Here is a 56,255-nt window from a genome sequence, read left to right on the forward strand (position 1 = left end):
GCCGCGCGCCGCCGCGCGGCGGCGGATGCGGCGCAGGCCGCCGCCGGTCGCGATCTCGTTCACGCCGCGCAAGCGCTCGACAGCGCGCAGCGGCAGGCGGAGGCCGCCGCGAGAGAATGCGTCGATGCGCTGGCGGCGGCGCAGATCGACGCAGACTCCGCGCAGGCGCTGCTGAGCGTCTCGGCGCAGGAGCGCATCGCGCTTCGCGCGCGGGTGGAGGCGGCGCAGGCCGCCGCCGCCGCCGCCGCGACCGAAGCCGCGGCGCGTTCGCGCGATCTCGACGAGGCGCTCGCCGCCGGGCGGCCCGAGGAGAGCGTCGAATTGCTGGAGGAGCGACGCGCGCAGGCCGAGGAGCGGCAGCAGCAGCTGGCGCGCCGCCTCGGCGAGATCGGCGCGACGCTCGCCGCCGACGACCTCGCCCGCGGAAAAGCCGAGACGCTTCGGCTCGAGATCGCCGCCGCGGAGGCGACGCAGAAGAGCTGGGCGGAGGTGGACGCCGCCATCGGCTCGGCGAATGGCGACAAGTTTCGCCGCTTCGCGCAGAGCGTGACGCTGGAGCGCCTCGTCGCCCTCGCCAATCGCCATCTCGAGAGCTTGACGCCGCGCTATCGTCTGGAGCGCTCGGCGAGCGACGTCGCCGATCTCGGCCTGCAGATCGTCGACCGCGAGCTCTGCGACGAGCGGCGCTCGACGCGCTCGCTGTCGGGCGGCGAGCGATTTCTCGCCTCGCTATCGCTCGCGCTCGGGCTCTGCAGCCTCGAGGGACGCGACTCTTTCGTCGACACGCTGTTCATCGACGAGGGCTTCGGCACACTCGATCAATCGACGCTCGACGTCGCGATCGACGCGCTGGAGCGCCTGCAGGGGCAGGGACGCAAGGTGGGCGTCATCAGCCATGTCGAGTCGCTGCGCCAGCGCATCGCCGTGCAGATTCGGGTGGAGATGCGCGGCGGCGGCCGCAGCGCGGTGCGCGTCGACGCGCGTTCGGCCGCTTTCGTGTGAGGCGGGGCCCAAGAGCCACGCGCGCCTATCCTCACAGCGCGTTGCGATAGGCCTTCTTCGAGAAGACGGTCATGAAGATGATCCACAGATCGAGCGGCAGCGACCAATGGTCGATGTAATAGAGATCGTGCTCGACGCGCGCGCGGATTTTCTCGGGCGAGTCGATCTCGCCGCGCAGTCCATTGACCTGCGCCCAGCCGGTGATGCCGGGCTTCACATTGTGGCGGCGGGCGTAGAGCGCGATCTCGCTCTCGTAGAGCTGGTCGTGCACGAGCGCATGCGGGCGCGGACCGACGAGAGACATGTCTCCGCGCAGCACATTGATGAGCTGCGGCAGCTCGTCGATATTGTAGCGGCGGATGAAGCGGCCGACGCGCGTGATGCGAGCGTCGCCGGCCGTCGCCTGAGTCACGTTGCGGCCGTCCTCCATCGTCGTCATCGAGCGGAATTTGGCGATGCGGAAGGGCTCGCGGTTGAAGCCGTAGCGGCGCTGGAAGAACAGCACAGGGCCCTGGCTGTCCAGCTTGATCGCCATGGCGACGAGCAGCAGCAGCGGCGACAGGACGACGAGGCCGAGCGCGGCGAGGACGACATCCGTCGCGCGCTTGGCCACGATCTCCAGCGCGTCATGCGGCCTCCCATTGAGATTGAGGCTGGCGATCGCGCCGATCTTGTTGACATGGGCGTCGACGAAACGGTCGAGCACGCGCTCGGGGCCGAGATGAATGGAGGCGGGCACACGCAGGAAGGCGGTGACGCAATTGTCGATCACATCGGGGCGTGACCAGGGCGCGAGGATGAACACATCGTCGGGCCGCAGCATGCGCGCCGAGGCCTGGGCCAGCGCCAGATCGTCGCCGAGCGCGTCGGGCTCGTCGCGCAGGGCGACGGCGGCGACAACATTCATGCCGCTCTTCCACGGATGGTAGCGCTGCGTGAACGCCTCGATCTCGCGCTCGAAGCCGACGAGGAAGACGCGCCGCGCCGACACGCCGCCACGCTCGGCGCTGCGCTTGACCAGCAGCACGAGGCTCGCGCGTTCGACGTAGATGGCGAACATGCCGATGGCGTAGAACAGCACGAAGGCGGCGCGCGAGGATTCTTCGGTCGCCTTGGCGAGAAAGCCGAACGCGAGCGTGCACAGCACGGCGACGGTCCAGAGCATGAAGCAACGCCAGCCATGTCCGGCGAAATCAAGGTAGTTCTTGATCGAATATTCGTGCCGCATGACATTGGACAGCACGAACAGGATCGCAGCGAACAGGCACAGACGCAGATTGGGGAGCGTCAGCCCGGTCGAGCTGTAGGCGAAGCTGTGATAGAGCGACTCGCAGCCGATCGCGCTCCACAGCACGATGGCGAAATCGAGCAGCGCCGCCATCACGGAGAAGGACGCCCGCACGAGAGCGGTGTTGTGTCCGGGCATGGCCTGCGACCAGCCGGAACGGCGTGCGGCGACATCCTGCTCGCCAGGGATGCGCCCGCCCTGCGGCGGGGACGGAATGGAAAGATCGGCGAAACGCGACACGGCCTGCCTCCAGCCCGATGATTCGGAGCCGTGCCGATTTGAAGCAAATTGCCGCAATCGGCCGGCGTTCGGCCGAAAGACTGCAAGCCATGCGCCCAGCGCCGGCGAAAGCATGCGGCGGCGTTCGGCGGGCGCGGGCCATGAGGAAACGTAAACTACTGGTATAAATGGCTATTTTTCAGCGAGGCGGGGCTCTGGCGGCAGAATCCCTCGGCCGCGGCGCGAGGAGCCTTCACAATGGCGTCATCCTGCCTGTAGACTATGGAAGGCATCGGGAGCTGGAGGGGCGGTCCGGCCGACTTATTCGAGAGGGCTGAGGTGAGCGTTCACTTTCGCCAGTCCATTGTCTCGCCGCAGGCCTGTCCTGCGCTGGTGCTCAACGCCGACTATCGGCCGCTGAGCTATTACCCTCTTTCGCTCTGGGGCTGGCAGGACGCGATCAAGGCCGTGTTCCTCGACCGGGTCAATATCGTCTCGGAATATGACAAGACGGTCAAAAGCCCGACTTTCGAGATGCGGCTGCCCTCGGTGGTCTCGCTCAAGTCTTATGTGCGGCCCTCGCGCCATCCGGCCTTCACGCGCTTCAACGTCTTCCTGCGCGATCGGTTCACATGCCAATATTGCGGCCAGCGGGACGATCTGACCTTCGACCATGTGATCCCGCGCTCCAAGGGCGGGGCGACCACTTGGGAGAATGTCGTCGCGGCCTGCTCGGCCTGCAATCTGCGCAAGGGCGACCGCCTGCCGCATGAGGCGCACATGATACCGGCCCAGCCTCCGTTTCAGCCGAGCGTCGCCGATCTGCATCGCAACGGCCGGCTGTTTCCGCCCAATTATCTGCACGACAGCTGGCTCGATTATCTTTATTGGGACTCCGTGCTGGAGCCCTGAAGGACATCTATGCTGCGCCGTCTCGTCGTGATCGCCTTCGGCTTCGTCATTGCCGCCGGGGCCGGAATGGTCTTTCTGCCGATCGCCGCCCTCTTCGACGCCTCGACGCGCGAGGCGGGGCTCGCCGTGATGATCGACGGCATTTTCGGAATGATGGACGGCGACATCGAGGCGAACGCTTCAGCGGCCTTGGCTCTCGGTCTGTTTCTCTGGGCGGCGGGTCTCGCCGTCTGCGTCGCGCCGCTCGGCTTCGTCGCGCTGATCGGAGAGGCGGCCGGCGTGCGCGCTTACGCCTGGTATGCGGGCGGCAGCGGAATTCTCGCGGCGGCCGCGCCCTGGATTGCCCGCGCCGCGCGCGGCTCGGCGCGGGCGGGCGAGATGAACGCCGCCGAGGCCCGATTCGCGCTGCTGTTCTTCCTCGCCGGGGCGCTGACGGGAAGCATCTATTGGCTGATCGCCGTGCGCGGCGCAGGCAGGGAGGCCCGTCGAGACCATAATTGAGGAATATATCTATGACTTTGCTTCGGCTCCCCGTCTCGCTCATGGTCTTCTACGCGGTTCTCTCCTCTGCGCGCGCGCAGAATGGAGACGACGATCGCTGGCGTTACGACGCGAGCGAAGACATGGCGTCCCTGGTGCGCGCCGCGTCCGAAGGAACCGATCTCGTCGGACGCTTTGCGTTCAATTGCCGGCTCCATTCGGGAGAGGTGGAGGCGACACTCCTCCTCGACAAAGCCGATCTGGCCGAGATCGGGGAGCTCATAAAAAGGGACGATTATCCGGCGTTCGAAATGCTCCCCGATCAGAAGGGCGTCGACTTCAAGATCGAAAGCAGTCCGATGTACGGCTGGATCTTGATCTTCAACGTCGACGCGGCGTCCGAATTCATGCGCTCCTTCGGGCGGAGCGGGGAGCTGCGCTATCGTCTCGACAAGACGTCGCGCCGCTATGGAACAACGGCCGGAAAAACGGATGCCGCAGCCTTCGTGGAGGCGTGCAGCAAAACATAGATCAGCGCGAAATTCCCCCGAGCACGCCGCGCAGCACTTCCTTCGCCACCTGCGTGCCGATGGAGCGCGCCGCCGACTGAACGGCGGAGCGCAGCGCGATCTCGCCGGTCGAGAGGCGCTTCGGGTTCGCTCGCTTGAACAGCCCGCCGACGAGACCGCCGAGCATTCCGGTGAGCCCGCCGCCGGAGGAGGCGCCGGCCTCGATCGGCGCGCCGCCGGCCGGCCCCGCGCCCGCCGAACGCAAATGGGTCTCGGCGCGCTTCTGCAGCACCTCGTAAGCCGATTCACGGTCGACGGCCGTATCATATTTGCCGCGCAAGGAACTCGCTTCCAGCACGGCGGCGCGCTCTTGCGGCGTGATCGGCCCGACGCGCGCGGCGGGCGGGGCGATCAGCACGCGGTCCACCATCTCCGGCTTGCCCTTGGCGTCGAGCATGGAGACGAGCCCCTCGCCGACGCCGAGTTGCATGATCGCTTCCGACGTGTCGAAGGCCGGATTGCGCCGAAACGTCTCGGCGGCGGCGCGCACCGCCTTCTGGTCGCGCGGCGTGAAGGCGCGCAACGCATGCTGCACGCGATTGCCCAGCTGGCCGAGCACCGTGTCCGGCACGTCCAGCGGGTTCTGGGTGACGAAATAGACGCCGACGCCCTTGGAGCGGATGAGCCGCACCACCTGCTCGATCGCCGTGAGCAGCGGCTTCGGCGCGTCTTCGAACAGAAGATGCGCCTCGTCGAAGAAGAAGACCAGCTTGGGCTTGTCGAGGTCGCCGACCTCGGGCAGCTGCTCGAACAGCTCCGACAGCAGCCACAACAGGAAGGTGGCGTAGAGGCGCGGCGCGCGCATCAGCTTGTCGGCGGCCAGAATATTGATGACGCCGCGCCCGTCGCGATCGACGCGCAGGAAATCGGCGATGTCGAGCGCCGGCTCGCCGAAGAATTTGTCGCCGCCCTGCGATTCGAGGCTCAGCAGCTGGCGCTGGATCGCGCCGATCGACGCGGGGGCGACATTGCCATATTTGGTCTGCAATTCGCCCGCATGTTCGGAGACGAAGGTCAGCGCCGCGCGCAGATCCTTCAGATCCAGCAGCAGCAATCCCTGCTCGTCGGCGACGCGGAACACCACATTGAGCACGCCTTCTTGAGTTTCGTTGAGCTCGAGCAGCCGCGCGAGCAGCAGCGGCCCCATCTCGGCGATGGTGGCGCGCACCGGATGTCCCTGCTCGCCGAAAATGTCCCAGAACACGACAGGAAAGCGATCCGGCGCATAGGCGAGGCCGATCTCGAGACAGCGGTCGACGAAGGCCTGGCGCGGCTCGCCCGGCTGCGACAGGCCGGCGAGATCGCCCTTCACATCGGCCAGGAACACGGAAGTCCCGGCGTTGGAGAAGCCTTCCGCGAGGCGCTGCAGCGTCACTGTCTTGCCGCCGCCGGTCGCGCCGGCGATGAGCCCATGACGATTGCCGAGCGCGAGAGTGAGATACCGATAGACGCCGTCATTATTGGCTCCGACCAGGATCTTGCCGGGAACGGCATTCGCATCTTCGCACATGTCTTCGCGCCTCTCGTCCGGACGGCCGCTCGGGAATCGGCCGGGCGCTCATATATAGCTCGAGAGCGTCGGCGCGGTCGCGTTTTCGGCGCGGGCGTGCCAGTCCTTTTCGCTGCGGCGCGGCGCCGGCCGCCACGACCTGGAGCGGAGGGGAGCAGCGACAAGGGAACCGGCGACAAGGGAACCGGCGACGCTTGGCGAACGCTGCTCCGCAGGCTAAGTTCCGCGGCGAAGAGAGCCTCGACGACGCTCCGCGGTCCGGCCGCCGAGGGCCGACGGGCGCATCCACGCCGACGCGGGGCGGCGGCAGGACACAAAAGCTGCGGCGCTCGTCGAATGGAGCGCGCTCGGCCCCTATCGTAATCGCTGATCGAATCGACGCGCGACAAGCACGACACGAACGAGAAAATCCACGGGAAGAACGCCGATGTCCAAGAGTTTCGCCAAGGGTTCGCAAAAGAGCCGCGCCAAGAGCGGCAAGCTTCCGAAGCTGCCGCTCCTCGCGATCGGCGGCGCGTGCCTCCTGGCCTTCGCCGCGCTCGTCGTCGTCACCAGCCTGAAGCCGCCGCCGCCGCCGGCCTCCGCCATCGGCGGGCCGTTCCGCCTCGTGGCGCAGAATGGCCAGGAGGTGACCGAGAAGGATTTCCTCGGCCGCCCGTTCCTCGTGTTCTTCGGCTACACGCATTGCCCCGACATCTGCCACGCCACTCTGTTCGAGATCTCGGAGGTGCTTCGCGAGCTCGGCCCCGACGCCAACGCCGGCGCCTTGTTCATCACCGTGGATCCAGAGCGCGACACGCCGGCGGTGATGAAAGATTATCTCGCCAATTTCGATCCGCGCATCGTCGGCGTCTCCGGCGACCGCGCGGCGATCGATCCGGTGCTGCGCGAATATCGCATCTATTCCAAAAAGGCCTCGGACGGCGCCGGAGATTACGCGGTCGATCATACGACGGTGGTCTATCTGATGGACAAGAACGGCCGCTTCGTCAGCTCGTTCAACATCTCCCGCAAGCCGGCGGAAGCCGCGCGCGATCTGCAGCGTTATCTTTGAGCGTGAGACGGCGATAGCGGCGAAAAGGCAACGCCTCCGATTTTTTTCGCAGGGCCCGCAGTTCGCTCTCGCGACGCGCGGGCCCTTTGCGTTAGCATCGCGCCATGCTTCGAATCACTCGCGATGGCATCGCCAAGACCGCCGGCTCCTCGGTCATTACCGTCTCGCATGCGGGCGAGACGATCGCCGTGTCTCTGAGGCGCTCGGCCGCCGCGCGACGCTTCACCCTGCGCGTGCGCTTCGCGGCGCGCGACGCCGTGCTGACGATGCCCTCACGCTCGTCTCTGCGCGAGGCGCGGGAGTTCACCGAGCGGCACGCCGCATGGATCTCCGCGCGCTTGCGGCGGCTGCCCGACATCATTCCTTTCGAGCATGGCGCGATCGTGCCGATGCGCGGCGTCGATCATCGGCTCACGCATCGTCCCGATGCGCGCGGCACGGTGTGGGTGGAAACCCATGATGTGAACGAGCGCGGCGACGCCGCATCGCTCCTTTGCGTCGCCGGCGCGGCGGAGCATATGCACCGCCGCATTGTCGATTATCTGAAGCGCGAAGCGCGGCGCGACCTCGAGGAGGCGGTCACCCGTCACACGCGGGCGCTCGGCCTGCCGCCGCGCGGCGTCGGCCTGCGCGACACGGTGAGCCGCTGGGGCTCCTGCTCGGCGTCCGGCTCGCTGAATTTCTCCTGGCGTCTCGTGATGGCGCCGTGCTTCGTGCTCGATTATCTCGCCGCGCATGAGGTGGCGCATCTCCAGCACCTCGATCATTCGGCGCGCTTCTGGGCGCTCGCCCGGCGGCTCTGTCCCGAGACCGAGCGCGCCGAAGCCTGGCTCTCGGCGCATGGGGCGCATCTGCACAAATATGGCGCTGCGGAATAGCGCGCGACGCCGCGCGGAGAGGCATGGCGATCCGAAATTCGCCACAAATATGAATCGGCCGTTCCGCGTCGCACAAATCTGTGCTATGCTCTAGCCTAATCCTTCGTCGGGATCGGTCCTTTCCGAGGTGACGCATGGCCGACGTGATTTTCTATGAAAAGCCCGGTTGCGCGAGCAATGCGCGGCAGAAAGCTCTCCTCGTCGCCTCGGGCCATTCGCTCGATGTGCGCAATCTTCTTTCCGAGCCGTGGAGCGTCTCCAGCCTGCGGCCCTATTTCGGCGAGACGCCGGTGCGGGATTGGTTCAATCCCGCAGCGCCGCGCATCAAATCCGGCGAGATCGACGTCGAGAAGATCACGCCCCAGGCGGCGCTGGTCATGATGATCGTCGACCCGATATTGATCCGAAGGCCGCTGATCAAGGTGGGCGGCCGCTGCGAGGCGGGGTTCGATTCGGAGCGGATCGGCGCATGGATCGGCCTCACGTCCAGAGAGAAGCGCGTCGACGACCGCTGCTCGCGCGCAGCGGCGGCGGCGCTGAAGTCCGACAGCGGGACGGAGGACGCCTCCCCGTCCGGCGACTGACGCGCCGCGCATCGGGCAAGTCGGGAGCGGGAGATGCTGTTTAGCCGAAGCGACGCGCCTGCGTGTCGCGCCTTCTTCGACGATCTGCTCGAGCGCTGCCGCGTTTTGCCGCCGATCCGGCTCGGCGTCGTGCATCCTTGCGACGCGATCTCGCTGCAGGGCGCGCTCGCGGCGCGCGACGCCGGCCTCGCGACGCCCGTGCTCGTCGCGCCGCGCGCAAAGCTGGCCGCTGTCGCCGGGGCGGCCGGGATCTCGCTGGCGGGCGTCGAGATCATCGACGCGCCGCACAGCCACGCCGCCGCCGACCGCGCCGTGGCGCTCGTGCGGGAAGGCGAGGTCGAGGCCCTGATGAAGGGCTCGCTCCACACGGATGAACTGATGGGCGCCGTGGTGCGCGAGGGCTCGGGCCTGCGCACGGAACGACGCATCAGCCATGTCTTCGTGCTGGACGTGCCGAGCTATTGCAAGCCGCTGCTCGTCACCGACGCCGCCATCAACATCGCGCCGACGCTCGCGGACAAGCGCGACATCGCCCAGAATGCGATCGATCTCGCTCATGCGCTCGGCATCGCGCGTCCGAAGCTGGCCGTGCTCTCGGCCGTCGAAACCGTCGATGCGAAAATCCCCTCGACGATCGAAGCGGCGGCGCTGTGCAAAATGGCCGATCGCGGCCAGATCACCGGAGCCGAAGTGGACGGGCCGCTCGCCTTCGACAACGCCATTTCGCCAGAGGCGGCCAGGGCCAAGGGAATCAAGTCGAGCGTCGCCGGCGACGCCGATATTCTGCTCGCGCCCGATCTCGAGGCCGGAAACATTCTCGCCAAGCAGCTCGTCTATCTCGCCGGCGCCGAGGACGCGGGCCTCGTGCTCGGCGCCCGCGTGCCGATCGTGCTGACGAGCCGCGCCGACGGCGTGAGAGCGCGCGTCGTCTCCTGCGCCCTGGCGCAGCTCTTCGCGCATCGGACCCTGGAGGCGGTGTGAGCGGAGTACTGCTCGCGCTCAATGCGGGCTCGTCCAGCCTCAAATTCGCGCTGTATGAGGCGGCGACGCTCGCGCCGCTGTGTCGCGGCGGCGTCGCCGGGCTCGGCGAGACGGGCCAGCCCGCCCATTTTTCCGCGCATGGTCCCGAAGCGGGCAAGCTTTCGGCGCTAGCCTCGCTCGCGCCCGACATCGATCATGAGGGCGCGGCGCGCTGGCTGATCGACGCGATCGCCGCGCGCCAGCCGGAGCTGGAGCTCGCCGTCGTCGGCCATAGGGTGGTGCATGGCGGCGCCGAATTCGACCGGCCGGTGCGGGTGACGCCGGACATTCTGCAGCGCCTTTCCGCCTATGCTCCGCTCGCGCCGAGCCATCAGCCGCATAATCTCGCGCCGATCCGCAGCCTGCTGGCGAGCCGGCCCGATCTGCCGCAGATCGCCTGCTTCGACACCGCCTTCCATCGCACGCAGCCGCGCCTCGCCCAATTGTTTCCGCTGCCGCGCGCCTTCGCCGAGCGCGGCGTCTTGCGCTACGGCTTTCACGGTCTCTCCTATCAATTCATCGCCGAGGAGCTGCGGCTACTGCGCGGCGAGCGCGCGCAGGGCCGCGTGATCGTCGCGCATCTCGGCCATGGCGCGAGCCTCTGCGCGATGCGCGGACTCACGAGCGTCGCCACCACAATGGGCTTCACCGCGCTCGACGGGCTGATGATGGGCTCGCGCAGCGGCGCCATCGATCCGGGCCTGCTGCTGCATCTCATCCTCGAGGAGGGCATGACGGCGAAGGCCCTGCATGAGCTGCTGTATAACGAGTCTGGCCTGCTCGGCGTGTCCGGAGTCAGCGACGATCTACGCGCGCTCGAGGCCGATGCGTCGCCGGCCGCCGAGGAGGCGATGGCGCTGTTCGCCTATCGCGCCGCGCGCGAGATCGGCTCGCTGGCGAGCGCGGTCGGCGGGCTCGACATTCTGGTCTTCACCGCCGGCATCGGCGAGAACTCTCCCGCCATGCGCGCGCGCATCTGCGCTTTTCTCGGCCATCTCGGCGTGGCGATCGACGCCGAGGCCAATCGTCGCGGCGCCGCATCCATCGGCGCCGCCGAAGCCGCGGCGGAGGTTCTGGTCCTCGCGACCAATGAGGAGGCGGTGATCGCCGAGGCCGCCCAGAGGCTCTGGCGCGAGGGCGCCGGGGAGCCCTGAAGCTCCGCGTTCTCGACATCCATCCCCGAGCATGGCAGAACCCGCCCCAGCAATTTCACGCGTGGCGGAAACAATGACGGATATCGCTGAACTCGAGACGCAGACATTGGCGGCGATCGCGGCGGCGGCGGACGAGGCGGCGCTCGAGGCCGTGCGCGTCGGCGCGCTCGGCAAGAAGGGCGGCATCTCGGCCCTGCTCTCGACGCTCGGCAAGATGTCGCCCGACGAGCGCAAGACCGAAGGCGCGAAGATCAATGCGCTGAAGGACAGGGCGGCCGAGGCGATCGCCGCGCGTCGCGACGTGCTGCAGGCCCAGGCGCTGGAAAAGCGTCTTTCCGCCGAGACGCTCGACGTGACGCTGCCCGTGCAGGAAACCGGGCAGGAGCTCGGCCGCATCCATCCGATCTCGCAGGTCATGGACGAGCTGACGGCGATCTTCGCCGATATGGGATTTTCCGTCGCCGAAGGGCCGGACATAGAGAGCGACGATTACAACTTCACCAAGCTCAACTTTCCGGAAGGCCATCCGGCGCGGGAGATGCATGACACCTTCTTCTTCGCGCCCGGCGAGGGCGGCAAGCGCAAGCTCTTGCGCACGCATACGAGCCCGGTGCAGGTGCGCACCATGCTGAGCAAGGCGCCGCCGATCCGCGTGATCTGTCCCGGCCGCACCTATCGCTGCGACAGCGACCAGACCCATACGCCGATGTTCCATCAGGTCGAGGGGCTCGTCATCGACGAGACGACCCATATGGGCCATCTGAAATGGGCGCTCGAAGAATTTCTGAAATCCTTCTTCGAGGTGACATCGGTGAAGATGCGCTTTCGCCCCTCCTTCTTCCCCTTCACCGAGCCGTCGGCGGAGGTGGATGTGCAGTGCCGTCGCCAGGGCGGCGACATTCGCTTCGGCGAGGGCGAGGATTGGATGGAGATTCTGGGCTGCGGCATGGTGCATCCCAATGTGCTGCGCAATTGCGGGCTCGATCCGGACAAATATCAGGGCTTCGCCTTCGGCGTCGGCATCGACCGCCTCGCCATGCTGAAATACGGCATGTCGGACCTGCGGGCCTTCTTCGAGGCCGATGTGCGCTGGCTGACGCATTATGGCTTTAGGCCGCTGGACTTCCCGACGCTGGCGGGGGGATTGAGCGGGTAGCGCAGATGGAGGCGAGGATGATGACCTTACCTGAAGTCGAAAAAGTCGTCACGCAAGTTCTACGAGAGCAGTTTCGTGATGAATTTTTGAGCTCCGATGTCACGCCGGAAGACGATTTCGATGGCGAACCTGTCATTCGTGTTCTGGCCCATCTCAAGAAGCGCGTCGACAACGTGGATGAGCTATACCAGTCGGTGAGCGCAATTCGTGACGTGCTCATCACAGCAGGAGACAGCCGTTTCGTATTTCTCGACCAGGACTACCCTGGCTCGGATGAGGAATACGAGGAAGAAGAGATCGATTAGGGTCCGCAACACATGACGATGGCGGAAGCGCTTTTGGACCTCGCGGAGGAACTCGCAGGAGGGGACATCGGGGGCTCCTCCGGCGACAAGACGCGTCGCGCGGTTGTTCGCAGGCGCGCCATAAGCACGGCCTATTACGCCGTTTTTCACGCGCTGACCCGACTGTGCGCCAAAGAGCTTGTTGCGGGCTCGCCGCCCGGCAGTCAGGAGTATGAGATCGTTTACCGCGCTCTGAACCACGGCTCCCTCAAAGAGGCTTTCAACAAGGAACCTCTGAGAAGCAATCCTGCACTGAAGGAAATCGGTAATCGCGTGATCGAGCTGCAAACAGCGCGCAACCTCGCCGACTATCTGCCGATCGGACGATTCAACCGGATTCGGGCCGCCGACGAAAAAATTCGTGGTGACGACGGTAAGATGAGGCCGCCGAGCATATCGTGCCGCAAGCTGGTTCAAGCGGCCCGATCGACATTGAAGCTGATAGCCGATCTATCGTCGGACGACCGGAGAACGCTGGCTGTCTATCTCATCCTCAAAAGTCGCACATGATGAAAGTCGCCAGACATCGGCGTCGCCAGCATGCTGTGCGGCCAGGAGGCGCCCGGCGCCACGCCGCCGCGCGCTGCGGAATGAACAAAAAGCTTCGAAAGCTCGATCAATGAAACTCACACTCTCCTGGCTGAAGGACCATCTCGAGACGAGCGCGACGCTCGACGAGGTCGTCGAAACTCTGACCCGCATCGGCCTCGAGGTCGAGCATGTGCACGATCCCGCCGCGCAGCTGAAGGATTTCGTCATCGCGCATGTGATCGAGGCGAAGCCGCATCCCAACGCCGATCGGCTGCGCGTCTGCATGGTCGATGCGGGAGCCGGAGCGCCGGTGCAGGTCGTCTGCGGCGCGCCCAATGCGCGCACGGGACTGAAAAGCGTGTTCTCCGCGCCCGGGACCTATATTCCCGGCAAGAAGATCACGCTCGGCAAGGGCGTCATCCGCGGCGTCGAATCGCTCGGCATGTTGTGCTCGGCGGCCGAGCTCGAACTGTCGAATGATCACGACGGCGTCATCGAGCTGCCGGAGGATGCGCCGATCGGCGCGGCTTATGCGAAATGGGCCGGGCTCGACGATCCGGTCATCGAGATCAATCTGACGCCGAACCGGCCCGACGCCGCCGGCATTTTCGGCATCGCCCGCGATCTTTCCGCGGCCGGCCTCGGAACGCTGAAATCCGCTCCGATCGAAAAGATCGAAAGCCGCTTCGCCATGCCGCGGCGCGTGACGCTCGACTTCGCCGAGGCCGACACGCATCTCGCGCCGCTGTTCGCTCTGCGCCTCGTGCGCGGCGTGAAGAACGGGCCGAGCCCCGCCTGGCTGCAGGACCGTCTGCGCGCCATCGGCCTTCGCCCGATCAATGCGCTCGTCGACGTCACCAATTATCTGACCTTCGACCGCGCCCGCCCGCTGCATGTGTTCGACGCGAGCAAGGTCGCCGGCGATCTCGTCGTGCGCCTTGCGCGGGCAGGTGAAAAACTGCTCGCGCTCGACGGCAAGACCTATGAGCTCGACGCACAAATGGTCGTCATCGCCGACGACAATGGTCCCGAGTCTCTCGCGGGCGTGATGGGCGGCGAGCATTCGGGCTGCTCGGAGGCGACGACCGACGTGCTGATCGAGACGGCTCTCTGGGATCCGACCAATATTGCGCACACCGGCCGCAAGCTCGGCATCTCCACCGATGCGCGCTATCGTTTCGAGCGCGGCGTCGATCCGGCTTTCGCCCTGCCCGGCCTCGAGCTGGCGACCAGGCTCGTGCTGGAATTCTGCGGCGGCGAGCCTTCCGACGTCGTCATAGCGGGCTCGGCGGAGGCGCCGGCGCGCAAGCTGCGCTTCCCCTGGAGCGAGACGAAGCGCCTTACCGGCCTCGACGTCTCGCGAGAGGATTCCGCCACGATCCTGACGCGGCTCGGATTCGAAGTCGAAGCCGCGCAGGATGAGGCGCTCGTCGCCATTCCGAGCTGGCGCCCGGATATCGAAGGCAAGGCCGATCTCGTCGAGGAGATCGCCCGCATCGCCGGCTTCGACAATATCGCCGCCGCGCCGCTGCCGCGCAGCGAAGGCGTGACGGAAGCCGTTCTCACCCTTCTGCAGAAGCGCACGCGCTTTGCGCGGCGCGCGCTCGCGGGGCGCGGCCTCGTCGAGGCCGTCACTTGGTCTTTCGTGCCGAAGGAGCAGGCGCAGGCCTTCGGCGGCGGCGGCGCGGATCTCGCCCTCGCCAATCCGATCGCCGCGGAACTCTCCGACATGCGGCCGAGCCTGCTGCCCGGGCTCCTCGCCGCCGCCGGCCGCAATTCTTCGCGCGGCTTTGCGGATGTGGCTCTGTTCGAGGTCGGCCAGATCTTCCAGAGCGAGGACGAGAAGGGCCAGAAGATCGCCGCGACCGGCTTGCGCCGCGGCCTCGCTCTGCCGACCGGCTCCGGCCGCCATTGGGCGGCGAAGGAGCGCCCGGCGGGCGTTTTCGATGTGAAAGCCGATGCGCTCGCGCTGTTGCAATCGCTCGGCGTCGCGACCGGCGGCCTGCAGATCGTCGCCGGCGCTCCCTCATGGTTTCATCCGGGCCGCTCGGGAACGCTGCAATTCGGCCCCAAGGCGATCATCGGCCATTTCGGCGAATTGCACCCGCGCCTCCTGCAACAGCTCGACGTCGAGGGGCCGATCGCCGCCTTCGAGATCATTCTCGACGCGCTGCCGGCGCAAAAGGCGAAGCCAACGAAGGCGAAGCCGAAGCTCGATCTCTCAGACCTCCAGCCGCTCTCGCGCGATTTCGCTTTCCTCATGGATCGCGCCGCGCCGGCGGGCGATCTGGTCAAGGCCGTGCAGAACGCCGACCGCGCGCTCATCGCAGATGTGACCGTGTTCGACGTTTATGAGGGGCCGGGCGTGCCCGAGGGGCAGAAATCGGTCGGCGTCGCGGTGACGCTGCAGCCGCGCGACAAGACGCTGACGGATGGCGAGATCGAGGCGCTCGCCCACAAAATCGTCACGGACGCAGGCAAGAAGGCAGGAGCACGATTGAGAGGATGACGATGCTGCGCATGATCCGGGTCGCCGCGGCGGCGACTCTCGCGGCCTTCTCCGCCGCAGCCGGCCCCCGTTCGATCGCCGATTGTGAAAACATTCAGGCGGCGGACGCGTATAACCAATGTCTCGCCTCCTTCGGCCCGGTCGCCTCCGGCCACAAGGCGCTGCCCTATGCCGAGACGACCGAAGCGCGCGTCGGCGCCCCCGCCGCGCGCGTGACGCTCGCCAAGAACCGGCGCGGACGCGCGCGTATCGTGCTCACGCCGCGGCAAAGCGCCGCCGACTGAGCCGGGCGGCGCCGCGCAGGGAAACGCCGATGAATCCAACGCCTGCGCGACGTGGAGGACGAACCGACGGGATCACCCGCCGCGATTTCGTCAATGGCCTGCTCGTCGACGGTCTCGTCATGAGCGCCGGCGGAGTCCCGGCGCGCGCGCTCGCCGGCGTCGGAACGGGCGGCGCCTGCGACGGCCCCATCGGACTCGACTCGCGCGTCCTGCGCGGCGGCAATCTTCCTTCGACTTTCCTCGTCTCGCATTGGCTGCGCGACCGCCGACTCGGCTTCCAAAAAAATGCGGTGACGATCGCGCCCGGCTGCGACGATGTCTCCGGTTCGTTTCCGATCGTCGAGAGCGGCGAGGGCTTCGACGCGATCATTGTCGGCGGCGGCCTCGCCGGCCTGTCCGCGGCCTTTCATCTGCTGCGCGAGCGCCCGTCCGCCCGCCTGCTGATCCTCGAGGCAGGGCCTTCGCTCGGCGGCAACGCCGGCCGCGACGAGGCCGCGCCGCTGTCGGGACCGGCCGCCACCGCCGGCGCCTATTGCGCGGCGCCCGCCTCCGATTGGCTGGCGGAGGTCTATCGCGCGCTCGGCGTCGATTGGGACGCGAATCTCGTCGAGGACCCGGTCGACAGCTTTTATCTCGACGAGACCGCGCCGGGCGTCGCGCCCGGCTATCGCGGCTGGAACATCGACACATTCGAGAAGGGGCTCTCGCGCCTGCCCTTCGCGCCGAAGGTTGTCGCCGATCTCGAGCGCGCGCGCCGGGCGATCCTCCTGCTCGGAGATGCAGGCGTCACCGATCCGGCCGACGAGAGCGAGCGCGAGCATGACGCGCTCTCCATGGTCAGCCTCGCGCATTATCTGCAGACGACGCTGGGATGCGATCCTGTCCTCGGCGAGTTCTTCACGGCCTACACGCTCACCGCTTTCGGCGGGACTGCGGCGCAGGTGAATGCGCATAGCGCGATCGGCTTTCTCGCCAGCGAGTTCCGGCGCCACGCGATCTTCACTTTCCCCGGCGGAACGTCTGAGCTGGCGCGCCGCTTTCAGGGTTGGCTCGGCGCAAAGGCGAATGCGACGCCGCGCATCGAGTCGAACGCGACCGTGCTGCAGATCGACCCCCACGCGGGGCAGAAGGGCGCGAGCCTCGTCTATTTCCAGGACAATGTCTTTCGCCGCGTCGAGGCGCGCCGGATCGTCGTCGCCGCATCGGCGCAGAGCGCTCGCCGGCTCGTCGAGCCGCTGGCCGACCCGGCGCGACAGGAGGCCTGGAGCCGAATTCATGCGGCGCCGATCGTCGTCGCCAATGTCGCGCTGCGCCGCGCGGCGCCGCTGCTGCAGCTCGGATTGGGCTTTAGTCAGAGCTGGTTCGGCGGGCGTCATTTCGTCAATTTCACTGTGGCCGATTGGGCCGGGGGACGACGCGCCGATCCCGAGCGTGCGACGACGCTCACCTTCTATGGCGGCTGTTCCGCCGAGCTCGACGCGCTCGCCGAGGCGCGCATGGCGCTGCTGCACACGCCCTTCGCCGATTATGAAGCGTCGCTGCGCAGCGATCTCGCGCGGCTGATGCGCGGAGCCGATTTCGATTTCGACCGCGATGTCGCCGGGCTGTTCGTCTATCGCTGGGGCCACAGCATGCTGCGGCCGCCGCCGAACTGGCTGTTCGAGGCGACGGCGAAGCCGGGCGGCGGCCTGGACCGCGCCGCCGCGCCGCGCCATATCGCCTGCGCGCCGCTCGGGCCGATCGTCTTCGCCGGCCAGCATGCGCAGGGCGCGCCCTCGGTCGAGAGCGCGCTCGCATCGGGCCGCCGCGCGGCGCTGCAGGCGCTGGAAGGCGCGCCATGACCAGCCGCCTCGCGCTGCTCGTCGTCCTTGTTCTTTCCACCTTGCGCGCAATGAGGCCTATCGCGCGCGCACGGCGCGGCTGATCCTGGGAGTGTATTGAGACGGCCGGCGCTGTGACCGCGGGGCCACAGCATGGGTTTTATTTTACGGTCCCGTTGACGCTCCCGTCGCGGCGGCGGACAAATCGACGCATGCCGCGATCGACGCATGCCGCGATCCTCGAAACGGCCGGGCCTCCATTGCCGCGCGATTCTCGCGTTGATTGCGACGCTGCTGTTCGTCTTTCAGGGCGCGCTGGTCGCATCCCTCGGCCACGCGACGCCCGCCGAGCGGCACGCGGCGATGACGGCGGGCCAGACGGAGGCGACGCTCTGCCTCGGCGACCTCGAACCCGCCGACGGCCGCACGACGCCGCACGACTCACATTGCGCGAGCGATTGTTGTGTGGGCGGGCGCGGTCCGTCCGTCGCGCAGGCGCATGAGACGCCGACGCTCGCCGTCGCCGAACCATTCGAGCCCGCCGCGCCGCCGCCCGCGCCGGCCGCGCCGGCGAGCGGCTGGGCCAGTTCCTGGTCGTCCCGAGCGCCTCCGGCGCGCTGACCTCCGGCCCCCGCACGCGCGGGGACGAGTCCGTCAGCCTCCGGCCCCGAGTGGACGTCCATGTCAGAATTTCGACGCCGATCGATCGGCGAATTATTCGCGCGCAACAAGCGCCAGCTCGCTCGCTTTCTCTCGCGCCGGCTCGCCCCCGAGGACGCGAGCGACATCTTGCAGGAAACCTTCGTGCGCGTCCTGCGCCACGACCGCATCGAGGCCATGGACGCCCCGCCCTCCTGGCTGCGGCGGATCGCGCTCAATCTGGCGCGCGACCATGTCCGCCGGCGGCGGACGGAGGCGAAATATCTCGCGTTCGGCGAGCTTCCCGAAAGCGCGCCCTGCGACGGCGCGCGTCCCGACGAGCGTCGTCGAGGCCGATGAGAAATGGCGGCCCCTCCATACCGCGATCGAAGGCCTGCCGCCGCGCTGCCGCGAGGTGTTTCTGCTCTATCTGCTCGAGAGCCTCTCGCTCGGCGAGATCGCGCAGCGGCTCGGCGTTTCGCAGAACATGGCGCAGAAGCACATGCGGCTCGCCGTGCGCCGCTGCCTCGAGGCGCTGCGATGATCATTTCCGCGTCCGCGCCTCTTTCCCGGCCCGCTCGCGCCTGCGCCGAGCGAGGACGCGGAGGGCCGCGGAATGACGAAAGAGCGACGCGACGTCCACGATCTCGCGATCGATTGGTGGCTGCGCCAGAACGACGGACCGCGGCTGACCAAGGCCGAGACGGCGGCGCTCGACGAGTGGCTCGCCGCGAGCGAGACGCATCGCGCCGCCTTCGACGAGGTCGCGAAGCTGTTCGGCCATATGGCGCAGCGCTGGCCGGGCGCAGGGCCGGTTCGCAGGAAACGGCGCACGAAGCGGCGGATCGCGGGCGCCGCCGGCGCGGCGGCGATCGCCGCCCTGCTGCTCTTCGCCGACGCGCCGACCTATCTCATGGCGGATCATTACGCCGGAATCGGCGAGGGCAGAGCGATCTTGCTCGAGGACGGCTCGCGGGTCGAGCTCGACTCCCGCTCGGCCGTCGCCCTGCGCTATTCTGGCAAGGAACGCCGCATCGCTTTGCTCGTGGGCGAAGCCTGGTTCGATGTGGCGCCCGACGCCTCTCGGCCCTTCGTCGTCGAGGCCGCGGGCGGCGCGGTGACGGCGCTCGGCACCGCCTTCGACGTCTGCCTGGAGCGTGAGACGGCGCGTATCGCGGTCGGCCAGCATCGCGTCGAGGTGACGAGCGGCGGGCGCGACATCCTCGTCGAGGAGGGCCGGCAGACCGTCTATGCGAAAGGCGCGGCCCCGCAAGCGCCCGCCGATGCCGATGTCGAGCAGCTCTCCGCCTGGCGGCGGCGCCAGCTCATGTTCGAGAACAAGCCGCTCGGCGACGTGGTCGACGCGCTGGCGCGCTATCGCCGTGGGCTGGTGCTGTTCGCCGATCCGGCGTTGAGAGCGCGGCGGGTGACGGGCGTCTTCCGCACCGACGATCCGCTCGCCGCCCTGCGGCAGATCGAATCCGCGCTCGGCCTGCATGCGATCTATTTGACCAGATATCTGATCATCATCAAGAGCTAGCAGTGTGATTCAGCCGATTTGACAGGGTGAAAGGGCCGAGCCTTTAAGGCTCGCTCTCGAAGCCCATCAAATTCGTCGACGCGAGTCACGAGCCGCTCGCCTCGCCCGCTGCGCGCAGCGTCACGCGGGCGATGAGGCCGTGCGGCTCGCGATCGACGAGCTCCAGCGCACCGCCCGCCTCCTCGAGCAAGGCGCGCACAATGGAGAGGCCGAGGCCGAAGCCGCCATGCTCGTTCATATTGCGCGCCGGCTGGCCGCGCACGAAGGGCTCGAACACCTTCTGCTTGTCCGCATCGGCGATGCCCGGCCCGTCGTCGGCCACATCGACGCGCACGCTTCCCGGCGCGGGCCGGTGGACCGAGATGGCGATCTGCCGGCCATGGGCGGCGGCGTTCTCGACCAGATTGGCGAAAATGCGCTGGAGATCGGTCACCGAGCCCCTCACCATGCGCCGGCCGCCGCTCTCATAGGAGACCTCGCGGCCGATGTCGGCGAATTGATCGACGATCGTCTGCAGCACGCTGTCGAGATCGACGACGCCTTGCGTCGGACGGCGGTCCTCGTCGCGCAAATAGACCAGATTTTTACACAGCATCGAGTCCATCAGCTCGGCGTCGTGCAGCATCTTGGCCCTGAGCGCCTGGTCCTCGATGAATTCGGATCGCAGGCGCATCCGCGTGATGATGGTGCGCAGATCATGGCTGATCGCGGCGAGCGCGCGCGAGCGCGCGGACATCATCGAGTAAATGCGGTCCTGCATGCGGTTCAGGGCCTTGGTGAGGTCGCGGACCTCCTGCGGGCCCTTTTCGGGCAGGAGGTCGCGAACGCCGGACTCGCACGGGAATTTTTCGGCCCGGCGGGCGAGCTCGACCAGCGGCGCCACGACGGCGGCGGACGCCCAGGCGGTCAGGATCGCCGCGCAGAGCAGAAAGAACAGGCCCGAGGTGATCCAGACGCCGGGCGAGGGAAGGAAGGGCCGATCGCCCGGAAGCGGATCGCCGCGCGGTCCCGGAGGCGGTCTCGGAGGCGGTGGTCCGTCGCCGGGAGGAGCGCCGAAAGCCGGCGGCGGCCCGGCTGCCCGTCCGCCCGGGGGCGGTCCCGGCTCGGGTCCCGCCGCCGGCCCGGGTCCGCCCCATGCCGGCGATACGAGAGAGATGGTGAGAAAGCCTCCCTTGCGCAGAGCGAGCGCGACGGCCCGGCCAGCGGGGTCCGTCGCGAACAGCTCGGCGGCCGGCCACAGATGCGCCCGCAAAGCGGTGAGCTGCGCTTCGGGAATCCCGGCCTCGGCGAGCGGCGGACGCTGCGCGCCGAGGGAAAAGCGCAGCCAGCGGCTCGCGCGCGACAGCTCGGCGAGAAGCTGCGCGCGGTCGGCAACCGGCGCAAAATCGATCGCCGCGGCCATTGCCGCCGCCGCCTCCCAGCGCGCCGCCGCATGGCCGTGGTGGTCCCGATCGAGGAAATTGAAGGCGATCGTCGCCGCGACATGGAACAGCACGATCGAGACCAGCACGAGAGCCGCGATCTGTCCGGCGAGATGATCGGGCCGCAGCCGTCGCCAGAAGCCTCTCACGCGCGCAGCACCTGCGGCGCGAACAAATAGCCCTCCGAGCGCACGGTCTGGATCAGCTTCGGGTTTTTGGGGTCGCTCTCCAATTTCTGCCGCAGCCGGCTGATCAGCACGTCGATGCTGCGCTGGAACGGGCTCGCGGTCGGTCCATGGGTGAGATCGATGAGCTGATCGCGCGTCAGCACGCGATTGGGCCGCTCGCACAGCGCATAGAGCAGGTCGAACTCCGCTCCGGTCAGCGCGATCTTCATGCCGGTCGGCGCCGTCACCTGATGCGCCATGATGTCGACGCGCCAGCCCTCGAATTGATAGAAGCGGCCGCCGACAGCCTCCTTCGCCTGCACGGCTGCGCGGGAGCGGCGCAGCACCGAGCGCACGCGCGCGAGCAGCTCGCGCGGATTGAACGGCTTCACGATGTAATCGTCGGCGCCCATCTCGAGCCCGATGATGCGATCGATGTCCTCGCCCTGGGCGGTAACGATGATGATCGGCAGATTGGGCCCGTCGCGCATTCTGCGGCAGATGGAGAGCCCGTCCTCGCCCGGCAGGTTGATGTCGAGGATCAAGAGGTCGAAATCGCGCGCGGCGAGCGCCGCGTCCATCGCGCGGCCGTCGGGGACCACCGCCGCCTCGATCTGATGCGTCGCGAGATAGCGGACGATCAGCTCGCCGATCTCGGCGTCGTCCTCGACGAGCAGAATTGCATCGGTCTTTGTCGTCACTCGTCCCCGCGTCGGGCTTTCTCTACAGCCCCCTCCCTCACCCTCCCCCGCTGAGCGGGAGTGGGGGCGGCCGACGTTTCGCGAACCTTCGATGAAACGTCGAGTCTGGGGAGGGGCGTCGAGCATCCTTCATTTTCATCGATGCAAGTCACTAGCGCGAAAATTTGTCCTGATTGTTTCCGCCGCGTCTCGAATTGCGGCGGGCGCGGAGGGCGCGCCCGATTTCGACCAGCCAGGCGCCGAGAGAGCGAGTTCGAGAAACATGAGCGACAAATCAGACGATATCCAGACATGGCGGCCAGACACAAAGGCAGCTCGGCGGCGGCCGCTCGTTTGAGCCGGCCCCGGCGCGAGAGTTTCGGGGAAGACCAATGGACGGCCCAATCCGCATGGCCACGCGCGCGGCGATCGAAACCAGCGAGGACGAGCCGCCGCCCGGCGCATTCGAGCGCGCTCCCTGGCGCACGCGCCAATCGGAGAGCGCGCGGCCCCTCCTCGAGATCGTGCCGCCCGCGCCGCAGCCGCGCTCACGCGGAGGCGAGAGCGCGCCGATATCGTCCTTTGATTCCTGCGCGCTCGAGGCGCGCATGAGGCTGCTCGAGCATCAGCTCGACTATGTGCGTGCCGAGATGCTGCATCTCGTTCATGAGCGCGATCTCATGATCTATTCGGTCGCCGGACACATCTATCGTCCCCTGCGGTGGATCGAAGCGCGTATCGCCGAGCGGCTGCGGTCATTGGGCGATGCGCTGTTCCGCCTTCCGCACGGGGCCTTTGCGAAGGCGCCGGCCGTGGCGGCGACGCCGCGCATTGCTCGCCCGGCTGCCGGGCGGCTCGAGGCGCGACGCCTGCTCGTCGACGTCACCGCCACCATTCGCAATGACGCCGGCACCGGCATTCAGCGCGTCGTCAAGAAAGTGACGCAGGCGCTCTATCGCGACGAGGCGCTGCCCATTCCCGCCATCGCCGTGCGCTGCGAAGGCGGGCGGCTCTTCACCTGCCGGCGCTTCGTCGCCACGCTCTGCGGCGGCGCCGCCGCGGAGGACGAGGAGGTCCGCATCGAGCCCGGCGATCGCTTCCTCACCCTCGCCGACAGCTGGAACGTGTTCGACGAATATGCCGGCGTCTTCGAGCGCATCCGCGAAGGCGGCGGCGCCGTCGTCTCCTGCATCTTCGATCTCATTCCGGCGCTGCATCCCTTCGCCTGCCACGAGACCACGCGGGCCCGCTATGACGCCTGGCTCGCCCGCGCGCTCGTCGAGAGCGACGCCTTCCTCGCCATCTCGCGCACGGTCGCGCAGGAGCTCGCCGATTTTATCGAGACGCGCCGCTTGCCGCATCGGCGCGGCCTCAATATCGGCTCCTTCGCGCTCGGCTCGGATATTTCCGCAGGTCCCGCGGCGGCGCCGCGGCCAAAAATCGCCGCCGTCGTCGGCGCCGCGCCCTTATTCCTCTGCGTCGGAACGATCGAGCCGCGCAAGGGGCAGCGGGTGGCGCTGCGCGCCTTCGAGACGCTGTGGCGGGAAGGGCGCGACGCACGGCTCGTCTTCGTCGGGAGGCGCGGCTGGTATGACGAAGCGGTGGTCGCCGAGGTCACGGGCCATTGCGAGCGCGGGCGCCGGCTGTTCTGGTTCGAGGACGCGAGCGACGACGAGCTCGCCTTTCTCTATGACCATGCGACAGCGGCGCTGGCGCCTTCTTTCGCGGAAGGCTTCGGCCTGCCGATCGCGGAGGCGGCGCGGCGCGGCCGGCCGACGATCTGCAGCGACATTCCGGTGTTTCGCGAGGTGGGCGGCGCGGGCGCGCTCTATTTCGCGGTCAATGAGCCGCCTGCGCTGGCGTCCCGCATCGCCGATCTCCTGGACGGGCGCGCGAGCGGCGATCCGAGCGCGATCAGCCGCTCCTCCTGGGCCGAGGCCGCCCGCCGCATCGCGTCGGTCATCGCCGAGGACGAGTGGAGCCACAGCCTCCCGTGATCGGAGACGATCATGGCGCCCGCGCCATTGTTTCGGCGCCGCCCGGCCCCGGTTCGGAAAAGCCCGGCGACACGCCGGACGACATCCGGACATTGCGGCGCGCGACAAGGGCCGCGGGCCGGGCGGCGCGAAGCGTGACCGCCCGGCCCGCAGCGCCGAGGAAGACCCCGAGGAAGACCAATGGACCTTGCCACCCGCATCGCCGTCTATCTGGCCTCCGAAGAGCGACAGCGCGAGCGCATTCGCAGCGCCTATGAGCTCGATCCGGTGACGGGATATGTCTACGCCAGGGCGAAGGAATTCTATTGGACCGTGACACGGGCGGCCGGGGTCTCGCATCGGAAGGAGCCGCCGCGGCGCGCCGACCCGCCGCCTCCTCTGGCCGGCGCCGTCGCCCCCCTGCTCCAGCGGCCGCGCGTGCTGATCGACGCGACCGCGATCCGCCGCTCGGGCGAGCGCACCGGGATTCAAAGGGTCATGCGCGAGATCGCCCGATGGGCGGTCGCGACCGGCGACGGCCTCCCCGTGTTCATCGAGAACGGGCGGCTGCACGCTTATTACCGGCGCGCCTCGCTTCCCGATGTGGTGGAGCCGCAGCGCGGCGACAAGCTGCTGATGCTCGACGCGAGCTTTCGCTTCGTCGACGAATATCCGGCGATCATGCGTCGCGTCGCCGAGAGCGGCGGCGAGACGATTCTCGGCGTCCACGACATTCTTCCCTTGCTCTATCCGGGCGCTTTCACCGCCGACTGCTTCCTCGATTTCCAGCGCTGGTTCGAGACTTTGGCGCCGCAGAGCGACGCATTCGTCTGCGTGTCGCGCAGCACGGCGCAGAGCCTCGCCGATTATCTGGCGGAGCGCGACGGAGAGGCGGGGCGGCCGCGACGCATCGGCTGGTGGCGGCTCGGGGCCGATTTTGCGATCGACGGGACCGAGCCGAGCCGCAGCGCGATCGCGATCGGCGCGGGCCGCACGCCGTTCTTTCTCGCGGTCGGCACGCTGGAGCCGCGCAAAGCCTATGCGGTCGCGCTCACCGCCTTCGAGCGGCTGTGGGCCGCGGGTCGTGACGCGCGCTTCGTGATCGTCGGCCGGCGCGGGTGGCGCTTCGAGGCGCTGGAGCGGCGCATTCGCGCGCATCCTGAGCTCGGCCGCCGCCTCCATTGGCTGGACGACGCCGACGACGCCTCGCTGCGCCATCTCTACGAACGCGCCCATGCGCTGATCGCCGCATCTTTTGCCGAAGGATTCGGCCTGCCGCTGGCGGAGGCGGCGTGTCATGGATTGCCGGCGATCGCCAGCGACATTCCGGTGTTTCGCGAGATCGCCGGCGAGCGCGCGACCTTCTTTCCGCCACTCGACGCCGACGCCCTCGCGGATTGCATCCGCTGCTCGCTGGAGGATCGCCGGCCGCGATCGCCGGGCCGCGTCGTGACCTGGCGGGAGTCGTCGCAGGCGCTGCTCGGCATGGTCCGCGCGGGCGCCTATCAATGGCGCCCCGAGCCTTCGGCGGAGGCCCCGCCCTTCGCGCCGGTTTGCGTCGCGGGCGCCGCTGCTTCATAGTTCCGCCGATCAGGTCTCGAGGCGGAACGGGGGACGATTGCTCGCGCGTGGCGACGAAGAGACAGACGAGGCGCGCGACCGCGGCGCCGACATGGCGCGGCGGCTACGCGCAATCCTCGTCGGCTCGCTCGGCAATCTGGTGGAATGGTACGACTTCTACGTCTATTCGGCCTTCTCGCTCTATTTCGCGCAATCCTTCTTTCCCGGCGACGATCCGCTCGCGCAGATGCTGTCGGCGGCGGGCGTCTTCGCTCTCGGCTTCTTCATGCGGCCGATCGGCGGCGCGCTGTTCGGCGAGATCGGCGACCGCCATGGCCGGCGCCGCGCGCTGACTCTCTCGGTGCTGCTGATGTGCCTCGGCTCGCTGATCGTCGCGGCGACGCCGACCTATGCGACGATCGGCGAGGCGGCGCCGGCGCTCCTGCTGCTCGCGCGGCTGCTGCAGGGGCTGAGCCTCGGCGGCGAATATGGATCGAGCGCGACCTATCTCAGCGAGATGGCGGAGCCGCGCCGGCGCGGCTTCTATTCGAGCTTTCAATATGTGACGCTGATCGGCGGACAATTGCTGGCGCTGCTGGTGCTGCTCGCGCTGCAGAGCTTCGTCTTCACGCCGCAGGAGCTGCGCGCCTATGGCTGGCGCGTTCCTTTCGCCATCGGCGCGGCGCTGGCGCTGTTCGCCTTTGTGATGCGCCGCGATCTCGATGAGACGCACGCTTTCGCCGCGACCAAGGCGCGCCGCAGCGCGCTCGCGGAGCTGACGGCGTTTCCGCGCGAGGCGCTGACCGTCGTCGGCCTGACCATGGGCGGCACGCTCGCCTTCTATGTCTACACGACCTATGTGCAGAAATTCCTGAAGCTGTCGGCGGGGCTCAACGACGCGCAGACGACATGGGTCAGCGCCGGCTCTCTGCTCTTCGCAATGTGTCTGCAGCCCGCTTATGGCGCTCTGTCGGACCGCATCGGCCGGCGCCCGCTGCTGCTCGCCTTCGGCGCGCTCGGAACCTTGTTCACGGTTCCGCTGATGAATGCGCTGCATGACGCGCGCGATCCTTGGATCGCTTTCGCGCTCGTCTGCGCGGGCTGGCTCATCGTCGGCGCCTATACCTCGATCAACGCGGTGGTGAAGGCGGAGCTGTTTCCCGCCGCCGTGCGCGTCACCGGCGTCGCCGTGCCTTATGCGGTCGCCGTGTCGGCCTTTGGCGGATCGGCGGAATATGTGGCGCTCTGGTTCAAGAACGCCGGCCATGAGAGCGGCTTCTACTGGTATGCGACCGCGGTGATCTTCTGCTCGCTGCTGGTCTATGCGAGCATGTCCGATACGAAGACGACCTCGCGCATCGATGCGGAGCGGCCTGAGTGAGTCCGATCGTCACGGAAAAAAAGGGCGGTCTCTTCTCTCGCTTTGCGGGAGAAGGGACCGCCCCACATATTACGCAGTTCTGCCTCCTGTCTATCAGGCCGCCGCGCCGCCGGCGAAGCGCGAGGACGGGGGCAGAGCGTCGGGACGCGCGAGGCCCGCGACCTCCCGGATCGCCTCGATCGGCGTATGCGAGAAGGATTCGACGCAGAGCGCGATCTTCGAGCTCGGCGCTCTGGCGACGAGCGCGGCGAGCCTTTCGCGGTCGAGCGGCTCGGCGTCCCAATAGGCGACGGCGAGGCTGCGCGTGACGATGTCATGCGCGGCGCGATGCTCCGGCGAGCTGCGCACGAAATGGCCATAGAGCAGATATTCGGAGAAGGAGCGCGTGCGGCACAGCGCGAGGAACCAATCGACTCCGGTCGCGGCCTGGATGGCGCGCGTCATGTCGCGCAGCGCGCTTTTGTCCCAGACGATCAGATTGCCGATGTAATCGTCGGCCGGGAAGGCGGTCGCGGGCTGGCCGAGCAGGCGATCGCAATTGCCGGTCCATTTGGCGTGCAGCGGCGCATCGGCCGCGATGGCGCCGCGCGCCACATAGAGCGGCGCGCGCGGACCGCCGGCATAGGCGCCGATGTCGAAATTGCGCATGATGACATTGTCGGAATCGACGATGCAGAAGCGCTCCTGCGGAAACTGCAGCGCCGCGGCGATCTTGATGATCTGCTGCACATGCCAGCCATGCACCGGACGCGAGCGGAACGACCACCAGACGCGCCGCCCGTTGCGCAGCAGAAAGCGCGGCGCCGGCCGCAGCCAGCGCGGCAGGAAGCGCGAGCAGGGCAGAATGATGCGCCGTCCGGTCGAGAATTTCGCGAACAGCGGCATGTCGTCGTCATTGACGATGACATAATGGCGTTCATAGCCTGAGAGGCGCAGGTCGATGCTCTCGCACAACAGCTCGAATTGCGCGAGATCGCCCCGATAGGTCGGCGTGATGAGCGCGATGCGTTTGTTCATGGCCGTCCCTCATCGCTGTTTCGCCAGACTGTCCGTGCCAAAATAAGACATTTCGGCGCGGGCTGCTGTCGGGTCGCAAAGGCGGGGCCGCCCGACCGTCCTGCTCATCGCCTGATCTTGAACTCGGCGAGATAACGAAGTCCGAACACCGCGAACAGAAAAGCGATCCAGCTCGGATTGGCGCGGTCGAAATAGATCGTCTCCAGCGCGTTCAGATACAGGCCGAACATCCATATCTGCAGGAACATCAAGGCGAGAGCCGGCTCGTCGCCGCGCGCGAGGACGCGGCGCGCGTCGCCCGCCGGCTGGACGATCAGCGCGGCGATGAGCAGGACGAGCCCCGGCAGGCCGACCGCCAGCACGGCGTCGAGATAGCCATTATGCGCATGGGCGGCGTTGCCGGCCCAGACATTGGTGTCGTCTCCGCCGAAGCGCAGCTCGGCGGTGTTCCAAAATGCGCCGAGTCCATGGCCGAAAATCGGCTTTTCCAGCGCCTTGGGCACGGCGAATGTCCAAATATCGATCCGCCCGGTGAAGCTCGCGTCGAGCGGCAGAGCGGCGGCGAGCGCCTTCATCTGTGGAAACACGACGCTGCCGAGACCGAAAACAGTGAGCAGCGCCAAGGGCGTGACTACGATCATCCACCAGAGGGCGCCATTGCGGACGCGCGCGGCGACGAAGGACAGGAGGATCGTCGTGAGACAGATCGCGGTCGAGCTCTTGCCGCCCGAGGCGAAGACGAAGACGAGCGACAGTACGAAAATGAGCCAGCCTTCGGTCGGCCGTCCGGCGCGCAGCACGAACAGGCCGACGAAGGAAAGAATCGAGAACACTGCGCTCGAAATATTCTTGTGTCCGAACAGGCCGCGCCAGTCGCCCGCGAGCTGCGGCTCGCCGATGTCGGTCGCCTGATGAATCGACAATTCCGGCAGGAACAGCACGCCGAAATAGGAGAGGCCGACGATGACGAGCGCGACGAGGCCGACGAGCCGCGCGAGCTCGGCGCGATCGCGCGGCAGCAGGAACAGAGCGAGGCAGCAGACCGCCGCGCAGATTTGCATGACGACGCGCTTCAGCGAGGTCGTGGGATCGGCCGAGGCGACGCAGGTCACGGCGATCCAGCCGGCGAGCGCGAGATTGAACGGCGTCGCCAGAGAGGCGAGACCGGCGCGATCGCTCCGCCAGACGAAGAAGGCGGAGGCCGCGGCCATCAGGCCGAAGGCCGCATAGAGCTCGACGTCGCGCCCGTCGGCGAGCTCCAGCGTGTCGGGCGAAGCGAGATCGCTGAACGGCTTGAAGGTGATCCAGGCGACGAGCAGGATGGCGCAGAACAGCGCCGCCCGCAGCTCGCGCTCGCCGAGGCCCGCCTCTTCTCTTTGTTCCGTCGGCCTCGCCGTCACGGGTGACGATAGGGTTGCGGCATCAGTCCGACCGACGCGAGCCAACGGCCGATGGCGACGCCGATCGGATGGGCGGCGGCGAGCGGATGCCGCCGCGCCGCCAGCATGCGCGAGGCGCGGTGCAGCGACATGGGCGTCAGCGCGACATTCTTGGCGAAGAGGCGCAGCCGCGCGAGGCGGCCCGGCGCCGCCAGACGATCGATGCTGTAATTGATCGCGCCGGTCGCGAGGCTGCGCTTCAACACCCAGGCGAGCGTGAGGCGGCCCGGCGTCACGCTCTCGTGAATGCGCGCCTCCTGCCGCCAATAGAAAGCGAAGCCGGCGCGCCGGCAGCGCGTGAAGAATTCGGTGTCGCCGCCGCCGAGAAAATTGAAGCGCTCGTCGAGCGCGGGCGTGGCCAGCCCCTCGAACACGCGGCGGGCGATCAGGCAATTGCCGGTTCCATAGATCATCGGCGCGGGTCCGCTCTCCATGAAGGCGGGCCAGAACACCGGATGATGGCGAAAGGCGGCGGAGGCGCCGTCCGGAAATTCCGGCAGCACCGGCCCGCCGACGATGTCGGCGCCATGCTCCTTCGCGGTCCGCACCATCTCGTCGAGCCAGACGGGCTCGGCGGTTTCGTCGTCGTCGATCATCAGGAGATAATCGGCAAGGGGAAAGCGCTCGCGCGCGAGGCGGAACGCCGCATTGATGGCGAAGACATTGCCCTGACGCGGCTCGACCGCGACGAGTCCTGCGATGCGCCCGCGCGCAAAGACGGCCGAGGCCACATCGACGCCGCGCCTCTCGCGCGCGTCATTGTCGACGACGACGACGCGGAAGACGATTTTCGTGGTCTGCGCCTCGAGCGAGCGCAGAGTCGCCGCCAGCATGTCGGGACGGCGGAAGGTCGGAATGCAGACGACCGCTTCGACGCGCGCAGCGTCGCAGTCGCGCGGCGCCGCTTCGGCGCAAGGGAGGGCGCGCGTCATCGCAGACGCATCAGCGTGGCGAGGGCGCTGCGCGCGGCGAGCGCCAGCGCGCCGGATCGCGTTTGGGATCGGCGGCGCGGCGCGGCGGCGCCGCTCGTCTCCGCCTCGCGCGCAAAGGCGGATATTCGCTCGAGCATGGCGTCGCGCGAGAGCGGCGAGGCGAGCGCGTGATCGGCTCCGGACACGATGTCGAGCGAGACGCCATCGAGCCGGCGCAGGAAGCGCCCGCCCGGGCCGAAGCAGAGATCCAGCGCTTCCCGCCCGACGTCGCGGTCGCCGTGAACGAGCAGAATGCGCACGCCGCGTCGCGCCAGCGCGGCGAAATTCCGGCGCGCCTCGAGCGCCTTGCCGCGTCCCGGACCGAGACGCGCCGCGCCGAGCAGGCCGCTGGCCTTGCGTCGCGCGAGCGCGGCGAAGATGGAGGCGAGCTTGCCGAGCGAGACCTCGCCGGAGGCGACGCGCGCCCAGGCGCGGGCGCTCATGGCCTTCGACACATAGGTCGAGGTGGCGCCGAAATCGGTCGTCAGCAGCTCGTCGATCATCGTCTCGTCGACCCGGCCGAACACTTGCGCATTGGCGAGCATCAGCCGTTCGACGCGGGCGTCGCGCAGCGCCGCATAGAGCGCGAGCGTCGCGCCGCTGCAGACGCCGAACACTGTCACCCTCGGCAGTCCGCGCGCTTCGAGGCAGTCGAGCGCGGCGACGACGTCCTCGGCGCGCTCCTCGCGATAGAGCGCCGAGCGCGGCCCGCCTTCGACGCGAGCGGAGTCGCCGATGCCGAGGCTGTCCATGCGCAGCGAGGCGACGCCCGTTTCGGCGAGCGCGCGCGCGTGGATCACCGCCGAGCGGCCGCAGCCGATGTGATGATTGGCGCCCGTGTCGAGCATCAGCACTGTCGCGCTCGGCGCCGCGCGCGGCGCGCACAGCACGCCGGCGAGACGGCCGTCCGCGCCGAAGCGCAGCGCCGTCTCGACGAAGCGATCGGTCGCGAATTCGCCCGCAGCCGGCGCCATGATCGGCGCGCGCCGCGCGTCGGCGCCGAGGAAGGCGACGATGGCGTCGAAATCGGCGAGGGGCGGCGGCGCCGGCAGCGGCCCCGGCGTCAGCGCCGCATAATCGGCGAACTCCCGCGTCTCCACCTCTGCGCCCAGCGCCTCGAGCCGGGAGAGATGATCGGCGATGGACCGGGCCGCCGGATCGCGCATCGCCAGGATGCGCGGAGCCGGCGCGGCGGGAAGGCAGGTGAGATCGATGGCGCGGATCGCCTCGCAGGTCGCGCGCGACAGAGCGAAGCCTTCGAGCTCGATGTCCTCGCCCTTCGGACTCGTCGGCGCGTTCGCCGTCGTGGCGAGCATATACGACATCGCCCCGAGCTCGCGCAGATAGGACCGCCCCTTCACGACCGGCGCAATTTCGACGAGACGCTCGACGCCGCCGACCTCGGCGGCGAGGCTCGCCCCGAGCCGCAAGCCGACGAGCGCCACCTCGCGCACGCCGATCGTCTCCCGCATCCAGGCGACGGCGGCGCGGATGGAGCCGCGCCAGCTATCGACCAGCGCGGGATCGTCGCCGTCGCCGAGCGAATCGCCTTCGCCCGGATAGTCGAAGCGCAGAGTCGGCAGGCCGGCGGCGGCCAGCGCGTCGGCGAGCGTCCGCCAGGACTGGTGCGCGCAGAGGCCCTCATAGCCGATCGAGGCGCACATCACGACGCCGCGATCGCCATCGGCATGATGAAGCCAGCCGAAGCTCGGCCCTATGGTCACCGCCGTTGTTCTGCCGATGTGGCTCGCGCATGTGCGAACGGCGTCATTCGTTGTCATCGTCGTGATATTCTCTACTCCGTCTCGGCGAATGGCAAAGCTCTGCTTTGCAAGCTCGATCTGTACTGTCGCGATTCGATGCAGAGACTTTCGTCTCGGCCGAGCAGAAGAAGGATTTGTGCCAATGATCATGCCGGCGCCGCTCGGATGCCTGCTCTGGCGCGGTTTTTGGAGCGGGCTCGCGGCTGGCGATCCGCCGTCCCCCATCGGGACAGAGCGGGATGGAAATCATGCGACGAGCGCCCTCACGCGCGCAAGCGACGGCTGCGCTTTCGCATGCTTTCGCAGCATTGCGGAAACTTTCGCGAGGTAGCTCTGGCGCGACAGGCGGCGACCGCCGCCCGCAAAAATCGAGGAATGAGACGCCCGATGCTCGCGAGGCAAACCGCCGTCTATTTTGCCGCCAATCTGTTCTCGGCCGCGTTCGGCCTCGCCAACACGATGATCTTCACGCGCCTCTTCGCCGTGACGGCCTATGGCGAGTATCTGCTCGGCTTCGCCTATGCGACCTTGCTCGTCTCCGTGCTCGGCAGCGCGCTGAAGCTCGCCATTTTGCGCGAGCAGGCGCGTGGCAGCGACATTCGCGGCGTCGTGCTCGCCGCTCTGCTGCTGTTTCTCCCGGCCGTCCCCGCCTTCTACGCCGGCGGCCGGCTGTTCGGCCTCGAGCCGGCGGTCGCCGCGACGGCGACGATGCTGGCGCTCGCCATGTCGCTGTTCGAGATCGGCCAGGACGTGCTGCGCGCCGAGCAGAAGACCACGCCTTTTCTGCGCGGCACGATTCTCCGCGCGCTGGCGGTTTCGGCGCTCGGCGTCGGCGTGGCGCTGGCCTCCGCCCATGGCGCGGCGCTGCTCGCCTCCTCGACCTGCGCCTATTTTCTCGCGGCGACGCTGTTCTGGCGCGCCGCCTGGGGCTCGACGCGGCCGCGCTTCGACCGCGCGCGATTTCGCGAGATCGCCCGCGCCGGCCTGCCCTTCACGCTCTCGATGTCGCTGATGGCGCTCGCCACTGTCGCCGACCGCTTTCTGCTCGCCGAGCTCGCCGGCGTCGGCGCTGCGGCCGAATATGCGGCGAGCCTCGACCTCGTGCGCCAGGCGCTGCTCATTCCGGCGATCAGCGTCTCGGCCGCCTTCGTGCCGATGGCCGTGCGCCTGCTCGCCGACGAAGGCGAGGCGGCGGCGCGCGCCGGGCTCGCGCGATCGCTCGAGCTGCTGCTCGCCGCGGCGCTGCCGGCCTGCGTCGGCCTCGCTCTCGTCTCGCCGCAGCTCGCCGACCTGCTGCTCGGCCCGGACTTCCGCCAGACGGCGCGCTTCGCCATGCCGGTTCTATCCATCGCCGTGGCGTTTCAAATTCTGACGCAGCAATACGCCCATACGAGCTTTCTGCTGTCGAACCGCAACCTCTTCTATCTGATCAACACCGGCTCGATGCTGCTGTTCAATCTGATCGTCTCCGCTGCGCTGATCCTGCGCTTCGGCCTCGAGGGCGCGGTGTGGGGCCGGCTCGCGGCCGAGATGTTCGGCTTCGCCAATGCTTATCTCTTGAGCCGCCGCGCTTTCGCGCTGCCCTTCCCGCCGGGCCGCATCGCCCGCGTGGCGGCGGCGACGGCGGCGATGGCGATCGTCGTCCGCGCTCTCGCGGGCGAAGCGGCCGAGATGGGGCCCTTCGCGGGGCTCGCGCTGCTGGTGGGGACCGGAATGATCGTCTATGCGGGATCAGCCCTCGCGCTCGATATCGCCGAGTGCCGCGCGCTCGCGCAGGGATCGCTGGTGCGGATGCGGGCGCGGGCGTCGCAGCCGTCCGGGTGAGGCGGGGCGAACGCAGGGCGATCGGATAAAGGTCAAAATTCCCAACCCTCGTCCCGAGCCGCGGCGGGCGGCGTCTCGAAGGACGGCCGTGGGCCGAAATTGCGGGAGCTGCGCGGTGGCCGTCCTTCGAGACGCCCGCTTCGCGAGCTCTGGACGAGGGTGATAGGGCTGCATTTCTTCCGTCGCGGGGAGATCGCGCCCTTTTCTCGGCGGCGCCGAAGGTTCTACAAGGGACGCGGCGCCTCGCGACCCGAGCGACGCCTGCCTCAGGGGAGAGACGAAGACCCATGCCACTCTACAAGATCGACGGCGTCGCGCCGCGCCTGCCGGCCTCGGGCCGCTATTATGTCGCGCCCGGCGCTCATGTGATCGGCCGCGTGGAGCTGGGCGAGGACGCCAATATCTGGTTCGGCTGCGTGCTGCGCGGCGACAATGAGTGGATCGCCATCGGCGCGCGCACCAATATTCAGGAGAACAGCATTCTCCACACGGATATGGGCTTTCCGCTGACCATCGCCGCCGATTGCACCATCGGCCATGGCGTCATCCTGCACAGCTGCGTCATCGGCGAGGCCAGCCTCATCGGCATGGGAGCCACGATCCTCAACGGCGCCAAGATCGGCCGCAACTGCCTCGTCGGGGCCAATGCGCTGGTCACCGAGGGAAAGGAGTTTCCCGACAATTCGCTGATCGTCGGCGCGCCGGCGCGCGTGGTGCGCATGCTGGACGAGGGCGCGCTGGCGCGCCATCTCGAATCGGCCACCCATTATGTCGAGAACGCTCGCCGTTATGCGAGCGGCCTCGAGCCGATCGCCTGACGCTCAGCGCGACACATAGATCGGCGCGGGCGCGCCGCCCCCGGCGATCGCCACCCAGAGATTGGGGTCGACCTGGGACTGGCGCTTCACGAAACGATAGGGCGTCATCGTCCAGGTCTTGACCGCGTCATTCATGTTGTCGAGGACGAATTCGCCGCGATTGGTGCGCAGCGTCAGCACCGCATGGCCGTCGCCATTGGCCTCCCTGACGACGGTCATCAGCAGCGCCTGACGGGGATAGCCGCGCTCGATCAGCAGGCGGCGCTTCGCCAGTGCGAAATCCTCGCAATCGCCCTTTCCGTCGGTCGGATAGTCCCATCGGTCGACGACGCCCCAATGATCCATGTCCGAGACCGGCTGGATCGAATGATTGACGAGAAGATTGACGCTCTGAATGTCCTTATAGGCCTTTGCGGTGAGGTCGATCTCGCGCGGCGCGCCGCCGCCGTCGCATTCGCCGCGATAGCGGCGGCAGAAATCGAGCCAGCCGAAGGGAATGCTGGTTTCCGGGCCGAGCGCGGCGTAGAGGAATTGCTCGCTCGCGCGGCTCTTTGCGCCGGGCGCAATATAGATTGCGCCGGAAAGCGCCAGAACCATCGCTGCTCTCGTTACGAAGGCGGACATCACTCGTCTCCCCGATCCGGAGACGAGAATAGTTTTGGCCTTTTTCCCTCCGTATAAGCCGACAGATCGGATTTTACGCGAAACGATTTAGATATGCGGACATTCGCGTGAAGGATGACTTTTGGTGTATGCGATGCGCGCAATTCGACGAATCCGGCGAATCGCCCTGGACACGCTCGCGCTTCGTCATGTCCGGCGGCGCGGGGCGACGGCCGCTCGTCGCGCCGCATCGCGTCGCGGCCACGGCGATCGTGAACGCGCCGGCGCAAAGAAGGTTAAAGCGGGAGCCGGGCCGAACCCGGCGAATAGGGGCGCGGCCTTGGTTCCGTCTCAATGGCGGAGCATAAGGCTGCGGGATTTGCTTCGCGGTTCGGCTGGAAGGTTCGATGGCGATGTTGCTGCGTGTCGGATTTCTGCGTATCGGATTTCTGCGTATCGGATTTCTCTTGGCGGCGTGCCTCTTCGGCGGCCTGTTTTCCTGTCCGCCCGTCGCCGAGCCGCTGGATCGAGCAGCGATGGAAAACCCGTTCGTCGCTCCGGTCCAGCCGCTCGAACGACGGTTCGAGGAGTGGCGGATGGCGCTCGCCCTCACGGGCGAGCAGGAGAAGCTGTTTCGAGCGATGGAGGGGTGTTTGCGGCTCATCGCCGAGGAGCGGGACGCCGCCGTCGTCGCCGCCGCCATCGAGCGCAATCGGGAGCCGCGTCTCGCGCTCGATCCCGGCGCGCCGCTGCGGGCCCGGGCCGACCGGCTGAGCCGCTATGCGGACAGTCTGCGCGCCCTCGCCGAAGCCGAGTCGTCCTTCTTCGCCTCGCTCTCCGAGAAACAACGGCGCGTCGCCGAAGATATTGTTCCCAAGGATGTGTTGAACCTGCGCGACCTCTTCCGTCGGCGCGGCCTTCGCCCGGACAAGAATGGCTAGTCGCTTGCGTCGGATGATTCGATGTGTTCCAGCGCAGAGCTCTGGACCGAGAGCCTTCGGGCTCGCTCTCGAGTTTCGAATTGAACCAGCCGCGATTCTACTCCGCCCCATGCGAGACGTTCAGATGAAGCTCTCTTCCCCGCCGGACCTGCCGGCTCTCGTCCGGCGCGGCGCGCGCGCGGTCCTCATCCTCACGATAACGGCGGCGCCGGCCATGGCGGCGCCAGACCGGCCCTCGGTCTCGCCACAGCAGGGCGTCAGCGTCGCAGGCCCTCGCCCGGAAGCGGGGCGGCGGCGGCTGTCGAAATATGAAGCGCGCAAAGCGCGCCACGCCTGCGCCGCCCGCGCGATGGAGCGGGGACTCGCCGGCGCGGAGCGCGAGAACTTCGTCGCCAATTGCTATTTCAGCCGCCTGGCCCACAGGGGCGAGCGCCAGCGCTGCCGTCAGGAGGCGGCGGCGAAGGGGATCGACAGGTCCGCGCTGCGCGACTTTCTGCGTGGCTGCGTCAAGGAGCGGTCGCGCGACTGACGCCCTTCGCGCGAAATGCTTCGGCTGCTCGTTGCAGCGAACCCGCTCCCTGCTGCGCGGGAGAGGGAGCGGATTCGGCGCTTCATAAAAGATTCGCGACGCGCCTCTCTGCCGCGAAGCCGGGGCCGCTAGCTAGCGCCGCACCACAAGCACCGAGCATTTGGCGTGGCGTACGATGGTCTTGGCGTTGGAGCCGAGCAGATAGGTGGACATGGCCGGCCGGTGCGAGCTCAGCACGATGAGATCGGCGCCCCAATCCTCGGCTTCGGCGAGCACTTCCGGATAGATCGCGCCGAAGCGCACCACCGTCGTCACCTGTTCCTTTGGATAGTCGAGCTTGGCCGCCGCCTCGGCGAGCTCCTGCTCGGCGGATGTGCGCAGCTCCTCGTCGAAATTGGCTGGTATGTAGTCGATGAAGGCCACCGGCACGAGCGACTGCACATTGACGAGCCGCACGCGCGCATTGCCGCCCCTGGCGATGACGAGCGCCTCGTCGAGCGCCTGACGCATCAGCTCGGGCTCGGTGAGGTCGAGTGGAACGAGTATCTTCGCAAACATGGCGCGCCCTCCTTCATTCGATGTAAGGCGCGGCCCGCGGCGTTTCAGGGCGCGGCCTCGCGCGACGCAATGTCGCGGTCGTCGATCTCCGCCTCGATCAGATCCCCGTCGCCGGGACGGGGACGAAACTCGGCGCGGCTCGCGGCGATCGCCTCGATCTGGCGTCCGACCTCCGGATTGCGTTGCGTGAAGATATGGAGGTCGTAAGCGTCCAGGACGAGGAGCTTGATCGGCGTCGCGGCGCGCACATTGGCGGAGCGGCTGGTCTTGCGCAACAAGGCGATCTCGCCGAAGAACTGCCCTTCGCCGAGGCGCACGGGGCCCTCGGGGAGCTCGACGTCCACCTCTCCGGCCGCAATGAAATACATGGAATGGGCGGGCTCGCCGCGGCGAACCACCAGGGCGCCGGCCGGCAGCGACTGCGCGCGAAGATAGCGCATGATATCGGCGATGGCGGAGGCGTCGAGCGCCGAGAACAGCGGCGCCTTGGCCACCATGCTCCAGGTGACGACGAAATCGCGGCGATGAATTTCCTCGGCGAAAGCGGTGGCGACGATGCCGACCGGCAGGCCGAGCATCACGAAGCCCATCACCATGGCGACGGCGGCGACGATGCGGCCGGCGGGGGTGATCGGCGTGACGTCGCCATAGCCGACTGTCGCTATGGTCTGAATCGCCCACCACATTGCCGCAGGTATGGAGCGGAACGCCTCGGGCTGGGCGTCGCGCTCGACCACATACATCGCCGCGGCCATGAACAGGACGACCCCGAAGAGGACGACGCCCGATGCGAAGAGCGCTCTGCGCTCGGTCTCCAGCACCGTCACGATCGAGCGTATGCCGGGCGAGTAGCGGGCGAGCTTGAAGAAGCGCGCGAGCCGCAGGATCAGCAGGATGCGGAGATCGGCGCCGAGGAAGACGGACAGAAAGGCCGGCAGGATCGCGGCGAGATCGACGATCGCCGAGGTCGAGGCGGCGAAGGCGAGGCGCGCCTGGAGCGGACGCATTTCGGCAAAGAGCGTGTGATCGGGCGCGCTCCAAAAGCGCAGCGCATATTCGATCGAGAAGGCGGCGACGGCGATGCATTCGACGGCGGCGAAGAGGGGGCCGAACCGCGCGGCCATCGCGGAGTCGGATTCGAAGACGACGGCCGCGATGGAGAGAATGACGAGCGTCACCAGCGCGCTGTGGACGATCCCCGCCGTCCGGTCGCCGACCCCGCCGCTGTCGAGGAGAAAATGGATGCGACGGCGCAGGCGACGAAGGCGCTGCGCTCGCGCCTCCTTCACTGCGCGGCCTTACACTGCGCCGCCCTGACGCGCAGCTGGTCCTCGATGGCGGCGAGCGCGGCGTCGAGCGCGGAGGCGTCGGGGCCGCCGGCCTGGGCGAGGTCGGGGCGTCCGCCGCCGCCCTTGCCGCCGAGCTTTTCGCTGGCGGCGCGAACGAGCTCGACTGCGTTGTAGATCTCGGTGAGATCGGCGGTCACGCCGACGACGACCCCGGCCTTGCCGTCGGCCGAGGCGTTGGCGATGGCGACGACGCCGGAGCCGAGCGCCTTCTTCTGCTCGTCGACGAGCGACTTCAAGTCTTTGGGGTCGATCCCGCTGACCACCTTGGCGAACAGCTTGATCCCGGCGATCTCGCGCACGGGCGCGGCGCCATTGCCGCCGCCGCCCATGGCCAGCTTGCGCTTGGCCTCGGCGAGCTCGCGCTCCATCTGCCTGCGCTCCTCGAGCAGAGCGGCGAGGCGCGCCGGGGTCTCCTCGACGCTGGCGCGCACCAGAGCGGCGACCTCGCGCAGCGCCCGCGAATCGGCGACGAGCTGGGCGCGGGCGGCCTCGGCGGTCTTGGCCTCGATGCGGCGGACGCCCGAGGCGACCGCTCCTTGCGAGACGATGCTGACGAGGCCGATGTCGCCGGTGCGCCGCACATGAGTGCCGCCGCAGAGCTCGACCGAAAATGCGTGATGCGCGTCGGCGGGGGCGTGGCCCATGGAGACGACGCGCACCTCGTCGCCATATTTCTCGCCGAACAAGGCGCGGGCTCCGGAGCGAATGGCGTCGTCCTGCCCCATCAGCCGGGTCTCGACCGGCGCATTGTCCTGCACGACCGCATTGGCGATGCGCTCGACCTCGGCCATCTCCTCCTCGCTCAAGGGCTTGGGATGGGTGAAGTCGAAGCGCAGCCGGTCCGGCGCGACCAGCGAGCCCTTTTGCGCCACATGCTCGCCGAGCACGCGGCGCAGCGCCTCGTGCAGAATATGCGTCGCCGAATGATTGGCGCGTATGGCGTCGCGGCGGGCGTGATCGACCTCGAGCTCGAGCGCGAGGCCCGGAACCAGCGCGCCTTCTTCGACGACGCCTTCATGCACGAACAATCCGCCGAGCTTTTTCTGCGTGCCGGTCACGCGAAACCGCACGCCCTTGGCGCGCATCTCGCCGATGTCGCCGATCTGGCCGCCCGACTCTGCGTAGAAGGGCGTCTGGTTGAGGATCACGGCGCCGCGGGCGCCGGCCTCGAGGCGGAAGCTCTCGGCGCCCTCGTGCAGCAGAGCGACGACGACGCCTTCGCTCTTCTCCGTGTCATAGCCGAGGAATTCGGTGAGCCCGACGCGCTCCTCGAGCGCGAACCAGACGGCTTCCGTCGCCGTCGCGCCGGACCCGGCCCAGGCCTTGCGCGCCTCGGCGCGCTGGCGCGCCATCGCCGTCTCGAAGCCGGTCTTGTCGACGCCTATGCCGCGCGAGCGCAGCGCGTCCTCGGTGAGGTCGAGGGGAAATCCGTAGGTGTCGTAGAGCTTGAAGGCGGTTTCGCCCGAAAGGCTCGCCCCGGGGCCGAGCGTCGCGGTCTCCTCGTCGAGGATGGCGAGGCCGCGCGCCAGCGTCTGGCGGAAGCGCGTTTCTTCGGTGAGGAGCGTGTCGCGGATCAGCGTCTCCGCGCGCGAGAGCTCGGGATAGGCCTGGCCCATTTCCGTGACCAGCGCCCCGACCAGCCGGTGCATCAGCGGCTCGGCGGCGCCGAGCAGCTGCGCATGACGCATCGCCCGCCGCATGATGCGGCGCAGGACGTAGCCGCGGCCTTCGTTGGAGGGCGTCACGCCGTCGGCGACGAGAAACGCCGAGGCGCGCAGATGATCGGCGATGACGCGATGGCTGGCCGCCTGCGGCCCGCCCGCGTCGACCCCGGTCGCATCCGCGACCGCGCCGGCGAGACGACGGAAAAGGTCGATGTCGAACACCGACTGCACGCCCTGCAGCAGCGCGGCGATGCGCTCGAGCCCCATGCCGGTGTCGATCGACGGCCGCGGCAGCGGAACCCGCTCGCCCGGCGCCGCCTGATCATATTGCATGAACACGAGGTTCCAGAATTCGAGGAAGCGGTCGCCGTCCTCGTCCGGGCTGCCGGGCGGGCCGCCGGCGACGCTCTCGCCCTGATCATAGAAGATTTCGGAGCAGGGGCCGCAGGGCCCGAGGTCGCCCATGCTCCAGAAATTATCGCTCGAGGCGATGCGGATGATGCGGTCGTCGGAGAAGCCGGCGATTTTCTTCCACAGGCCATAGGCTTCGTCGTCGTCATGATAGACGGTGACGAGCAGGCGGTCGCGCGGCAATCCCAATTCGCGACTGACGAGCGTCCAGGCCAGCTCGATCGCGCCGTCCTTGAAATAATCGCCGAAGGAGAAATTGCCGAGCATCTCGAAGAAGGTCAGGTGCCGGGCGGTATAGCCGACATTGTCGAGATCATTGTGCTTGCCGCCGGCCCGCATGCATTTTTGCGCGGTGGTCGCGCGGGCGTAATGGCGCTTCTCGAAGCCGGTGAAGACGTTCTTGAACTGCACCATGCCCGCATTGGTGAACATCAAGGTCGGATCGTTCAGCGGGACGAGCGGCGAGGAGGCGACTTTCTCGTGGCCATTGCGCGAGAAGAAGTCGAGGAAAGTCGTGCGGATCTGGTTGACGCCACTCATGCTGCTCATTCGGCCCGGGTTCGCCGCTCGTTCGGCGGCGACGCTCGGCCGGCCGTGGCCGACCGGGCGCGACGCTCTCGTTTCTCGCGCGGGCCGCTGGGCCGGCGCGAACCGAGCCCTTCTAAAGCATTTGCCGGCGAAGGGAAACAGGGCTTTCCGCGAGAGGAGGGAGGTTTGGAGCCGGGCTTCGGCTCATTCCTCCGAGCCCTCGTCGTCCTCGCTGGCGGAGTCGAGAATGCGGTCGGCGATGAGGCCGGCGTTCTCGCGGATCGAGGCCTCGATCCGCTCGGCGGCGTCCTTGTTCTGCTTCAGGAAGGTCTTGGCGTTCTCGCGGCCCTGGCCGAGCCTCTGGCTGTCGAAGGAGAACCAAGAGCCCGACTTGTCGACGACGCCGGCCTTCACCCCGAGGTCGAGCAGCTCGCCGACCTTGGAGACGCCCTCGCCATACATGATGTCGAAGTCGACCTGCTTGAACGGCGGGGCCACCTTGTTCTTGACCACCTTCACGCGCGTCTGATTGCCGGTCACCTCTTCGCGGTCCTTGATGGAGCCGATGCGGCGGATGTCGAGCCGCACGGAGGCGTAGAACTTCAGCGCATTGCCGCCGGTGGTCGTCTCCGGCGAGCCGTACATGACGCCGATCTTCATGCGAATCTGGTTGATGAAGATGACGAGCGTGTTGGAGCGGGAGATCGAGGCGGTGAGCTTGCGCAGCGCCTGGCTCATCAGCCGCGCCTGCAGCCCAGGCAGCACCTCGCCCATCTCGCCCTCGATCTCGGCGCGCGGCGTCAGCGCCGCGACCGAATCGATGACCAGCACATCGACCGCGCCCGAGCGCACCAGAGTGTCGGTGATCTCCAGCGCCTGCTCGCCCGTATCGGGCTGCGAGATCAAGAGCTCCTCGAGATTGACGCCGAGCTTGCGGGCGTAGACCGGATCGAGCGCATGCTCGGCGTCCACGAAGGCGCAGACGCCGCCCTTCTTCTGCGCCTCGGCGATCACATGCAGGGTGAGCGTCGTCTTGCCCGAGGATTCCGGCCCATAGACCTCGACGATGCGCCCGCGCGGCAGGCCGCCGACGCCGAGCGCGATGTCGAGCCCCAGCGAGCCGGTCGAGACCGTCTCGATCTCGACGGCCTTCTGATTCTTGCCGAGCCGCATGATCGAGCCTTTGCCGAAGGCGCGCTCGATCTGCGACAGAGCGGCGTCCAGCGCCTTGGTCTTGTCCACGGAGGTCCCTTCCACGAGGCGGAGATTGGCTTGGCTCACGGCGATGATTCCTTCTGGCACGGGTGAGGCGGCTGACGCAATAAAGATGAGGATCGGCGCAAGGACATCTTTGGCGGGAAGGTCGCGCTCGGGCCTCCCGCTCGCCGATGTCCCGTTCGTCGGGGAACATCGAACATCCGCATTGTATCTTATTTGTTCTCATCGCCAAGTTCTTTTTTTGTTCGCCCGCGACGCGGCGCGGGAGGGCGAAGAGAAGGCGGCGAAGCGAAGGCGGAGCCTTGTCTCGGGCCGCCGATGCGGCAAGAGTGGCCGGGAAAATGTTTTCCGGGAGTCTTCGAATGCGTTTGTTTCTGCTCGGCGCGGCTTGCGCGCCCCTCGTCCTTTGCGCCTGCCGGAGCCCTGAGCCGCAGGGGCGTTTCGATCCGGCGGAGGCCGCCTTCATCCGGCGCGAGGGTCTGGCGACGCTGAAGGGCCAGGCTTTCCTTCGCGATCCGCACGGCCATGTGGACGTGCGCTACGCCGCCGGCGAGGTGGTGCGCCTCATTCCGGCGACCGCCTATGCGCGGGCGCGCTTCGCGCAATTCTACGGCGACAAGAAATTCGTTCCGGCGCTGCAGGCGCAGACGCCGACGCAGGACCCGGACTATGTGGCGCATATGCGCATGACCAAGGCCGACCCCTCGGGACGCTTCGTCTTCGACAAGCTCGCGCCCGGCCGCTATTTCGTGGCGACGCAGCTCACCTGGACGCCGAACGGCCGCTGGCTCGCCGAAGGCGGCGCGATGTATGACGAGGTCGAGGTCACCGGCAAGGAGAGCGAGCCGATCCGGCTGATTCTCTCCGGCAATTGAAGCAGGAGACGTCCTTGTCGCTTCTTCTCGTCGTCGCCGCCGCGCTCGTCGATGCGCAGGACCGCGTGCTCGTCGCGCAACGCCCGCCCGGCAAGCAGCTCGCCGGGCTGTGGGAGTTTCCGGGCGGCAAGCTCGACCCCGGCGAGCGGCCCGAGGAGGCGCTGGTGCGCGAGCTCGCCGAGGAGCTGGGCGTGATCGTGGAGGCGCGCGACCTCGCGCCGCTGACGTTCGCCAGCCACGCCTATGAGGCGTTCCATCTCTTGATGCCGCTCTATCTCTGCCGGCGCTGGCGCGGCGAGCCGCAGTCGCGCGAGGGGCAGGCGCTCGCCTGGGCGCGGCCGAGCGAATTGGACGCTGCGCGAATGCCGCCCGCCGACGCGCCGCTGATCGCGCCGCTCGTCGCGTTGCTCGGATGAGCGGGACGGCGTCGGCGAGAGCGCGGAGCGGACAGATCGTCGGCGCTACAAAGGCAGGTTCTTCCAATCACGCTTGGCGATGCGCGCATGGTGAATGCGGATCGCCGTCTCGACCTCGTGGAATGTCTCTGAGCCCGAGATCGCGTCATAGAACCCCATTTTCCGCGCGACAGCTTCGAGTTCGAAGCACCAATAGAGCGACATCAGCGGATTGACGAATAATTCCGAGCCCCGCGTTCGCTCGGTCGCATGCCGGTCGCCGAAGTCGCCGCGCAGCGCCGATGCGATCGAATTGGCGACGATGCTTTTCGAGCGCGGCTGGCGCGCGTTCAGGAAATCGACGGCGTCCAGCAGAGCGTCCCCTTCCGGCGTGCCGGCCGAGACGGAAACGCAGCCGAGAAAGCCGCCGGAACGGATCAACTCGGCTGTATTCTCCAGAAAGGAGTGATGGCAGACGCCGTGAAAAAGATCGACGCCGAAGCCGAGGCAAACGAGGAACTTGCGCGGGCATGCCGTCTCATTGGCCGCCACGATCGACAGGGCGTCCTCTTCGATCGTGCCGAGCGCCGCCTCGTCTCCTTTCATCAGACTGTCGGTTCCGCCGTCGACGAGGATGAGCGTGTCGACATCGAGAAGGGTTACGAGGGCTTCGTAGGACCGACGCGTCGGTCGCACGCCGGTCTTCTCGAAAGCAAAAATCTTCGGCTCCTCGCCCCGCGCGGCCAGCCAATCGACGAGATGACGTTCGGGAAAATAGCCCTGCATGCGGCTGTCGAAATCGACGAGACGAGCGGAAGGGCCGATCTTCTTGGGGCAGGCGAGCTCGATCCGCGAGAAAGAGAGATTGGCGAGGAAGACACGCTTGCCCTGGCTTTGGAGCGCCACATAGAGAGGCAGCCCGCTGACGATATCGAAACCGCCGCCGCAACCGGCGATCAGCACTCGCCGTGACGGCTCCAACGCACGAAACAACGGAATTTGCATCAATTCATCTCGTTCGATGAAAGCTTATGATCTTTTGACCGATCTGCCAATCGTCATCTCCGAGATTTGCAGGGCTTCGCATCCGGGTTAACGGGCTGAAGCGCCCGAGGCGACGGCGAGATAATCCTCTCGCCATCCGGGGTTCGCTCGGTCGCATGCCGGTCGCCGAAGTCGCCGCGCAGCGCCGATGCGATCGAATTGGCGACGATGCTTTTCGAGCGCGGCTGGCGCGCGTTCAGAAAATCGACGGCGTCCAGCAGAGCGCGCGCCCCCCGCCTCCGGCGTGCCGGCGGAGACGGAATCGCAGCCGACAAAGCCGCCGGAACAGCGCCGCTCACTCGCCGGGCGCGAGCGGGGCGGCGATTCGGCGGCTGCTCTCGGAGAGGTCGCGGTAGCGCTCCTGCCATTCGGTTGGGCCGTTCGAGGGCGAGATCTGCACGGCCGTGACCTTATATTCGGGGCAATTGGTCGCCCAATCGGAGTTATCGGTCGTCACCACATTGGTCTGGCAGAGCGGATGGTGGAAGGTCGTGTAGACGACTCCCGGCGCGACGCGGTCGGTGATCCTGGCATGGAGCGTCGTCTCGCCGGCGCGGCTCTGCACGCGCACCCAATCGCCGTCGCGCACGCCGCGCAGCTCGGCGTCATGCGGGTGAATCTCCAGCACGTCCTCTGGATGCCATTGGCTGTTCTCGGTGCGGCGCGTCTGCGCGCCGACATTGTATTGTGACAGGATTCGTCCCGTGGTCAGCAGCAGCGGGAAGCGCGGCCCGGTGCGCTCCTCGGTCGGCACATATTCGGTGATGACGAATTTGCCCTTGCCGCGCGCGAAGCCGTCGATATGCATGATCGGCATGCCCTCGGGCGAGGCGTCGTTGCAGGGCCATTGCACCGAGCCGTCCCTGTCCAGCTTCGCATAGGAGACGCCGCGGAAGGTCGGCGTCAGCCGCGCGATCTCGTCCATGATCTCGCTCGGATGCGTGTAGGTCCAATTGCAGCCGAGCGCATTGGCGAAGAGCTGCGTCACCTCCCAATCGGCGTAGCCGGCCTTGGGGCTCATCACACGCCGCACGCGCTGGATGCGCCGCTCGGCGTTGATGAACACGCCATCCTTCTCGAGGAAGCTCGCGCCAGGCAGCAGCACATGCGCGTAATTGGCGGTTTCGTTCAGGAAGAGATCCTGCACGACGAGGCATTCCAGCGCGCCGAGACCGGCGGAGACATGCTTGATGTCCGGGTCGGATTGCAGAATGTCCTCGCCCTGCACATAGAGGCCCTTGAACACGCCGTCGACGGCGGCGTCGAACATATTGGGGATGCGCAGGCCGGGCTCGCCGTCGAGCGGCACGCCCCACGCCTCTTCGAACAGCTTGCGCACATTGTCGTCGGAGACATGGCGATAGCCGGGGAATTCGTGCGGGAAGGAGCCCATGTCGCAGGAGCCCTGCACATTATTCTGCCCGCGCAGCGGGTTCACGCCGACGCCGCGGCGGCCGAGATTGCCGGTCGCCATGGCGAGATTGGCGATGGCCATCACCGTCGTCGAGCCCTGGCTGTGCTCGGTGACGCCGAGGCCGTAGTAGATCGTCGCATTGCCGCCGGTGGCGTAGAGCCGCGCGGCGCCGCGCACGAGATGGGCGGGAACGCCGGTGAATTTCTCGACAGCCTCGGGGCTGTTGCGCGGCTCGGCGACGAAGGCGGCCCATTCGAGATATTCATCGATGTCGCAGCGCTCGCGCACAAAGGCCTCGTTCGTCAGCCCTTCCGTCACGATCACATGGGCGAGCGCGGTGACGATGGCGACATTGGTGCCCGGCCGCAGCGGCAGATGAAAATCCGCTTCGATATGGGGCGAGCGCACCAGCTCGGTGCGGCGTGGGTCGACGACGATGAGCTTAGCCCCTTCACGGAGGCGCTTCTTGATCTGCGAGCCGACGACCGGATGCGCGTCGGTCGGATTGCAGCCGATGATGAGGATGACGTCGGCCGCGGCGACCGAGTCGAAATCCTGCGTGCCGGCCGAGGTTCCGAAAGCCTGGCTCAGCCCGTAGCCGGTCGGCGAGTGGCAGACGCGCGCGCAAGTGTCGACATTGTTGTTGCCGAAGCCGCTGCGAATGAGCTTCTGGACGAGATAGGTCTCCTCGCTCGTGCAGCGCGACGAGGTGATGCCGCCGACCGCCTGGCGCCCATATTTGGCCTGGATGCGCTCGAACTCCGACGCCGCATGGGCGATCGCCTCCTCCCAGGACACCTCGCGCCAGGGATCGGTGATCTTCTCGCGGATCATCGGGCTGGTGATGCGGTCGCGATGCAGCGCATAGCCATAGGCGAAGCGGCCCTTGATGCAGCTGTGGCCGTGATTGGCCTTGCCGTCCTTCCACGGGACCATGCGGATGATCTCTTCCCCGCGCATCTCGGCCTTGAACGCGCAGCCGACGCCGCAATAGGCGCAGGTGGTTACCGCCGAATGCTCCGGCTGGCCGTCGGCGATCACCGATTTCTCGATCAGCGTCGCGGTCGGGCAGGCCTGCACACAGGCGCCGCAGGAGACGCATTCAGATTCGAAATAGGCTTCGTTCATGCCGGGCGAGACGCGGCTGTCGAAGCCGCGGCCGTCGATCGTCAGCGCGAATGTGCCTTGCGTCTCCGCGCAGGCGCGCACGCAGCGATTGCAGACGATGCATTTAGAGGGATCATAGGCGAAATAGGGGTTGGACAGGTCCTTCGGCCGCCATTCTGGATTGATGCGTCCTTTGTCTCGCGCGAAGACATGATTGGCGCCCGGCTCATAACGCACCTTTCGCAGCGACACGGCGCCGGCCATGGATTGCAGCTCGCAATCGCCATTGGCGGCGCAGGTCAGGCAGTCGAGCGGATGGTCGGAAATATAGAGCTCCATGATGCCGCGGCGGATCTTGTCGAGCCGCGGCGTGGAGGTCTTCACCGCCATGCCTTGCGCGACCGGCGTCGTGCAGGAGGCGGGCGTGCCGTAGCGTCCTTCGATCTCGATCACGCAGAGCCGGCAGGAGCCGAAAGCCTTCAGGCTGTCGGTGGCGCAGAGTTTCGGGATGTCGATTCCCGCCGCCGCCGCGGCGCGCATGATCGAGGTCCCCTCGGGGGCGGACAACTCCTTCCCGTCGATGGTGAAGGTGACCGTCTTCTCTGCGGGTGAGGCGGGAGTGCCGTAATCGATTTCCTTGATGAGCGTCATGGCGTCGCCTCGGCGGAGATAAGGAGGAAGCTGGCGCGTTATGGAAATTCATTTCATATCGGTAATCAATAATAGAGTTCCGTCGTATCATCAAAAATATCTATGGCCGCCCAGGCGGTCGGCGCATACTATATTGTTTTAAAAAAGCTTTTAATCGCCATGTTCCGCGTCTACATAGCCGGCGCCAAATGAAGCCGGCTCCGTGCGAAAAGAGCGAGCCTTGCGGGCTCGCTCGATCCGACCGTGGGGCAGGTCCGTCCTCCACGCCGAGGCTGTCGCGTCACCAGCTGTATCTCAATCCGCCCTTGCCGCCATAGCTGCGCGTGAGGCCGGAGAATTCTCCCTGGAAATTCGCGAACAGAACGACGCGGTCGTCGATATGGGCCTGCAATCCAATCTTGGCCTGCACGAAATTATAGGCGTCGCGCGGACCAAAATCGGCGAAGGTCCATGTCGGCTCCGACGCGAACGCGCCGGAAATTCGGCGTTGCGGAAAAAACTCGTGACCCCAGGCGAGGCTGGCTGTCGGCGCCACGCGCCAGCCATTCGGCAACCGCAGGACATTCGAGACGCGCAGGCCGAGGAAGGTCGGCAGCGACGTCGTCGTCTGTTCTGCGATCGAAAACGCGCGCGAGACATCCGAGCGCAAGCCTTTTTCGGAAAAGGCGTCCGACTCGTAGACAGCTGCTTCCGCCGCGGCGAAGGGCGTCAGCGTCGCGGAGCCGAGCTCGATCGGGCGCGGCAGGTCGAAGCCATGGCCGAATTCGATGCGTGTTCGGTATTCCCGCGCAGAGAAATCGGCGGTGAACCGATCATAGGTCAAGCCGGGACGATTTCTGGTTCGAATCGTCGAATTCTGGAAGACGCTGACTGTCTCGCTCAATTCGACATAGGAGCGGCCGACGCGATAGCTCGTGTAGAGACCGCCGTGGAAGGCGGTAATGTCGCCCGAGGTTTGTAGGGAGGCGACATCAAAGCGCGACGAGCTGCCGCCGACAGCGACTCCGACCAGCCAGCTCGGCTCGATCTGATAGTCGAGTCCGAGGAGTCCGCCGAAATAATCGGAGTTTGCGGCGGGCGAGCCGCGTCCGGCGTCGGGCGAGACGTTTGCGGCTCCGCCATAGAAGGAGCCCCAGGCCCGCCAGCGCCTTTCCGATGCGGCATCGAGCGCTCCGGCGTCGCTCTGGAGCGAGACGATCCCGGTCGGGTCGACCGTCTCGCCGGAGCGCCAGAAGGCCGCCTGATCGGAGATCGCGGAGCTGACCGCAGCGCCGAGGCGGATCGCCGATGATTGCGCGCCCGCGAGGCCGGCGCCGCCTTCCGGGAGCAGGCGCAGTGATGAGATGGTGAACGGAAAGCCAGCCAATCCCGAAAGGCTGATCGGTTCGCCGGCCACGATGATCGGCCCTGTGTCGATGCCGCCGACCGAGATGGTCGCCCCGGGACGGATCGAGCCATTATCTATGACGATCACCCCCCGATCCCGATCCGTCGCCGCGTGAGAGACCAACGCCGGCGTCTGGGCGTCGGCGCGTCCTCGATCCGCCAGGACCGCCGCGATGATCGCAAGCCCTGCAAGTGTCTTCCTGGAAATCATCAGACGCCTCTACTGTCATACGTAATGCAATCAAGCTCGGCCTAGGCCACGAATATGACAATTGGATTACGGACGGGGCCGCAGGCCTCGGTCTTGCTTGAGGCTGCAGCGGACAGCCCCGCAGGAGCGTTTCATACATGAGCCAGCCTGATGCTCGCCTCTATGCTCCCGCCGCGCAGCGCAATCGCGGGCCGATCCTCGACGTGCTGCGGGAGGAGCTTCCGGCTGCGGGCCTCGTGCTGGAGATCGCCAGCGGCACGGGCGAGCATGCGACACATTTCGCGCAGAACCTGCCGGCGCTGACCTTTCAGCCCTCCGATCCCGACGCCCGGGCGCGGGCGAGCGTCTCCGCCTGGATCGCCGCGACAAGGCTCGACAATATTCGTCTGCCGCTCGAGCTGGACGCGCGACGGCCCTGGCCGATCGCACGCGCCGATGCGCTCATCTGCATCAACATGATCCACATCTCGCCCTGGGAGGCGACCGAGAGCCTGTTCGCGACAGCGGCGACGCTCCTCCCCGAGGGCGCGCCGCTCGTCACCTATGGCCCTTATAAGCGGGATGGCGCGCATACCGCGCCGAGCAATGTCGAGTTCGACGCGAGCCTGCGCGCGACCAATCCCGATTGGGGCGTGCGCGATCTCGAGGCGGTGGCGGCCTGCGCGGCGAAGAATGGGTTTTCGGCTCCGCGCATCGTCGAGATGCCGGCGAATAATCTCACTCTCGTGTTTCGCCTGCCTTCGCCGCGTGGCCGTGCTAAATAGACGCGCATGAGCGCCCCGGCCATCAAACGCATCACCATCCCGGACTTTCTCGCTTGGTCCGAAGGCCAGGAGAAGGGCCGCTACGAGCTCGTGAGCGGCGAGATCGTCGCCATGGCTCCCGAACGCGCGGAGCATGGGCGGGCCAAGGCGCAGATTTGGCGGGCATTGGCCGATGCGCTCGCTCGGTCTGGAGCGAGCTGCGAGGCGTTCGTCGACAGCGTGGGCGTCGCGATCGACGCGCAGACGGTCTATGAGCCCGACGTCCTGGTGAATTGCGGAGAGCCCATCGCGCCCGACGCCATGCTCGCGCCGGCGCCGGTCGTCATCGTCGAAGTTCTCTCGCCGTCCTCGCGCCATATCGACAAGAGCGTGAAGCTCGCCGGCTATTTCCGCCTCGCCGGCCTCGCGCATTACCTCGTCGTCGATCTCGACCGGCGCACGGTCCTGCATTATCGCCGCCAGGGCGCCGACGAGCCCATCCTGCTTCGCATCGTGACCGAAGGCGTGATCCGTCTCGATCCGCCCGGCCTCGATCTCGCCCTTTCGGAGATTTTCCCATGACCTCGCTCGCGGGCCGCGTCGCCCTCGTCACCGGCGCGTCGCGCGGCATCGGCCGCGCCGTCGCCCTGCAGCTCGCGCGGGAGGGCGCGCATGTCGTCGCGCTGGCGCGTGGACAGGGCCCGCTCGAATTTCTCTATGACGAGATCGTCGGCTTCGGCGGCGAGGCGACGATCGTTCCGCTCGACATCGCCGAGTTCGACAATCTCGACCGGCTCGGCGCCTGCATCCATGAGCGCTGGAAGAGGCTCGACATTCTCGTCGGCAACGCCGGCCTGCTCGGCCCGCTCGCGCCGCTTCCCCATGTCGAGCCGCAGCAATGGGCGCGCATCATGGATGTCAATGTGACCGCCAATTGGCGGCTCGTGCGCTCGATGGACATGCTTTTGCGCGCTTCGGACGCTGGACGCTGCGTCTTCGTCACGTCGGGCGCCGCCCATCGCATCAAGGCCTATTGGGGGCCTTACGCCGTTTCCAAGGCCGCGTTGAACGCGCTCGCCCGCACCTATGCCGCCGAGACCGTCAATACGTCCAATGTGAAGGTGATGCTGGCCAATCCCGGCCCGCTGCGCACCGCCATGCGCGCCGCCGCCATGCCGGGCGAGGACCCGCTGACCTTGCGCACGCCGGAAGACTTCGCGCCGAAAATCGCGGCGCTGTGCCGGCCCGACTGGGCCGAGACCGGCAAGCTCTATGATTTTCCGACCGACCGGGTGATCGATTTCGAAACGTGAGGCAGCGGGCGACAGGCGGTCGGCGGTTCCGACCGCCGACCGCCCATTGCTCACCTGCCTCAGGGCTTGGTGACGAGACGCCGATGGTGCTTGCGGTGGTGGCGCGGCTGCGGCTCCGGCGCGTAGGTCAGCGTCAGATGCGCAATTCCGGCCGAGATATTGAGGCCCGTGCCGCCCTGGACGGCGATCGGCTGCAGCGACACGGAGTCGCGCGAGCCGCCGACCAGCACCGTGGCGCCGACGCCGCCGCCGACCGCGAAAGCGCCATGCGCGCCGACATATTCGCCGGCGAGCGCGCCCTGGCCGAGCTTGCCGCTCTCGAACAGCACGCCCCAGGCGAGATCGCCCGGCCCGGTCACGCCGATCACCGCGCCGACATTGGTCAGCTCGCCGACATAATGCTCGGCCGGGGCGTCGTTCTCGTCCTCGTAATAGCAATCGAGCTTCAGGCTCTCGACGACGAGGCCGCCTTCGACTCCCGCATAAGAGCATTCGAGCGAGCCCGTATAGGTCTCGGCCGAGGCCGAGGCGGGCGCGAACGCCGCCAGAAGGGCCGCGAGGCCCGCCGGCGCGGCGATGCGCGCCAGAGATTTGATGGATGCACTCATGATACTACCTCCCCGTAGCTTCGAGGCCCTCCCCGCATGAGGGGCGGGCGGCCGACGCCGCGCCGCGGCTTGAAATGCGCCTTGTCCTCGACCGTCAGATAGCAATCAATGACGACGGTTGGAAGTGCGCTCGCGCACCCCGCCCGCCGGCCCTTGCGGGGGCAGGGCGGCCATCCGATCTCAAACGCGGGGCGGGGCGCCGGACAGGAGGAGACGCCGAGGGTGACGCAGGGGCTTCCGCAAGTGGTGTTTCGCGCGATGAGCGAAGCGGATCACGCCGCGCTCCAGTCCGCCGTGGATATTTTGGAGCGGACGAGCTTCGTCGAGCGCCTCGCGGCGGCGACGGGACGCCGGATCGGCTTCGCCGGCCGCATGCTTCCGCCCGACGCCCAGGCCTTCGCCGCCGCCGCGGCCCGCCGCAGTCTCGAGACGGCGCTGCATGTCGCCGTCTCCAGCCTCGCCGTGACCCCGCGGCGCGACGGCGGGCGTCTCCATCAGCGGCTCGCGGCGGTGAGCGGGGCGGTCGGCGGCGCGATCGGCCTCGCCAGCCTGCCGGTGGAGCTGCCCGTCTCGACGACGATCATGCTGCGCTCCATCGCCGACATCGCCCGGCGCGAGGGCGAAAACCTCGCCGATCCGGAAGCGCTCATCGCCTGCCTGCAGGTGTTCGCGCTCGGCGGCCATGCGGAGGAGGGCAATCTGCTCGAGGGCGGCTATCTCGCCCTGCGCGGTCTGCTGGCCAAATCGGTGACCGACGCCGCCCGCTTCATGGGGGGCCGCGCCGCCGCCGACGCCACGGCGCCGGCGCTCGCGCGCTTCCTCGCGCTCGTCTCCACGCGCTTCGGCGTCGTCGTGTCGCAGAAGGCGGCCGCGCAGGCCGTCCCGCTCATCGGCGCGCTCAGCGGCGCGGCGATCAATCTCGCCTTCATCCGCCATTTCCAGCGGCTGGCGCAGGGGCATTTCACCGTGCGCCGGCTCGAGCGCGTCTACGGCCGCGAGATCGTCTATGGCGAATATGCGCGCATGGCCGGGCGCACGACGGCCGCCGAGGGCTGACCGCGCTCGTCGCTCGCCACCGTCTCGGCGCTCGGATGCAGCGCGCGCCAGAGATTGTCCACTTGGCTCAGCGCGCCGATCTGCGCTTCATTCTCCTCGAGCAGCACAGCATCGGCGATCTCGAGGCTCTCGCGCAATTGCGCCGGATCGGCGTCCCGCCTTTCGCCTTTGTCGATCTCGCCCGGCTGCGTATGATAGCGGATGAGGCCCATTCGATCGGTGTCGAGACGCATCGAGAACCAATAATCGACCTCCGGCGGACAAGGCGCAGAGGCCAGCGCGACGATGATCTGGCGCACGAAGCTGCCGCCGAGCGCGGTGAGGCGCGGCGCGCGCGCGCAAGGTCCCGCGGATTTCGCTGCGAGCTCGGCCACCGGATAATGCGTGTCGGGCCACAGAAGATTGAGCAGCTCGAGCAAATCCTGGTCGGTCCCCTTCGCTTCATGCGACAGGGTCCAATCGAAGTCATAGAGGCCGAGCGGGGCAGCCCCTTCGCCCGTGGCCATCAGCCGCGTCGCCTCGCGCGCCGCCAGGGCGGCGCCGAGCAGATTCCAATGCGTGCCGCCGCGCGGAAAAAAGCCGAGCGGATAATTCGCGCGGCGCGTCTCCAGCAGCGCCGGCGCGTCGACATGCGGCAGGGCGCGCGCGGCGAGCGCGGCGCGATAGGGCGCGAGCTTGTCGGTGGCTCGCGCCGCGAGCGCCGGACAATGCGCGCCCTTCGGGAAATATTGCGGCGCATAGGACGCTTTGGACGGCGAGATCACATAGGCGAATCCCTTGCCCATCGCATGCACGGTCGCGCGATCGGCGGCGACGCGATCCGCCCAGCGATCGATAACGTTCTGGTCGGGCGCCTCGCCGCGGCTGCAGAATTCATCGATATAGAAGCGCTCGAACAATTGTCCGTCGCGGCCGATCACAATGTTCGGCGCGCCGGAGACCCCGAACAACGAGAACAAAAGCTGGTTCTTCGCGCGCACCGAAAACGGAAACACCCATAGCGAACGGCCGAGCGCGGTCGAAGCGGATTTCTGCAGCGAGCCGGACAGGAAGGCGCGCGTCGAGATATCGAGCGGCTCCGGTTTGGCGACGCCGGCGAGCGGCTTCGCGCTGCGCAAGCGCCATTTGGGATGCTCGCGCTCGACGGCGGCGTTCCACAAGACACTGAGGAAGTAGAAGAAGATCACGCTGGCGGCGGCGAAGATCGGAAGACGGGCGAGGCTTTGGCGCATGAGTCAGAAGCGGAAATAAATAAAGGGCTTGAACGGATCGGCGAGCCCCTTGCCGACAGCGCAGGCAAAGAGCAGGGCGAGCGCGCTGTTCGCCGCGAAGGCGAAGCGCTGCGCGAGCGCGGCGCGGTCGCCGATCGAGAGCGCGGGCCGCTGCGCGACGCAGATCGCCGCGGCGATCAGCAGGACGACGAGGTCATAGGCCGGAAACAGGATCGGCTCGACGGACGGCCAGGGCCGCGCCATGGCGAGCAGCAGCAGCCCCGCCTGCTCGAGCGATGTCGCTCGGAACAAGGTCCAGCCGATCATGACGACGAGGAAGGTGAAGAGATTGGCGAGCCACGCCGGCCGGCGCTTCAGCCAGTCGAGCAGAACCACGCGCTCCAGAGCGAGGAAAAATCCATTATACGCGCCCCAGGCGACATAGGTCCAAGCGGCGCCGTGCCAGAGGCCCGAGGCGAGGAAGCAGATCCACAGATTGATCTGCGTGCGCCGACCGCCCAGCCGATTGCCGCCGAGCGGGATATAGAGATAATCCTTGATCCAGGTGGTGAGCGAAATATGCCAGCGCCGCCAGAATTCGGTGACGCTCGCCGCGACATAGGGCCTGTCGAAATTTTCCGGCAGGCGAAAGCCGAACATGCGCGCGAGGCCGATCGCCATGTTCGAATAGCCGGTGAAATCGAAATAGATCTGGAAGGCAAAGAAGAGCGCGCCGACCCAGGCGTCGGCGCAGCCGACGCGCGAAGCGTCGGCAGCAAAAACGAGATCGGCGCCATTGGCGAGCGTGTCGGCGATGAGCAGCTTCTGCGCGACGCCGAGCATGAAGCGCGAGAAGCCGAGGACGAAATCCTCCGCGTCGGCGTGGCGGAAGCGCTCGAGCTGCGCGGCGATCTCGTGATATTTGACGATCGGCCCCGCGAGCAGCTTCGGAAAGAAGAACACATAGAAGGCGTAGAGCGAGAGGCTCTTCGCCGGAGCCGTGACGCCGCGGCGCACGTCGACGAGATAAGTGATCTTCTCGAAGACGATGAAGGAGACGCCGATCGGCAGGGCGATGGCCGGCAGAGCGAGCCCCGGCGCGCCGAAGCCGCGCATCAGCGCGTCGAGATTGCCGACGAGGAAGCCCGCATATTTGAAATAGACCAGCACGCCGAGATTCGCGGCGACGCCGAGCGCGAGCCACAGCCCGCCGGCGCGCCCGTCTGCGGCGATGCGCTGCGCGATGAGAAAATCGGCGAGGATGGCGGCGAAGACGATGAAGACGAAGCGCGGCTCGCTCCATGCGTAAAAGAGAATGCTGGCGACGAGCAGCACGGCGAGCCGCGCGCCGCGCCGGGACCCGAGCAGCCGATAGAGGCAATAGACGAAAGGCGCGAACAGAAACAGGAACAGCGGTTCGTGAAAGAGCATCCGCGCGTCGCTTTTAAAAAAAAGAGAATGTGAAAATCCCGGGGAACGCCCTCGGCGTCGGCCGGACAGATATTTCTGTTCTGTTTCTACGGCCGGGCGGAGAGGGGAGGTAGCTGTGGAAGGCCCTTAGGGGCGTTGCGGCCAGCGCGAGCCTTCAGGCTCGCATCTCGACACAGCCGAGCGCGTCGAGCGTCCCGCGCATATGTGGCGGGACGGGCGCGGTGACGGCGACGCTCTCATGGCCGTCGCGCATCGGCACGACGACGGCGCGCGCGTGGAGATGCAGGGGCGGCGCGCCCTCGCGCTTGCCATGGCCATAGACCGGATCGCCGAGTATGGGCCAGCCCATCGCTTGGGCATGGACGCGCAGCTGATGCGTGCGGCCGGTGCGCGGCTTCAGCTCGAGGAAGGCGATCTCGCGCCCCTCCGCGTCATGGCCGCGCGCCAGCGCGCGCCAATGCGTCTTGGCGGGCAGACCGAGCGGATCGGGCCGCATCCA

The 56,255-nt window shown here is 67.5% G+C and carries 52 protein-coding genes (1 of these 52 running past the window's edge); 32 read left to right on the forward strand and 20 right to left on the reverse strand.

Annotated features, from left to right (window positions below; translation table 11 throughout):
* On the forward strand, positions 1 to 1,002 hold a 1,002-nt coding region (locus K3F48_RS07280; RefSeq protein WP_305080288.1), incomplete at its 5' end, for an SbcC/MukB-like Walker B domain-containing protein.
* Between the two features lie 31 nt (positions 1,003 to 1,033).
* Here K3F48_RS07280 and K3F48_RS07285 read toward each other — a convergent pair.
* Positions 1,034 to 2,530 carry an undecaprenyl-phosphate glucose phosphotransferase gene (locus K3F48_RS07285; RefSeq protein WP_370631369.1) on the reverse strand — a complete coding sequence of 499 codons (1,497 nt, stop codon included), beginning with the start codon at positions 2,528 to 2,530 and terminating at the stop codon, positions 1,034 to 1,036.
* Between the two features lie 372 nt (positions 2,531 to 2,902).
* Between K3F48_RS07285 and K3F48_RS07290 the strand changes: the two genes are divergently transcribed.
* The 3 genes from K3F48_RS07290 to K3F48_RS07300 are packed head-to-tail and all read left to right on the forward strand — an operon-like array spanning position 2,903 to position 4,431.
* Entirely contained in the window at positions 2,903 to 3,421 is a 519-nt protein-coding gene (locus K3F48_RS07290; protein WP_370631374.1) for an HNH endonuclease, read from the forward strand.
* Positions 3,422 to 3,430: 9 nt separating this feature from the next.
* The gene (locus tag K3F48_RS07295) at positions 3,431 to 3,922 is read left to right on the forward strand and encodes a hypothetical protein (protein ID WP_222574766.1); all 492 of its coding nucleotides are present in this window, start codon (positions 3,431 to 3,433) and stop codon (positions 3,920 to 3,922) included.
* 11 nt (positions 3,923 to 3,933) lie between these two features.
* Positions 3,934 to 4,431: a hypothetical protein gene (locus K3F48_RS07300; protein WP_222574767.1), complete on the forward strand. Its 498-nt coding sequence runs from the start codon at positions 3,934 to 3,936 to the stop codon at positions 4,429 to 4,431.
* Between the two features lies 1 nt (position 4,432).
* On the opposite strand, the gene K3F48_RS07305 is transcribed toward K3F48_RS07300, so the two are convergent.
* A complete protein-coding gene (locus K3F48_RS07305) occupies positions 4,433 to 5,980 on the reverse strand; it encodes a helicase HerA-like domain-containing protein (RefSeq protein ID WP_222574768.1) in 1,548 nt (515 codons plus the stop codon).
* A 427-nt stretch (positions 5,981 to 6,407) separates the two neighbouring features.
* On the opposite strand from K3F48_RS07305, the gene K3F48_RS07310 reads away from it, so the two are divergent.
* The 15 genes from K3F48_RS07310 to K3F48_RS07375 all read left to right on the forward strand — a co-directional run bounded on the left by K3F48_RS07310 (position 6,408) and on the right by K3F48_RS07375 (position 19,493).
* Positions 6,408 to 7,034, forward strand: a complete 627-nt coding sequence (locus K3F48_RS07310; RefSeq protein WP_222574769.1) for an SCO family protein — start codon at positions 6,408 to 6,410, stop codon at positions 7,032 to 7,034.
* 104 nt (positions 7,035 to 7,138) lie between these two features.
* Positions 7,139 to 7,912: a M48 family metallopeptidase gene (locus K3F48_RS07315; RefSeq protein ID WP_222574770.1), complete on the forward strand. Its 774-nt coding sequence runs from the start codon at positions 7,139 to 7,141 to the stop codon at positions 7,910 to 7,912.
* A 134-nt stretch (positions 7,913 to 8,046) separates the two neighbouring features.
* Entirely contained in the window at positions 8,047 to 8,496 is a 450-nt protein-coding gene (locus K3F48_RS07320) for an ArsC/Spx/MgsR family protein (RefSeq protein WP_222574771.1), read from the forward strand.
* Positions 8,497 to 8,529: 33 nt separating this feature from the next.
* Positions 8,530 to 9,477, forward strand: coding sequence for a bifunctional enoyl-CoA hydratase/phosphate acetyltransferase (locus K3F48_RS07325; RefSeq protein ID WP_222574772.1), 948 nt, complete (start codon positions 8,530 to 8,532; stop codon positions 9,475 to 9,477).
* On the forward strand, positions 9,474 to 10,670 hold the full coding sequence (locus K3F48_RS07330) for an acetate/propionate family kinase (RefSeq protein WP_222574773.1): 1,197 nt from the start codon (positions 9,474 to 9,476) through the stop codon (positions 10,668 to 10,670). Before K3F48_RS07325 ends, K3F48_RS07330 begins: the two co-directional genes overlap by 4 nt.
* A 73-nt stretch (positions 10,671 to 10,743) precedes the next feature.
* Complete coding sequence (gene pheS, locus K3F48_RS07335) at positions 10,744 to 11,826, forward strand: phenylalanine--tRNA ligase subunit alpha (protein ID WP_222574774.1); 1,083 nt, start codon at positions 10,744 to 10,746, stop codon at positions 11,824 to 11,826.
* Positions 11,827 to 11,843: 17 nt separating this feature from the next.
* Entirely contained in the window at positions 11,844 to 12,131 is a 288-nt protein-coding gene (locus tag K3F48_RS07340; protein ID WP_222574775.1) for a hypothetical protein, read from the forward strand.
* Between the two features lie 12 nt (positions 12,132 to 12,143).
* Complete coding sequence (locus K3F48_RS07345) at positions 12,144 to 12,680, forward strand: hypothetical protein (protein ID WP_222574776.1); 537 nt, start codon at positions 12,144 to 12,146, stop codon at positions 12,678 to 12,680.
* A gap of 109 nt (positions 12,681 to 12,789) precedes the next feature.
* Positions 12,790 to 15,210, forward strand: coding sequence for a phenylalanine--tRNA ligase subunit beta (gene pheT / locus K3F48_RS07350; protein ID WP_222574777.1), 2,421 nt, complete (start codon positions 12,790 to 12,792; stop codon positions 15,208 to 15,210).
* Positions 15,207 to 15,494, forward strand: a complete 288-nt coding sequence (locus K3F48_RS07355) for a hypothetical protein (RefSeq protein WP_255608589.1) — start codon at positions 15,207 to 15,209, stop codon at positions 15,492 to 15,494. The genes pheT and K3F48_RS07355 overlap by 4 nt, the downstream gene beginning before the upstream one ends.
* Positions 15,495 to 15,523: 29 nt before the next feature.
* Entirely contained in the window at positions 15,524 to 17,335 is a 1,812-nt protein-coding gene (locus K3F48_RS07360; protein ID WP_222574778.1) for an FAD-dependent oxidoreductase, read from the forward strand.
* Between the two features lie 207 nt (positions 17,336 to 17,542).
* Positions 17,543 to 17,935 (forward strand): hypothetical protein, encoded by a 393-nt coding sequence (locus tag K3F48_RS07365; RefSeq protein ID WP_222574779.1) that lies wholly within the window; start codon positions 17,543 to 17,545, stop codon positions 17,933 to 17,935.
* Positions 17,936 to 17,995: 60 nt separating this feature from the next.
* A complete protein-coding gene (locus K3F48_RS24240) occupies positions 17,996 to 18,313 on the forward strand; it encodes an RNA polymerase sigma factor (protein ID WP_255608591.1) in 318 nt (105 codons plus the stop codon).
* Positions 18,207 to 18,497, forward strand: a complete 291-nt coding sequence (locus tag K3F48_RS24245) for an RNA polymerase sigma factor (protein WP_255608592.1) — start codon at positions 18,207 to 18,209, stop codon at positions 18,495 to 18,497. Before K3F48_RS24240 ends, K3F48_RS24245 begins: the two co-directional genes overlap by 107 nt.
* A 72-nt stretch (positions 18,498 to 18,569) precedes the next feature.
* On the forward strand, positions 18,570 to 19,493 hold the full coding sequence (locus K3F48_RS07375) for a FecR domain-containing protein (RefSeq protein ID WP_222574780.1): 924 nt from the start codon (positions 18,570 to 18,572) through the stop codon (positions 19,491 to 19,493).
* An 85-nt stretch (positions 19,494 to 19,578) separates the two neighbouring features.
* On the opposite strand, the gene K3F48_RS07380 is transcribed toward K3F48_RS07375, so the two are convergent.
* A complete protein-coding gene (locus tag K3F48_RS07380; protein WP_222574781.1) occupies positions 19,579 to 21,063 on the reverse strand; it encodes an ATP-binding protein in 1,485 nt (494 codons plus the stop codon).
* Entirely contained in the window at positions 21,060 to 21,782 is a 723-nt protein-coding gene (locus K3F48_RS07385; RefSeq protein WP_222574782.1) for a response regulator transcription factor, read from the reverse strand. Before K3F48_RS07385 ends, K3F48_RS07380 begins: the two co-directional genes overlap by 4 nt.
* A 371-nt stretch (positions 21,783 to 22,153) precedes the next feature.
* On the opposite strand from K3F48_RS07385, the gene K3F48_RS07390 reads away from it, so the two are divergent.
* The 3 genes from K3F48_RS07390 (at position 22,154) to K3F48_RS07400 (ending at position 26,678) form a co-directional block, all read left to right on the forward strand.
* Complete coding sequence (locus K3F48_RS07390) at positions 22,154 to 23,758, forward strand: glycosyltransferase family 1 protein (protein ID WP_255608594.1); 1,605 nt, start codon at positions 22,154 to 22,156, stop codon at positions 23,756 to 23,758.
* A gap of 180 nt (positions 23,759 to 23,938) precedes the next feature.
* A complete protein-coding gene (locus K3F48_RS07395) occupies positions 23,939 to 25,318 on the forward strand; it encodes a glycosyltransferase family 1 protein (RefSeq protein ID WP_222574783.1) in 1,380 nt (459 codons plus the stop codon).
* A 91-nt stretch (positions 25,319 to 25,409) separates the two neighbouring features.
* Positions 25,410 to 26,678: an MFS transporter gene (locus K3F48_RS07400; protein ID WP_222574889.1), complete on the forward strand. Its 1,269-nt coding sequence runs from the start codon at positions 25,410 to 25,412 to the stop codon at positions 26,676 to 26,678.
* A gap of 93 nt (positions 26,679 to 26,771) precedes the next feature.
* Here K3F48_RS07400 and K3F48_RS07405 read toward each other — a convergent pair whose 3' ends face one another.
* The 4 genes from K3F48_RS07405 to K3F48_RS07420 form a co-directional block, all read right to left on the reverse strand.
* On the reverse strand, positions 26,772 to 27,695 hold the full coding sequence (locus K3F48_RS07405; RefSeq protein ID WP_222574784.1) for a DUF6492 family protein: 924 nt from the start codon (positions 27,693 to 27,695) through the stop codon (positions 26,772 to 26,774).
* Between the two features lie 104 nt (positions 27,696 to 27,799).
* Positions 27,800 to 29,095: an O-antigen ligase gene (locus K3F48_RS07410; protein ID WP_222574785.1), complete on the reverse strand. Its 1,296-nt coding sequence runs from the start codon at positions 29,093 to 29,095 to the stop codon at positions 27,800 to 27,802.
* On the reverse strand, positions 29,092 to 30,066 hold the full coding sequence (locus tag K3F48_RS07415) for a glycosyltransferase family 2 protein (RefSeq protein ID WP_222574786.1): 975 nt from the start codon (positions 30,064 to 30,066) through the stop codon (positions 29,092 to 29,094). The genes K3F48_RS07410 and K3F48_RS07415 overlap by 4 nt, the downstream gene beginning before the upstream one ends.
* On the reverse strand, positions 30,063 to 31,886 hold the full coding sequence (locus K3F48_RS07420) for a hypothetical protein (protein ID WP_222574787.1): 1,824 nt from the start codon (positions 31,884 to 31,886) through the stop codon (positions 30,063 to 30,065). The genes K3F48_RS07415 and K3F48_RS07420 overlap by 4 nt, the downstream gene beginning before the upstream one ends.
* Before the next feature lie 369 nt (positions 31,887 to 32,255).
* Between K3F48_RS07420 and K3F48_RS07425 the strand changes: the two genes are divergently transcribed.
* Positions 32,256 to 33,692 carry a lipopolysaccharide biosynthesis protein gene (locus tag K3F48_RS07425; RefSeq protein ID WP_222574788.1) on the forward strand — a complete coding sequence of 479 codons (1,437 nt, stop codon included), beginning with the start codon at positions 32,256 to 32,258 and terminating at the stop codon, positions 33,690 to 33,692.
* 287 nt (positions 33,693 to 33,979) lie between these two features.
* Entirely contained in the window at positions 33,980 to 34,510 is a 531-nt protein-coding gene (locus tag K3F48_RS07430) for a gamma carbonic anhydrase family protein (RefSeq protein ID WP_222574789.1), read from the forward strand.
* Positions 34,511 to 34,513: 3 nt separating this feature from the next.
* Here the strand turns inward: K3F48_RS07430 and K3F48_RS07435 are convergent, their stop codons facing one another.
* Complete coding sequence (locus tag K3F48_RS07435) at positions 34,514 to 35,134, reverse strand: transglutaminase-like cysteine peptidase (RefSeq protein ID WP_222574790.1); 621 nt, start codon at positions 35,132 to 35,134, stop codon at positions 34,514 to 34,516.
* A gap of 386 nt (positions 35,135 to 35,520) precedes the next feature.
* Here K3F48_RS07435 and K3F48_RS07440 point away from each other — a divergent pair, with 386 nt between their 5' ends.
* Both K3F48_RS07440 and K3F48_RS07445 read left to right on the forward strand, forming a co-directional pair.
* Positions 35,521 to 36,054: an amino acid ABC transporter substrate-binding protein gene (locus K3F48_RS07440; RefSeq protein WP_255608595.1), complete on the forward strand. Its 534-nt coding sequence runs from the start codon at positions 35,521 to 35,523 to the stop codon at positions 36,052 to 36,054.
* A gap of 124 nt (positions 36,055 to 36,178) precedes the next feature.
* On the forward strand, positions 36,179 to 36,583 hold the full coding sequence (locus K3F48_RS07445; RefSeq protein WP_222574791.1) for a hypothetical protein: 405 nt from the start codon (positions 36,179 to 36,181) through the stop codon (positions 36,581 to 36,583).
* Positions 36,584 to 36,715: 132 nt separating this feature from the next.
* Here K3F48_RS07445 and K3F48_RS07450 read toward each other — a convergent pair whose 3' ends face one another.
* The 4 genes from K3F48_RS07450 to recA all read right to left on the reverse strand — a co-directional run bounded on the left by K3F48_RS07450 (position 36,716) and on the right by recA (position 42,374).
* The gene (locus K3F48_RS07450; RefSeq protein ID WP_222574792.1) at positions 36,716 to 37,141 is read right to left on the reverse strand and encodes a universal stress protein; all 426 of its coding nucleotides are present in this window, start codon (positions 37,139 to 37,141) and stop codon (positions 36,716 to 36,718) included.
* A gap of 44 nt (positions 37,142 to 37,185) precedes the next feature.
* Complete coding sequence (locus K3F48_RS07455) at positions 37,186 to 38,430, reverse strand: cyclic nucleotide-gated ion channel (RefSeq protein WP_222574793.1); 1,245 nt, start codon at positions 38,428 to 38,430, stop codon at positions 37,186 to 37,188.
* Positions 38,427 to 41,105 (reverse strand): alanine--tRNA ligase, encoded by a 2,679-nt coding sequence (gene alaS, locus K3F48_RS07460; RefSeq protein WP_222574891.1) that lies wholly within the window; start codon positions 41,103 to 41,105, stop codon positions 38,427 to 38,429. Before alaS ends, K3F48_RS07455 begins: the two co-directional genes overlap by 4 nt.
* A 192-nt stretch (positions 41,106 to 41,297) precedes the next feature.
* Complete coding sequence (recA, locus tag K3F48_RS07465) at positions 41,298 to 42,374, reverse strand: recombinase RecA (protein ID WP_222574794.1); 1,077 nt, start codon at positions 42,372 to 42,374, stop codon at positions 41,298 to 41,300.
* A 299-nt stretch (positions 42,375 to 42,673) separates the two neighbouring features.
* Here recA and K3F48_RS07470 point away from each other — a divergent pair, with 299 nt between their 5' ends.
* Both K3F48_RS07470 and mutT read left to right on the forward strand, forming a co-directional pair.
* Positions 42,674 to 43,186 (forward strand): carboxypeptidase regulatory-like domain-containing protein, encoded by a 513-nt coding sequence (locus K3F48_RS07470; RefSeq protein WP_222574795.1) that lies wholly within the window; start codon positions 42,674 to 42,676, stop codon positions 43,184 to 43,186.
* Positions 43,187 to 43,200: 14 nt separating this feature from the next.
* On the forward strand, positions 43,201 to 43,602 hold the full coding sequence (mutT, locus tag K3F48_RS07475) for an 8-oxo-dGTP diphosphatase MutT (RefSeq protein ID WP_222574796.1): 402 nt from the start codon (positions 43,201 to 43,203) through the stop codon (positions 43,600 to 43,602).
* 45 nt (positions 43,603 to 43,647) lie between these two features.
* Here mutT and K3F48_RS07480 read toward each other — a convergent pair whose 3' ends face one another.
* The 3 genes from K3F48_RS07480 to K3F48_RS07490 all read right to left on the reverse strand — a co-directional run bounded on the left by K3F48_RS07480 (position 43,648) and on the right by K3F48_RS07490 (position 49,394).
* Positions 43,648 to 44,586: a DUF1152 domain-containing protein gene (locus K3F48_RS07480; protein WP_222574797.1), complete on the reverse strand. Its 939-nt coding sequence runs from the start codon at positions 44,584 to 44,586 to the stop codon at positions 43,648 to 43,650.
* 334 nt (positions 44,587 to 44,920) lie between these two features.
* Positions 44,921 to 47,797, reverse strand: coding sequence for a formate dehydrogenase subunit alpha (fdhF, locus tag K3F48_RS07485; RefSeq protein ID WP_222574798.1), 2,877 nt, complete (start codon positions 47,795 to 47,797; stop codon positions 44,921 to 44,923).
* 280 nt (positions 47,798 to 48,077) lie between these two features.
* Entirely contained in the window at positions 48,078 to 49,394 is a 1,317-nt protein-coding gene (locus K3F48_RS07490; protein ID WP_222574799.1) for an autotransporter outer membrane beta-barrel domain-containing protein, read from the reverse strand.
* Between the two features lie 137 nt (positions 49,395 to 49,531).
* Between K3F48_RS07490 and K3F48_RS07495 the strand changes: the two genes are divergently transcribed.
* The 3 genes from K3F48_RS07495 to K3F48_RS07505 are packed head-to-tail and all read left to right on the forward strand — an operon-like array spanning position 49,532 to position 51,450.
* Complete coding sequence (locus K3F48_RS07495; protein WP_222574800.1) at positions 49,532 to 50,158, forward strand: DUF938 domain-containing protein; 627 nt, start codon at positions 49,532 to 49,534, stop codon at positions 50,156 to 50,158.
* Positions 50,159 to 50,164: 6 nt separating this feature from the next.
* The gene (locus K3F48_RS07500; RefSeq protein WP_222574801.1) at positions 50,165 to 50,719 is read left to right on the forward strand and encodes a Uma2 family endonuclease; all 555 of its coding nucleotides are present in this window, start codon (positions 50,165 to 50,167) and stop codon (positions 50,717 to 50,719) included.
* A complete protein-coding gene (locus K3F48_RS07505) occupies positions 50,716 to 51,450 on the forward strand; it encodes an SDR family NAD(P)-dependent oxidoreductase (RefSeq protein WP_222574802.1) in 735 nt (244 codons plus the stop codon). Before K3F48_RS07500 ends, K3F48_RS07505 begins: the two co-directional genes overlap by 4 nt.
* A 59-nt stretch (positions 51,451 to 51,509) precedes the next feature.
* Here the strand turns inward: K3F48_RS07505 and K3F48_RS07510 are convergent, their stop codons facing one another.
* A complete protein-coding gene (locus K3F48_RS07510) occupies positions 51,510 to 52,058 on the reverse strand; it encodes a DUF992 domain-containing protein (protein ID WP_222574803.1) in 549 nt (182 codons plus the stop codon).
* A gap of 222 nt (positions 52,059 to 52,280) precedes the next feature.
* Here K3F48_RS07510 and K3F48_RS07515 point away from each other — a divergent pair, with 222 nt between their 5' ends.
* Positions 52,281 to 53,114, forward strand: a complete 834-nt coding sequence (locus K3F48_RS07515) for an EcsC family protein (protein WP_370631370.1) — start codon at positions 52,281 to 52,283, stop codon at positions 53,112 to 53,114.
* Here the strand turns inward: K3F48_RS07515 and K3F48_RS07520 are convergent.
* From K3F48_RS07520 to K3F48_RS07530, 3 genes are all read right to left on the reverse strand, one after another.
* A complete protein-coding gene (locus K3F48_RS07520; protein WP_222574805.1) occupies positions 53,063 to 54,346 on the reverse strand; it encodes an alginate O-acetyltransferase in 1,284 nt (427 codons plus the stop codon). The genes K3F48_RS07515 and K3F48_RS07520 overlap by 52 nt on opposite strands.
* Before the next feature lie 3 nt (positions 54,347 to 54,349).
* Entirely contained in the window at positions 54,350 to 55,756 is a 1,407-nt protein-coding gene (locus K3F48_RS07525; protein ID WP_222574806.1) for an MBOAT family protein, read from the reverse strand.
* Between the two features lie 154 nt (positions 55,757 to 55,910).
* Positions 55,911 to 56,255 carry the final stretch of an RluA family pseudouridine synthase gene (locus K3F48_RS07530; protein WP_222574807.1) on the reverse strand. It continues 360 nt past the right edge of the window, so the window shows 345 of its 705 coding nt (coding positions 361–705); the start codon falls outside the window, past its right edge; its stop codon occupies positions 55,911 to 55,913.

The organism is Methylosinus sp. Sm6, from assembly GCF_019802345.1.
GTDB lineage: Bacteria > Pseudomonadota > Alphaproteobacteria > Rhizobiales > Beijerinckiaceae > Methylosinus.

Bases quoted from the DNA above. Each gene is read 5' to 3' on its own strand.
- K3F48_RS07295 (WP_222574766.1), top strand. From the start codon at position 3,431: ATGCTGCGCCGTCTCGTCGTGATCGCCTTCGGCTTCGTCATTGCCGCC.
- K3F48_RS07300 (WP_222574767.1), top strand. From the start codon at position 3,934: ATGACTTTGCTTCGGCTCCCCGTCTCGCTCATGGTCTTCTACGCGGTT.
- K3F48_RS07305 (WP_222574768.1), bottom strand. From the start codon at position 5,980: ATGTGCGAAGATGCGAATGCCGTTCCCGGCAAGATCCTGGTCGGAGCC.
- K3F48_RS07310 (WP_222574769.1), top strand. From the start codon at position 6,408: ATGTCCAAGAGTTTCGCCAAGGGTTCGCAAAAGAGCCGCGCCAAGAGC.
- K3F48_RS07315 (WP_222574770.1), top strand. From the start codon at position 7,139: ATGCTTCGAATCACTCGCGATGGCATCGCCAAGACCGCCGGCTCCTCG.
- K3F48_RS07320 (WP_222574771.1), top strand. From the start codon at position 8,047: ATGGCCGACGTGATTTTCTATGAAAAGCCCGGTTGCGCGAGCAATGCG.
- K3F48_RS07325 (WP_222574772.1), top strand. From the start codon at position 8,530: ATGCTGTTTAGCCGAAGCGACGCGCCTGCGTGTCGCGCCTTCTTCGAC.
- pheS (WP_222574774.1), top strand. From the start codon at position 10,744: ATGACGGATATCGCTGAACTCGAGACGCAGACATTGGCGGCGATCGCG.
- K3F48_RS07340 (WP_222574775.1), top strand. From the start codon at position 11,844: ATGATGACCTTACCTGAAGTCGAAAAAGTCGTCACGCAAGTTCTACGA.
- K3F48_RS07345 (WP_222574776.1), top strand. From the start codon at position 12,144: ATGACGATGGCGGAAGCGCTTTTGGACCTCGCGGAGGAACTCGCAGGA.
- pheT (WP_222574777.1), top strand. From the start codon at position 12,790: ATGAAACTCACACTCTCCTGGCTGAAGGACCATCTCGAGACGAGCGCG.
- K3F48_RS07355 (WP_255608589.1), top strand. From the start codon at position 15,207: ATGACGATGCTGCGCATGATCCGGGTCGCCGCGGCGGCGACTCTCGCG.
- K3F48_RS07360 (WP_222574778.1), top strand. From the start codon at position 15,524: ATGAATCCAACGCCTGCGCGACGTGGAGGACGAACCGACGGGATCACC.
- K3F48_RS07365 (WP_222574779.1), top strand. From the start codon at position 17,543: ATGCCGCGATCCTCGAAACGGCCGGGCCTCCATTGCCGCGCGATTCTC.
- K3F48_RS24240 (WP_255608591.1), top strand. From the start codon at position 17,996: ATGTCAGAATTTCGACGCCGATCGATCGGCGAATTATTCGCGCGCAAC.
- K3F48_RS24245 (WP_255608592.1), top strand. From the start codon at position 18,207: ATGTCCGCCGGCGGCGGACGGAGGCGAAATATCTCGCGTTCGGCGAGC.
- K3F48_RS07375 (WP_222574780.1), top strand. From the start codon at position 18,570: ATGACGAAAGAGCGACGCGACGTCCACGATCTCGCGATCGATTGGTGG.
- K3F48_RS07390 (WP_255608594.1), top strand. From the start codon at position 22,154: ATGGACGGCCCAATCCGCATGGCCACGCGCGCGGCGATCGAAACCAGC.
- K3F48_RS07395 (WP_222574783.1), top strand. From the start codon at position 23,939: ATGGACCTTGCCACCCGCATCGCCGTCTATCTGGCCTCCGAAGAGCGA.
- K3F48_RS07400 (WP_222574889.1), top strand. From the start codon at position 25,410: ATGGCGCGGCGGCTACGCGCAATCCTCGTCGGCTCGCTCGGCAATCTG.
- K3F48_RS07405 (WP_222574784.1), bottom strand. From the start codon at position 27,695: ATGAACAAACGCATCGCGCTCATCACGCCGACCTATCGGGGCGATCTC.
- K3F48_RS07415 (WP_222574786.1), bottom strand. From the start codon at position 30,066: ATGACGCGCGCCCTCCCTTGCGCCGAAGCGGCGCCGCGCGACTGCGAC.
- K3F48_RS07420 (WP_222574787.1), bottom strand. From the start codon at position 31,886: ATGACAACGAATGACGCCGTTCGCACATGCGCGAGCCACATCGGCAGA.
- K3F48_RS07425 (WP_222574788.1), top strand. From the start codon at position 32,256: ATGCTCGCGAGGCAAACCGCCGTCTATTTTGCCGCCAATCTGTTCTCG.
- K3F48_RS07430 (WP_222574789.1), top strand. From the start codon at position 33,980: ATGCCACTCTACAAGATCGACGGCGTCGCGCCGCGCCTGCCGGCCTCG.
- K3F48_RS07435 (WP_222574790.1), bottom strand. From the start codon at position 35,134: ATGTCCGCCTTCGTAACGAGAGCAGCGATGGTTCTGGCGCTTTCCGGC.
- K3F48_RS07440 (WP_255608595.1), top strand. From the start codon at position 35,521: ATGGCGATGTTGCTGCGTGTCGGATTTCTGCGTATCGGATTTCTGCGT.
- K3F48_RS07445 (WP_222574791.1), top strand. From the start codon at position 36,179: ATGAAGCTCTCTTCCCCGCCGGACCTGCCGGCTCTCGTCCGGCGCGGC.
- K3F48_RS07450 (WP_222574792.1), bottom strand. From the start codon at position 37,141: ATGTTTGCGAAGATACTCGTTCCACTCGACCTCACCGAGCCCGAGCTG.
- alaS (WP_222574891.1), bottom strand. From the start codon at position 41,105: ATGAGTGGCGTCAACCAGATCCGCACGACTTTCCTCGACTTCTTCTCG.
- K3F48_RS07470 (WP_222574795.1), top strand. From the start codon at position 42,674: ATGCGTTTGTTTCTGCTCGGCGCGGCTTGCGCGCCCCTCGTCCTTTGC.
- K3F48_RS07480 (WP_222574797.1), bottom strand. From the start codon at position 44,586: ATGCAAATTCCGTTGTTTCGTGCGTTGGAGCCGTCACGGCGAGTGCTG.
- fdhF (WP_222574798.1), bottom strand. From the start codon at position 47,797: ATGACGCTCATCAAGGAAATCGATTACGGCACTCCCGCCTCACCCGCA.
- K3F48_RS07490 (WP_222574799.1), bottom strand. From the start codon at position 49,394: ATGATTTCCAGGAAGACACTTGCAGGGCTTGCGATCATCGCGGCGGTC.
- K3F48_RS07495 (WP_222574800.1), top strand. From the start codon at position 49,532: ATGAGCCAGCCTGATGCTCGCCTCTATGCTCCCGCCGCGCAGCGCAAT.
- K3F48_RS07500 (WP_222574801.1), top strand. From the start codon at position 50,165: ATGAGCGCCCCGGCCATCAAACGCATCACCATCCCGGACTTTCTCGCT.
- K3F48_RS07505 (WP_222574802.1), top strand. From the start codon at position 50,716: ATGACCTCGCTCGCGGGCCGCGTCGCCCTCGTCACCGGCGCGTCGCGC.
- K3F48_RS07510 (WP_222574803.1), bottom strand. From the start codon at position 52,058: ATGAGTGCATCCATCAAATCTCTGGCGCGCATCGCCGCGCCGGCGGGC.
- K3F48_RS07520 (WP_222574805.1), bottom strand. From the start codon at position 54,346: ATGCGCCAAAGCCTCGCCCGTCTTCCGATCTTCGCCGCCGCCAGCGTG.
- K3F48_RS07525 (WP_222574806.1), bottom strand. From the start codon at position 55,756: ATGCTCTTTCACGAACCGCTGTTCCTGTTTCTGTTCGCGCCTTTCGTC.